Annotated in this window: 54 protein-coding genes and 1 pseudogene (2 of these 55 only partly in view); 25 read left to right on the plus strand and 30 right to left on the minus strand. The window is 67.0% G+C overall.

Annotation, left to right across the window (positions count from 1 at the left end):
- Window positions 1–812, plus strand: the 3' portion of a protein-coding gene (locus ACTOWK_RS09700) for an NADP-dependent oxidoreductase (RefSeq protein WP_441329964.1). The gene continues 223 nt to the left of window position 1, outside the view; only the last 812 of its 1,035 coding nucleotides appear in the window; its start codon lies beyond the left edge, outside the window; it ends in the stop codon at window positions 810–812.
- 70 nt (window positions 813–882) lie between these two features.
- Here the strand turns inward: ACTOWK_RS09700 and ACTOWK_RS09705 are convergent, their stop codons facing one another.
- The 5 genes from ACTOWK_RS09705 to ACTOWK_RS09725 all read right to left on the minus strand — a co-directional run bounded on the left by ACTOWK_RS09705 (window position 883) and on the right by ACTOWK_RS09725 (window position 6,062).
- On the minus strand, window positions 883–1,908 hold the full coding sequence (locus ACTOWK_RS09705) for a M28 family peptidase (RefSeq protein ID WP_441329965.1): 1,026 nt from the start codon (window positions 1,906–1,908) through the stop codon (window positions 883–885).
- A 218-nt stretch (window positions 1,909–2,126) separates the two neighbouring features.
- Window positions 2,127–3,146 (minus strand): hypothetical protein, encoded by a 1,020-nt coding sequence (locus ACTOWK_RS09710; protein ID WP_441329966.1) that lies wholly within the window; start codon window positions 3,144–3,146, stop codon window positions 2,127–2,129.
- Between the two features lie 170 nt (window positions 3,147–3,316).
- Complete coding sequence (locus ACTOWK_RS09715; RefSeq protein WP_441329967.1) at window positions 3,317–3,829, minus strand: hypothetical protein; 513 nt, start codon at window positions 3,827–3,829, stop codon at window positions 3,317–3,319.
- 312 nt (window positions 3,830–4,141) lie between these two features.
- On the minus strand, window positions 4,142–4,651 hold the full coding sequence (locus ACTOWK_RS09720) for a hypothetical protein (protein WP_441329968.1): 510 nt from the start codon (window positions 4,649–4,651) through the stop codon (window positions 4,142–4,144).
- A 130-nt stretch (window positions 4,652–4,781) separates the two neighbouring features.
- Window positions 4,782–6,062 (minus strand): acyltransferase family protein, encoded by a 1,281-nt coding sequence (locus ACTOWK_RS09725; RefSeq protein WP_441329969.1) that lies wholly within the window; start codon window positions 6,060–6,062, stop codon window positions 4,782–4,784.
- A 411-nt stretch (window positions 6,063–6,473) separates the two neighbouring features.
- Between ACTOWK_RS09725 and ACTOWK_RS09730 the strand changes: the two genes are divergently transcribed.
- Entirely contained in the window at window positions 6,474–7,526 is a 1,053-nt protein-coding gene (locus tag ACTOWK_RS09730) for an Lnb N-terminal periplasmic domain-containing protein (RefSeq protein ID WP_441329970.1), read from the plus strand.
- 39 nt (window positions 7,527–7,565) lie between these two features.
- Here the strand turns inward: ACTOWK_RS09730 and ACTOWK_RS09735 are convergent, their stop codons facing one another.
- The 3 genes from ACTOWK_RS09735 to ACTOWK_RS09745 all read right to left on the minus strand — a co-directional run bounded on the left by ACTOWK_RS09735 (window position 7,566) and on the right by ACTOWK_RS09745 (window position 8,982).
- On the minus strand, window positions 7,566–7,793 hold the full coding sequence (locus tag ACTOWK_RS09735; protein WP_441329971.1) for a hypothetical protein: 228 nt from the start codon (window positions 7,791–7,793) through the stop codon (window positions 7,566–7,568).
- A gap of 38 nt (window positions 7,794–7,831) precedes the next feature.
- Complete coding sequence (locus ACTOWK_RS09740) at window positions 7,832–8,302, minus strand: hypothetical protein (protein ID WP_441329972.1); 471 nt, start codon at window positions 8,300–8,302, stop codon at window positions 7,832–7,834.
- 164 nt (window positions 8,303–8,466) lie between these two features.
- The gene (locus ACTOWK_RS09745) at window positions 8,467–8,982 is read right to left on the minus strand and encodes a MarR family winged helix-turn-helix transcriptional regulator (protein WP_441329973.1); all 516 of its coding nucleotides are present in this window, start codon (window positions 8,980–8,982) and stop codon (window positions 8,467–8,469) included.
- Between the two features lie 75 nt (window positions 8,983–9,057).
- On the opposite strand from ACTOWK_RS09745, the gene ACTOWK_RS09750 reads away from it, so the two are divergent.
- Together ACTOWK_RS09750 and ACTOWK_RS09755 are read left to right on the plus strand one after the other, a co-directional pair.
- Window positions 9,058–9,930 carry an EamA family transporter gene (locus ACTOWK_RS09750; protein WP_441329974.1) on the plus strand — a complete coding sequence of 291 codons (873 nt, stop codon included), beginning with the start codon at window positions 9,058–9,060 and terminating at the stop codon, window positions 9,928–9,930.
- A 54-nt stretch (window positions 9,931–9,984) separates the two neighbouring features.
- Window positions 9,985–10,602, plus strand: a complete 618-nt coding sequence (locus ACTOWK_RS09755; RefSeq protein ID WP_441329975.1) for a nitroreductase family protein — start codon at window positions 9,985–9,987, stop codon at window positions 10,600–10,602.
- Window positions 10,603–10,686: 84 nt separating this feature from the next.
- Here ACTOWK_RS09755 and ACTOWK_RS09760 read toward each other — a convergent pair whose 3' ends face one another.
- The 3 genes from ACTOWK_RS09760 to ACTOWK_RS09770 form a co-directional block, all read right to left on the minus strand.
- The gene (locus ACTOWK_RS09760; RefSeq protein ID WP_441329976.1) at window positions 10,687–10,971 is read right to left on the minus strand and encodes a hypothetical protein; all 285 of its coding nucleotides are present in this window, start codon (window positions 10,969–10,971) and stop codon (window positions 10,687–10,689) included.
- A gap of 96 nt (window positions 10,972–11,067) precedes the next feature.
- Entirely contained in the window at window positions 11,068–11,742 is a 675-nt protein-coding gene (locus tag ACTOWK_RS09765) for a DUF6973 domain-containing protein (RefSeq protein ID WP_441329977.1), read from the minus strand.
- A 362-nt stretch (window positions 11,743–12,104) separates the two neighbouring features.
- Window positions 12,105–13,052, minus strand: a complete 948-nt coding sequence (locus ACTOWK_RS09770; protein WP_441329978.1) for an extracellular catalytic domain type 1 short-chain-length polyhydroxyalkanoate depolymerase — start codon at window positions 13,050–13,052, stop codon at window positions 12,105–12,107.
- 225 nt (window positions 13,053–13,277) lie between these two features.
- On the opposite strand from ACTOWK_RS09770, the gene ACTOWK_RS09775 reads away from it, so the two are divergent.
- The gene (locus ACTOWK_RS09775) at window positions 13,278–13,739 is read left to right on the plus strand and encodes a MaoC family dehydratase (protein WP_441329979.1); all 462 of its coding nucleotides are present in this window, start codon (window positions 13,278–13,280) and stop codon (window positions 13,737–13,739) included.
- A gap of 30 nt (window positions 13,740–13,769) precedes the next feature.
- Here ACTOWK_RS09775 and ACTOWK_RS09780 read toward each other — a convergent pair whose 3' ends face one another.
- Entirely contained in the window at window positions 13,770–14,732 is a 963-nt protein-coding gene (locus ACTOWK_RS09780; protein WP_441329980.1) for a helix-turn-helix domain-containing protein, read from the minus strand.
- A 193-nt stretch (window positions 14,733–14,925) separates the two neighbouring features.
- Between ACTOWK_RS09780 and ACTOWK_RS09785 the strand changes: the two genes are divergently transcribed.
- The 5 genes from ACTOWK_RS09785 to ACTOWK_RS09805 all read left to right on the plus strand — a co-directional run bounded on the left by ACTOWK_RS09785 (window position 14,926) and on the right by ACTOWK_RS09805 (window position 21,468).
- A complete protein-coding gene (locus ACTOWK_RS09785) occupies window positions 14,926–17,187 on the plus strand; it encodes a TonB-dependent receptor (RefSeq protein WP_441329981.1) in 2,262 nt (753 codons plus the stop codon).
- 93 nt (window positions 17,188–17,280) lie between these two features.
- Window positions 17,281–18,168, plus strand: coding sequence for an alpha/beta fold hydrolase (locus ACTOWK_RS09790; RefSeq protein ID WP_441329982.1), 888 nt, complete (start codon window positions 17,281–17,283; stop codon window positions 18,166–18,168).
- Window positions 18,169–18,266: 98 nt separating this feature from the next.
- Window positions 18,267–19,808: a class I adenylate-forming enzyme family protein gene (locus ACTOWK_RS09795; RefSeq protein ID WP_441329983.1), complete on the plus strand. Its 1,542-nt coding sequence runs from the start codon at window positions 18,267–18,269 to the stop codon at window positions 19,806–19,808.
- A gap of 409 nt (window positions 19,809–20,217) precedes the next feature.
- Complete coding sequence (locus tag ACTOWK_RS09800; protein WP_441329984.1) at window positions 20,218–20,952, plus strand: DUF4386 domain-containing protein; 735 nt, start codon at window positions 20,218–20,220, stop codon at window positions 20,950–20,952.
- A 186-nt stretch (window positions 20,953–21,138) separates the two neighbouring features.
- Complete coding sequence (locus ACTOWK_RS09805) at window positions 21,139–21,468, plus strand: DUF2834 domain-containing protein (RefSeq protein WP_441329985.1); 330 nt, start codon at window positions 21,139–21,141, stop codon at window positions 21,466–21,468.
- 192 nt (window positions 21,469–21,660) lie between these two features.
- On the opposite strand, the gene fabV is transcribed toward ACTOWK_RS09805, so the two are convergent.
- The gene (gene fabV / locus ACTOWK_RS09810; protein ID WP_441329986.1) at window positions 21,661–22,866 is read right to left on the minus strand and encodes an enoyl-ACP reductase FabV; all 1,206 of its coding nucleotides are present in this window, start codon (window positions 22,864–22,866) and stop codon (window positions 21,661–21,663) included.
- Window positions 22,867–23,444: 578 nt separating this feature from the next.
- Between fabV and ACTOWK_RS09815 the strand changes: the two are divergent.
- Window positions 23,445–25,163, plus strand: a pseudogene (locus ACTOWK_RS09815) (ArnT family glycosyltransferase); the annotation flags it as partial.
- Window positions 25,164–25,498: 335 nt separating this feature from the next.
- Window positions 25,499–26,488 (plus strand): glycoside hydrolase family 6 protein, encoded by a 990-nt coding sequence (locus ACTOWK_RS09820; RefSeq protein WP_441329987.1) that lies wholly within the window; start codon window positions 25,499–25,501, stop codon window positions 26,486–26,488.
- 171 nt (window positions 26,489–26,659) lie between these two features.
- Here ACTOWK_RS09820 and ACTOWK_RS09825 read toward each other — a convergent pair whose 3' ends face one another.
- A complete protein-coding gene (locus ACTOWK_RS09825; protein ID WP_441329988.1) occupies window positions 26,660–27,649 on the minus strand; it encodes a GlxA family transcriptional regulator in 990 nt (329 codons plus the stop codon).
- Window positions 27,650–27,768: 119 nt separating this feature from the next.
- On the opposite strand from ACTOWK_RS09825, the gene ACTOWK_RS09830 reads away from it, so the two are divergent.
- Window positions 27,769–28,605, plus strand: a complete 837-nt coding sequence (locus tag ACTOWK_RS09830) for a dienelactone hydrolase family protein (protein WP_441329989.1) — start codon at window positions 27,769–27,771, stop codon at window positions 28,603–28,605.
- Between the two features lie 90 nt (window positions 28,606–28,695).
- Here ACTOWK_RS09830 and ACTOWK_RS09835 read toward each other — a convergent pair whose 3' ends face one another.
- Both ACTOWK_RS09835 and ACTOWK_RS09840 read right to left on the minus strand, forming a co-directional pair.
- Entirely contained in the window at window positions 28,696–29,106 is a 411-nt protein-coding gene (locus ACTOWK_RS09835; protein ID WP_441329990.1) for a DUF6006 family protein, read from the minus strand.
- 194 nt (window positions 29,107–29,300) lie between these two features.
- A complete protein-coding gene (locus ACTOWK_RS09840; RefSeq protein WP_441329991.1) occupies window positions 29,301–30,272 on the minus strand; it encodes a LysR family transcriptional regulator in 972 nt (323 codons plus the stop codon).
- A gap of 156 nt (window positions 30,273–30,428) precedes the next feature.
- Here ACTOWK_RS09840 and pcaD point away from each other — a divergent pair, with 156 nt between their 5' ends.
- Window positions 30,429–31,226: a 3-oxoadipate enol-lactonase gene (gene pcaD, locus ACTOWK_RS09845; RefSeq protein WP_441329992.1), complete on the plus strand. Its 798-nt coding sequence runs from the start codon at window positions 30,429–30,431 to the stop codon at window positions 31,224–31,226.
- On the opposite strand, the gene ACTOWK_RS09850 is transcribed toward pcaD, so the two are convergent.
- From ACTOWK_RS09850 to ACTOWK_RS09875, 6 genes are all read right to left on the minus strand, one after another.
- Window positions 31,227–32,483, minus strand: coding sequence for a YcaO-like family protein (locus ACTOWK_RS09850; RefSeq protein WP_441329993.1), 1,257 nt, complete (start codon window positions 32,481–32,483; stop codon window positions 31,227–31,229). It abuts the gene before it with no gap.
- Window positions 32,484–32,567: 84 nt separating this feature from the next.
- On the minus strand, window positions 32,568–32,705 hold the full coding sequence (locus ACTOWK_RS09855) for a hypothetical protein (RefSeq protein ID WP_441329994.1): 138 nt from the start codon (window positions 32,703–32,705) through the stop codon (window positions 32,568–32,570).
- Between the two features lie 203 nt (window positions 32,706–32,908).
- Window positions 32,909–33,046 carry a hypothetical protein gene (locus tag ACTOWK_RS09860; protein WP_161786052.1) on the minus strand — a complete coding sequence of 46 codons (138 nt, stop codon included), beginning with the start codon at window positions 33,044–33,046 and terminating at the stop codon, window positions 32,909–32,911.
- 495 nt (window positions 33,047–33,541) lie between these two features.
- Complete coding sequence (locus ACTOWK_RS09865) at window positions 33,542–34,336, minus strand: MetQ/NlpA family ABC transporter substrate-binding protein (RefSeq protein ID WP_441329995.1); 795 nt, start codon at window positions 34,334–34,336, stop codon at window positions 33,542–33,544.
- A gap of 39 nt (window positions 34,337–34,375) precedes the next feature.
- Window positions 34,376–35,059, minus strand: a complete 684-nt coding sequence (locus ACTOWK_RS09870; protein ID WP_441329996.1) for a methionine ABC transporter permease — start codon at window positions 35,057–35,059, stop codon at window positions 34,376–34,378.
- Complete coding sequence (locus tag ACTOWK_RS09875; protein ID WP_441329997.1) at window positions 35,056–36,063, minus strand: methionine ABC transporter ATP-binding protein; 1,008 nt, start codon at window positions 36,061–36,063, stop codon at window positions 35,056–35,058. The genes ACTOWK_RS09870 and ACTOWK_RS09875 overlap by 4 nt, the downstream gene beginning before the upstream one ends.
- Before the next feature lie 391 nt (window positions 36,064–36,454).
- Between ACTOWK_RS09875 and ACTOWK_RS09880 the strand changes: the two genes are divergently transcribed.
- From ACTOWK_RS09880 to ACTOWK_RS09890, 3 genes are all read left to right on the plus strand, one after another.
- Window positions 36,455–36,592, plus strand: a complete 138-nt coding sequence (locus ACTOWK_RS09880; RefSeq protein WP_441329998.1) for a hypothetical protein — start codon at window positions 36,455–36,457, stop codon at window positions 36,590–36,592.
- Window positions 36,593–36,685: 93 nt separating this feature from the next.
- On the plus strand, window positions 36,686–36,856 hold the full coding sequence (locus tag ACTOWK_RS09885) for a hypothetical protein (protein WP_169795656.1): 171 nt from the start codon (window positions 36,686–36,688) through the stop codon (window positions 36,854–36,856).
- A 229-nt stretch (window positions 36,857–37,085) separates the two neighbouring features.
- Entirely contained in the window at window positions 37,086–37,751 is a 666-nt protein-coding gene (locus ACTOWK_RS09890; RefSeq protein ID WP_441329999.1) for a hydrolase, read from the plus strand.
- Between the two features lie 26 nt (window positions 37,752–37,777).
- On the opposite strand, the gene ACTOWK_RS09895 is transcribed toward ACTOWK_RS09890, so the two are convergent.
- Window positions 37,778–38,200: a GFA family protein gene (locus tag ACTOWK_RS09895; RefSeq protein ID WP_441330000.1), complete on the minus strand. Its 423-nt coding sequence runs from the start codon at window positions 38,198–38,200 to the stop codon at window positions 37,778–37,780.
- A gap of 131 nt (window positions 38,201–38,331) precedes the next feature.
- On the opposite strand from ACTOWK_RS09895, the gene ACTOWK_RS09900 reads away from it, so the two are divergent.
- The 3 genes from ACTOWK_RS09900 to ACTOWK_RS09910 all read left to right on the plus strand — a co-directional run bounded on the left by ACTOWK_RS09900 (window position 38,332) and on the right by ACTOWK_RS09910 (window position 40,781).
- A complete protein-coding gene (locus tag ACTOWK_RS09900; RefSeq protein WP_441330001.1) occupies window positions 38,332–39,564 on the plus strand; it encodes an esterase/lipase family protein in 1,233 nt (410 codons plus the stop codon).
- A 78-nt stretch (window positions 39,565–39,642) separates the two neighbouring features.
- Entirely contained in the window at window positions 39,643–40,095 is a 453-nt protein-coding gene (locus ACTOWK_RS09905) for a DUF6196 family protein (protein ID WP_441330002.1), read from the plus strand.
- 122 nt (window positions 40,096–40,217) lie between these two features.
- Window positions 40,218–40,781, plus strand: a complete 564-nt coding sequence (locus ACTOWK_RS09910; protein WP_441330003.1) for a DUF2846 domain-containing protein — start codon at window positions 40,218–40,220, stop codon at window positions 40,779–40,781.
- Window positions 40,782–40,879: 98 nt separating this feature from the next.
- Here ACTOWK_RS09910 and ACTOWK_RS09915 read toward each other — a convergent pair whose 3' ends face one another.
- The 3 genes from ACTOWK_RS09915 to ACTOWK_RS09925 form a co-directional block, all read right to left on the minus strand.
- On the minus strand, window positions 40,880–41,761 hold the full coding sequence (locus tag ACTOWK_RS09915; RefSeq protein ID WP_441330004.1) for an alpha/beta fold hydrolase: 882 nt from the start codon (window positions 41,759–41,761) through the stop codon (window positions 40,880–40,882).
- 237 nt (window positions 41,762–41,998) lie between these two features.
- A complete protein-coding gene (locus ACTOWK_RS09920; RefSeq protein ID WP_441330005.1) occupies window positions 41,999–43,561 on the minus strand; it encodes a 2Fe-2S iron-sulfur cluster-binding protein in 1,563 nt (520 codons plus the stop codon).
- Between the two features lie 97 nt (window positions 43,562–43,658).
- A complete protein-coding gene (locus tag ACTOWK_RS09925; RefSeq protein ID WP_441330006.1) occupies window positions 43,659–44,198 on the minus strand; it encodes a carboxymuconolactone decarboxylase family protein in 540 nt (179 codons plus the stop codon).
- A 152-nt stretch (window positions 44,199–44,350) separates the two neighbouring features.
- Here ACTOWK_RS09925 and ACTOWK_RS09930 point away from each other — a divergent pair, with 152 nt between their 5' ends.
- Entirely contained in the window at window positions 44,351–45,250 is a 900-nt protein-coding gene (locus ACTOWK_RS09930) for a LysR family transcriptional regulator (protein ID WP_441330007.1), read from the plus strand.
- 250 nt (window positions 45,251–45,500) lie between these two features.
- Here the strand turns inward: ACTOWK_RS09930 and ACTOWK_RS09935 are convergent, their stop codons facing one another.
- The 4 genes from ACTOWK_RS09935 to ACTOWK_RS09950 form a co-directional block, all read right to left on the minus strand.
- Entirely contained in the window at window positions 45,501–46,607 is a 1,107-nt protein-coding gene (locus tag ACTOWK_RS09935) for a ricin-type beta-trefoil lectin domain protein (protein WP_441330008.1), read from the minus strand.
- A 214-nt stretch (window positions 46,608–46,821) separates the two neighbouring features.
- Complete coding sequence (locus tag ACTOWK_RS09940; RefSeq protein WP_441330009.1) at window positions 46,822–47,937, minus strand: ricin-type beta-trefoil lectin domain protein; 1,116 nt, start codon at window positions 47,935–47,937, stop codon at window positions 46,822–46,824.
- 784 nt (window positions 47,938–48,721) lie between these two features.
- Window positions 48,722–49,345, minus strand: a complete 624-nt coding sequence (locus ACTOWK_RS09945) for an HAD family hydrolase (RefSeq protein WP_441330010.1) — start codon at window positions 49,343–49,345, stop codon at window positions 48,722–48,724.
- A 129-nt stretch (window positions 49,346–49,474) separates the two neighbouring features.
- Complete coding sequence (locus ACTOWK_RS09950) at window positions 49,475–50,185, minus strand: rRNA pseudouridine synthase (RefSeq protein WP_441330011.1); 711 nt, start codon at window positions 50,183–50,185, stop codon at window positions 49,475–49,477.
- Window positions 50,186–50,279: 94 nt separating this feature from the next.
- Here ACTOWK_RS09950 and ACTOWK_RS09955 point away from each other — a divergent pair, with 94 nt between their 5' ends.
- The 4 genes from ACTOWK_RS09955 to ACTOWK_RS09970 form a co-directional block, all read left to right on the plus strand.
- Window positions 50,280–51,137, plus strand: a complete 858-nt coding sequence (locus tag ACTOWK_RS09955; RefSeq protein WP_441330012.1) for a PA4780 family RIO1-like protein kinase — start codon at window positions 50,280–50,282, stop codon at window positions 51,135–51,137.
- Window positions 51,138–51,537: 400 nt separating this feature from the next.
- The gene (locus tag ACTOWK_RS09960) at window positions 51,538–53,157 is read left to right on the plus strand and encodes a methyl-accepting chemotaxis protein (RefSeq protein WP_441330013.1); all 1,620 of its coding nucleotides are present in this window, start codon (window positions 51,538–51,540) and stop codon (window positions 53,155–53,157) included.
- A gap of 43 nt (window positions 53,158–53,200) precedes the next feature.
- Window positions 53,201–53,665: a chemotaxis protein CheW gene (locus ACTOWK_RS09965; RefSeq protein ID WP_441330014.1), complete on the plus strand. Its 465-nt coding sequence runs from the start codon at window positions 53,201–53,203 to the stop codon at window positions 53,663–53,665.
- Window positions 53,662–54,769: the 5' portion of a CheR family methyltransferase gene (locus tag ACTOWK_RS09970; protein ID WP_441330015.1), read on the plus strand. Its footprint extends 161 nt past the window's final position; the window shows 1,108 of its 1,269 coding nt (coding positions 1–1,108); its start codon is at window positions 53,662–53,664; the stop codon falls past the right edge of the window. The genes ACTOWK_RS09965 and ACTOWK_RS09970 overlap by 4 nt, the downstream gene beginning before the upstream one ends.

Below are 54,769 nucleotides of genomic sequence, written 5' to 3' on the forward strand. Positions count from 1 at the left end.
TGGTCGGCGGCACGGTCAGCCGTGTCGCGGCCTCCAGGCACCCGCAGTTCCGCATCGGCGAGGTGGTGCTCGGCAATGCCGGCTGGCAGGACTACGCCCTGTCCGACGGCAAGGATCTGCAGGCGCTCGGCGAGATGGCGCGTCCCTCGCTCGCCTTGGGCGGGCTCGGCATGCCGGCCTTCACCGCTTACGTCGGCTTGCTCGACATCGGCCAGCCCCAGGCAGGCGAAACCGTGGTCGTGGCCGCGGCGACCGGCGCGGTCGGCTCGGTGGTCGGGCAGATCGCCAAGCTCAAGGGCGCGCGCGTGGTCGGCATCGCCGGCGGCGCCGACAAATGCCGCCATGCGGTCGAGGAGCTCGGCTTCGACGTGTGCCTGGACCGTCACGACCCGCGGCTGGCCGAGCAACTCGCCGCGGCCTGTCCCGACGGCATCGACGTGTACTTCGAAAATGTCGGCGGTGCGGTGTTCGATGCGGTGCTGCCATTGCTCAACATCGGCGCGCGCGTGCCGGTCTGCGGCGTGATCGCGCACTACAACGGCGCTGAGCGCGCCTCCGGACCGGATCGTCTGGCGCAGACGATGACCGCGCTGCTGCAGAAGCGCATCCGCATGCAGGGCTTCATCATCCTCGACCACTATGGCGATCGTTTCGAAACCTTCAGCCGCGAGATGGGCGAGTGGGTTGCCGAGGGTCGGGTCAAGTTGCACGAAGACGTGGTCGAAGGCCTGGAGAATGCACCGGCCGCATTCATCGGCCTGCTCGAAGGGCAGAACCTCGGCAAGCGGGTGGTGCGCGTCGCCGCGGCCTGAGGCGCGGTTCGGCCCGGACGCGTGGCGTGCATGCAACCGGCGGCGTCGCGGGTTGCATGCGCGCGACGATTCAACCGGTGCCGGGCCGCTGGGCGATGGCATACACCGCCTGCACCACTTTCGCCATGCGCGTGTAGTCGAGCTTGTCGTAGGTGTCGCTGGCCTGGTGGTAGGTGTCGCTGCGCAGGAAGGCGGTGTCGCTGACCATGAACGCCGGATAGCCTTCGTGCCAATAGCTCAGGTGATCGGAAAAATCGATGCCCTGCAATAGCGGCAAGGCATTGATCGAGTGCACGGGCAGGTCGCTGGCCCCGGCCATGGTCGCCTTGAGCCGGCGCAGGGTGCCGAAGTCGCTCATCTTGCCGACCAGGACCACGAAATTGCCGCGGTCCGGGTACAAACGGTCCATGCCGGGCACTGGATAGCGCTGGCTGCCGGGGCGGTCGCTGAAGCGGCCGATCATTTCCAGCGACAGCATGAACTCCACTTTGCGACCGCTGGCCTTGAGCGCACGCGCATGCCAGGCACTGCCCATGTGCCCGCTGCGGAAATGCGGTGGTTCTTCCAGGGTGTAGGCGACCAGCTCGACCGCATGCGCGGGCCGGTTGCGGCCGAGCAGGCGCGCCAGTTCCAACAATCCGGCGACACCACTGGCGTTGTCGTCGGCGCCCGGGGTGTGGGTGCGCGGCGAATAGCCGCGCGCATCGTCGGTGTCGATGCCGACGCCGATGTCGGCGAAGGAGTCGTAATGCGCGCCGATCACCCGCACCGGTCCGGTGTCGGGGCCGAAGCGCACGATGACGTTGCGATAGCGGCTCTCTTCGACTGCCACTTCCTGATAGGACACGCGGCCGCCGGTGCGGGCGAACTCGTCATGGATGAAGCGCGAGGCGCGGTCGATGTTGTCGAACTGATCGTAGCTGCGCGGGTACAGGTCGACCGACAGGTGCTTCACGTCGGCCTTCAGCCGCGCTGCGTCGACGGCGACGGGTTGTGAGGGCAAGGGGCTGACGAAAGGTTGCACCACGGCGGCGACGGTGGCGGCGGCGATCGATGCCAGGGCGGCGAGGAGCAGGAGAAAACGACGAAACAGCATGGGAGCGACGGCCTTGTCTGCGGATCGGCCATGGCGAGGCCGGATGGGCAGATATACCAGTGAACGCGGCCGCCTTGCGACTGCGTTCGATGCGCCGCAACCCCCTGTGGGGTGGCGCCGGGGTCAAGGCGGCGTTTCCGGCGGCAGGCGTCGTCGCGATTCCCGACCTTCGGGGCCTGCGCTGGAGTCGGCAACCGAGATTCAACCAGTCGCGAGCTTTACAGTTTCTTCAGGCCTTGGTTGTCGAACCCGTCCGGGCTCTGTTGCATCGTCGATTCGGTGATGCTGGAAACGCCTCGTCCGGCCAGTGTGGACGCCACGCCTAGGGCCAATTCGATCGCCACGGCGGTCTGGCCGAGAAGCTTGCGAGCGCCCTGGGTGGGTTCGAAGAAATCGTAGCCGGCCATGACCGCTCTGATCGCCACCTCTCGGTTGGCCATGAAAGCCGCGATCGCTACCGCATTCGTCGACGGCGCTGCGCCGGTGGTATTGGCGAGAGAACGGTTGTATTCGTCGGCTACTTTGCTGGCGGCCGACGCCTTCTCGCTCTCGGGCAGATTCCAGTAGTCGATCTTGAGCCGTGCTGTCGGGGCCGAGGAGGAGCCGGACGTGGAGGTAGAAGCGGTAGTCGGAATGAAGTTGGTGAGATTGACCGGCGGAGGAGGCGTGTAGTCGGTGGACTTCTTGATGAAGTCCTGGTCGGCTCTCACCGCTGCCATCAACGATCCGGTGTCGAAACGGATCAGCCGCTCCCGGGTCCAACCCGCAAGCGCAAGATAGCTGTGGGTGTTGGCGAGCAAGGCGTCGAGCTCGCGCAACAGGAACGATGGGTGGGCTGGAACATCGCTGCCGCTGGTACTGCCGCTATCGCTATCGCTATCGCTGCTGTCGCTGCTGTCGTCGCCGTCCGGCGGCGATATTCCGGCGTCCCGCATTTTTCTGTCGTGATTGAGCAATGGGTAGAGTTCCTCCAGGATCTCCGATTGCCGCTGCGCGCTCATGCCGATCTTCCGCACGAGGCCCTGCACCGTCTGGTACCACTGCACGCGATGCAGGATGTCCATCGCCGCCCAATCGTCGGATTGCATCGAGGCTTTGCGGAGATGGCGGACGATGCCGTCGAGGGTTACCGCATCGATGCCGTCCTGGGGATCGACTTTCGACAGCGCGAACAGATCGCTGATGGTTTCGGCTCTGGCCTTGGCCTGTTCGGCCTCCTTCGACGACTTGGTTCCCATGAGGCGGACTCCTGCGGGCCGAATGGCGGGATGTTTAGCGAAACGCGGCAAGCAAGCCGCCGTGAAACCCGATCGGCCAGGGGCGGCCGTTGCCGCCGTGTGCATTCGCATGAGGCCGGTCACTGCCTGGCGATGGCCCCGGCCTGGGCATCCGGGGCCGCCGCGCCGGCTCAGGGGCTCGGGACATCCTTGAGCGGTTGCCACACCGCCGGCTTCACCTTGATGCGCAGATCGATCAGATTCACGCCGACCGGCGACATCACCAGCAGTTCCTTCGGACGCGCGAACCAGATCACCGCGATCTTGGTCGCCATGTCGAGGTCGTTGCTGTCGAGGAACAGCTTCATCCTCGGCACGTCCTTCTTGCCGAGCACTTCCCAGGGTTTCTGTACCAGGCCGGTGGTGTCGAAGCGGTAGAAATACTGGGCGGTGTCGTAGGCGGTTTCTTCGTCCAGGCCCGAGCTGAAGAACCAGCCGTTCTCACGGTTCTTGTCGATGCACCAACGCTCGGCCTCCAAGGCCAGCTTGCCGTTGTCGACCAGATACTTGAGGTTGGCGCGGCTGGTGGCCAGGCCGTCGGACTTCCACGGTCTGAAGCCGCCGGCCAGTTTGACCTCGCCCGGAGTGCGTCCGGGTTTGCCTCCGCTGGGGCCTTCTTCGCCACGATAGGCATAAGTCGTCATTGCACGTCTCCGTTTCGATGAGTTGAGGGCGAACGCGCGCTGCATGCACAGTCGCGGTCGACCGCGGGCGCGGCGTCGGCCGTACCCGCATCGGAAACGAACGTTGTCGGAGGAGCGAGTGTGAAAGGCCGCCAAGCAGGCGCATGCGCTGCGGCTGCGTGTCCGCTTATGCCCGGTGGATGCGGAAGCGCCGCAGGCAGGCTGCCACGACAGCCGATCGGCGGGCGGGAGACGCCGCCGACGCATTCGCACAAGCCCGACTGCCGCACCTCGATGGCCCCGGCCTTGCGCGGCCGGGACCATCGCGCGGACTCAGGCTCCGTCGTAGTCCTCGAGGGGCAGCCACACATCCGGATTCTTGCCGATGCGCAGATCGATCAGGTTCACGCCGACCGGCGACATGACCAGCAACTGCCTGGGCCTGGCTAACCAGATCACCACGATCTTGGTCGCCGTGTCGAGGTCGTCGCTGTCGAGGTACAGGTGCATCTCCGGCGCGCCGTAATTGCCGAGCACCGTCCATGCCTTCTGGGTCAGGCCGGTGATGTCGAAGCGGTAGAAGTAGGGAGATGCGTGGTAGTCGGCCGGTTCATCCAGCTCCGAGCTGAAGAACCAGCCGTCCTCGCGTTTTTCTCCGCTACACCAGCGTTCTGCCTCGAGGGCCAGCGTGCCGTTGTTCACCAGCCTCCTGAGGTTGGCGCGGCTGATGGTGAGGCTGTCCGACTTCCACTGCTTGAAACCGCTGGCCAGCTTGACGTCGGCCGGGGTCGATCCGAATGCGCTCTGACCGGGCGGTTCTGCGCCGAGATAGGCGTAGGTCATTGCAAGTCTCCGTTTTGATGGGGGGGGGCGAGCGTGCGGTTCCGTGCGCAGCGGCGACCACGCCTGCATCGAAACCAAGGTTCTGGGGAAGGTGTGTGGGAGTGCCCGATACGGCTTTACGCGTTTCACGCTAAGTCGTTGCCGGCAGCGGTACCCCCGCGTCGGACTTGGCGCCGAGCCGGCTTGCGATGTGCTTGCCGATGCGGATGCCGGGTTCTTCGACGTAGCGATAGGTCAGCAGCGCGCTCGCGCACAGCAGCAAGGCGCAGCCGATGTAGATGCTCCAGAACGCCAGGCCGCCGCGGGCGGCGTAGGCAGCGGTGCCCGGGATCGCGAACACCGCGACCAGGATCAGCCCCTGCGAGAGATAGATGCCGTAGCTCAGCTGGCTCAGCCGACGCGAAGCCGGCCACGACAGCAGGCCGAACAAACGGTTGCCCGAGCAGACGATGAAGAAGAACGCGCCGGCGAGCGGACACAGCAGGAACAACTGCGCCAGCCCGATGCGCGGTGCGGCCGAGATCATCGTGGCGAACAGCGCCACCAGGCAGAGCAGCGCGACCACGCTCCACAGCGGCCGCTGCCAGCGCACGCGCGCGCCGATGCCGGCATGCAGCAGCGAGGCGACGAACATACCGGCGCCGAGCATCAGCACCAGTTCGGCCAGTATCGCCAACAGCAGGATCGGGCGCGGCTTGAGCCCGGGCTCGAAACCGCCGTTCCAGCTCGCTGCGGCTATCGTCAGCAGGCATAGCGCGACCAGGCCGGCGCTGAAAGCCAGGTGGCGGCCGCGGCGCACGAACCAGGCCGAGACCGGCAGAGAAAAATAGAACAGCCACTCGAAGAACAAGGTCCAGGTCACCCCGGCCAGGATGGTGCCGGTGTCGGCATAACCGTTGAGGGTCGGCGGTGGCGGCACGATGCCGAGCGCCAGCCAACCCAGGGCCGAGGCGATCGCCTGCGACGGCGGCACCCGCCATTGGAAACCGGTGCGATAGGCGACGATGGCGATCATCGTCAGCACCGCGACCAGATACATCGGCCCCAGGCGGAATACGCGACCGATATACAACGCCTTCCAAGGCGGCCGGCCGCCGGCCTCGAGCAGTTTGTTCCAGAACAAGAAGCCGGTGATCATGAAGAACAGGCAGATCCCGAGCAGGCCGGCGGTGTTGTAGAACGCCGACGGCGACGGTTTCCACACGCCGCTGCGCAGGTACTCGTGGTGGACGATCACGTGGCTGGCGAACACGCTGAGGGCGAGAAAGCCGCGCAGGCCGTCGAGGGTGTCGCTGCGTTTGCCCGCTTGCGGCGGCGCGCGGTCGGCCGCCCGGAACCAGGGCAGGGCGGCGAAGGCCGATGCCGCCAGCAGCATCGCGAAATACGGCCATACCTGATGGATACCGACCATGCGAGTTCCGATGCGGGGCGTGAGATGTCGATCGAGACTAGCGACGTCGCCAGCGAGCTTCCGTTCGTTGGATCACGCTTCCTCATGCGCCGCACGGCGGATGTCGCGACCCGGAACCGGGTTGGTATTCGCGCCATGCGCAGGGTCGTCATGCGGGCTCATCGCCCGGCGACGTAAGCTCGTCGCCGGGTCTGTCCCGATGCCGGCGGTTCCGGCACACCCCGGCGGCCGGCAAACTAGGCGTACTTCTCGCATGACGGACGATTCGATGACTTTCCTGGACACGCGAACGCCGGCGCGCTCGGCCGCCGCTGAGGCGCGGTCGTGCGCGCGCCTGCCAGCGTGCCGCGCGTACGAGGTTGCGGTCATCCGGCCTCCGTCGCGCTTTCGCGGCTGCCACGGGGCGAGCGCATGAGCGAGGTCGGGCACACGTTGGAGCACGGAGGCAGGCGTCGGGCGTTCTGGCTGCGCTGGATATTGCTGGCGCCGGCGATCGCCTTGTCGGCCGCCTGGGGCGGCTTGGCCTTGTGGTATCGACTGCCGCTGGCGGTCGCGTTCAAGGGCGCGATCGTCGCGGTCTTCGCGGTGAGCGCGTTGGCGGCCCTGTTCGCCGCGCGCCGCCTGCGCAGGCCGGCCTTGTGGGGGTATCTGTTGGCCCTGGCCGGCGTGCTGCTGTGGTGGAGCACCTTGCGCCCGTCGCAACATCGGGCGTGGGCCGACGATGTCGCCCGCCATTTGCATGCGCACGTCGACGGCGACCGGGTCCGGCTCGACAACGTGCGCAATTTCGATTGGCGCAGCGACAGCGACTACACGCCGCGATGGGAGCGCCGCGAATACGACCTCGGCCGCCTGCAGTCGGCGGACCTGGTGCTGTCGTACTGGATGGGGCCGGCGATCGCCCACACCCTGGTGTCGTTCGGTTTCGACGACGGCCGCAAGCTGGTGTTCTCGGTCGAGATCCGCAAGGAGCGCGGCGAAGAGTTCTCGACCCTGGGCGGTTTCTTCCGCGAGTTCGAGACCGCCCTGGTGGCGGCCGACGAGCGCGACATCCTGCGGGTGCGCAGCAACGTGCGCAACGAAGAGGTGTATCTGTACCGCTTGCGGCTGCCGAAGGCGGCGCTGCGTTCGCTGTTCCTGGGCTATGTGGCGCAGGCGCGCGAGCTGGAAAGGCAGCCGAGCTTCTACAACACCCTGACCAGCAACTGCACCACCATCGTGTTCGACCTGATGCGCCAGATAGCGCCGGGCTTGCCGCTCGATTACCGTTTGCTGCTGTCGGGTTATCTGGCCGAGTACGCCTACGACCAGGACGGTTTGATGGCGGGGTACGACTACCGCAGCCTGCACGGCCGCGGACGCGTGACCGATCGCGCGCGCGCAGCGGGCGACTCGTCGGCGTTCTCGGAACTCATTCGCGAAGGCGTGCCGGGTGCGGCGGCCGAGCAGGTCCGCGCGCGCTGAGGCCCCGGCGAGCGCGGGGCGATGCGCCGCGGCCGAGGCTCACTCGACGCGCGACAAGCCGAAGCCCTGCAAGTACTCGTCGGTGACCTTGGGCATGCCGGGGCCGCTCCAGACGAACGAGAAGATCGCATCCTCGCGGATGGTGTCGGTGATCTTCGGTGCGGTGACGCCAGGCAGGCCGTCCAGGGCGGCCACGCCCAGGTCGGACATGGGCACGGGCGACAGCTTCGGATTGCCGTTTCGCCTCAATCGGATCGACAGGCGCATGGCCTTCCCCAGGTGGTGCACGTTGCGTGCGATACAACTTAGGCGATGGGCTGTGACTGCCCCGTCAGTTCCCCGGGGTTGCGGGCATAGCTCGCATGCATCGGGATACGGCAATGCAGATCGACCCATGAGCGCATCAGCCCGAAGTCGGCCAGATAGCGGTCGTTGAGATCCGGCTCGCCGCGCAGTCGCCATGCGAAAGACACGCACACGCAGGTCGGCGTATGCCAACCGATCTCGGGTTCCGCCGAGCCGGGCATTCCGTTGATGGCTTGCAGGGCGAGTTCCTGCAGCGGCGTAGCGAGGAATCGCGGATCCAGCGTCCGCCTCAGTGCCGCGACCCAGCGCGATCCCACTTGCCGATCGGTCGCCGCGCGATAGGTGCCGAAACCATGCGCATGCTTGTCGTTTGGATGGATGCAACCGTCGGGCTCGTTCGCACCGCTCATGGCGTGCATCGGAAACTGGGCGAGGTTGCGGTTGCCTGGCCGTCCGATCGGTAGCTGCATGGTCGTCCCCTGGGCGGAAGTGTGCTTTCCGTGGCCAGCATGGACGCGTCGGGTGACTGCCACTTAACCCCGGCGACGGTGGTTCAGTTTGAGCGTTCCCGCTGGTGTCGCATCGCGCTCGGTTCGGGCCGATCACGGCGGTTCGGGCTGCGCCGATGCGTCGCTTATACGGCGGTGGACTCCAGCATCGTCAGCAGCTCCGACAGCGCGTCGTCGAGCGAGCTCAAATTGGCCGGCGCCAGCGTCGCCATGATCCGGCGCTCGTTCTCGATATGCGCCTCGACCGCGCGGTCGATCAAGGCCAGGCCGGCCGGCGTCAGCTGTACCAGCAGGCTGCGCGCGTCGTTGGGGTTGGCCTGGCGTTCGATCCAGCCGGCCGCTTCCAGCCGCTGCAGGCGGTGGGTCATCGTGCCCGAGGTGATCATCAGCGCCGAGAACAGCGCGGTCGGCGCCAGGCAATGCGGCGTGCCGGAACGCCGCAGCGTGGCCAGCACGTCGAACTCCCAACTGGTCATGCCGAACGCCGAGAAAGTCTTGTCCAGGCGACGTTGCAGCAGCGCGGCGCAGCGCTTGACCCGACCGATCGCGCCCATCGGGCTGGCGTCGAGGTCGGGACGCTCGCGGCGCCATTGTTCGAGGATGGCGTCGACCGAGTCGGGCGGGCGTTTCGTCCTGGCCATGCGGGCTCCAAGTATCTTGACTTCAAGATAAACTGTCTTCAGGCTAGGATCTTATCTTGAATTGAAGATAGTTTCATGAGCCCTATCGCGCAACGTCCCGCCGGGATCGACATCCTGCTGACCGCCCTGGCCCCGGCCATCTGGGGTTCCACCTACATCGTCGCATCCGAGCTGCTGCCGCCGGACCGCCCCTACACCGCGGCCTTGATCCGCACCCTGCCGGCCGGTCTGCTGCTGGTCGCCTTCATGCGCCATTGGCCGGCGCGCGGCCAATGGCTGCGCCTGCTGGTCCTGGCGGGATTGAACATCGCCCTGTTCCAGGGCCTGCTGTTCGTCGCCGCCTACCGCCTACCCGGCGGTCTCGCCGCGGTGGTCGGCGCGATCCAGCCCTTGCTGGTGATCGCCCTGACCTGGGCCATCGACCAGCGCCGGCCTTTGCAGTTCGTGGTCTGGGCCAGCGTGCTGGGCGTGGTCGGCATGGCCGTGCTGCTGCTGTCGCCGAGCACGGTGTGGGAGCCGGTCGGCATCGCCGCGGCCCTGGCCGGCGCCGCCTGCATGGCGACCGGCAACTACCTGACCCGGCGCTGGCGCAGCGATATGCCGGTGTTCGCTTTAACCGGTTGGCAGTTGCTGCTCGGCGGGCTGATGTTGGCGCCGGTCGCCCTCGCCGTCGATGCGCCGCTGCCGCGCCTGAGCCCGATCCAGGTCTCGGCCTATGCCTATCTGTCGATCGCCGGCGCCCTGGTCTCGTATGCCCTGTGGTTCCGCGGCCTGGCGCGTTTGCCGCAGGTGGCGGTGTCTTCGCTCGGCCTGCTGAGCCCGCTGACCGCGGTGATCCTCGGTTGGGCCTTGCTCGGCCAATCGCTTACCGGCCTGTCGCTGCTCGGCTTGGCGATCGTGCTCGGCAGCGTGCTGGCCGTGCAATGGCGCAGCAGCCGGCCGGCTTGAACCTGCGGGCGTCTGCGCTCGCTGTTTTCCTCCAATCCCCACTCAAGAAGCGTCATGAATCACCCGATCAGACAACTCATCGAATCGCGCGTATCGGCCAACCGCTACGACCCCAGCCGGCAGATCTCCGACGACGACATCGCCGCTCTGGTCGATCAGGCCACGCGCGCGCCTTCGGCCTACAACTTGCAGAACTGGAAGTTCATCGCCGTGCGCACGCCCGAGGCGAAAGCGCGCTTGAAGGCGCTGTCCTACGGCCAGCAGAAGATCGCCGACGCCTCGGTGGCCTTCATCGTCTGCGGCACCCTGGCGGCGCACGAGCGTTTGCAGCAGGCGCTGCAGCCGTCGGTGGACACCGGGATCATGGCGCAGTCGATGGCCGACGGATGGGTCGCCCAGGCGACGCGCGCGCACGCCGACGACCCGGCGCTACAGCGCGACGAAGCGATCCGTTCGGCATCGCTGGCGGCGATGACTCTGATTCTCGCCGCCGAAGGCATGGGCTGGGCGACCGGCGCGATGGGCGGGATCGACTTCGACGGCGTCGCGCGCGAGTTCGCGCTCGCCGCCGGCGAAGTGCCGGTGATCGTCGTCACCGTCGGCCATCCGCTGCCGGGCAACTGGCCGCAGAAACCGCGCAAGCCGGTGCACGAGGTCATCGCCTACGCCTGAGCCGTGCGTACGGGCGCCCGCTCCGGGGTTACACGGTCTCCCCGATCGAGTCGGGCCCGGGATGCCATCGCGGCCGGATCGAACTCAACGTCGTTCGATGTCGAAACGCACCACCTGGTCGAGGTCGTTGTACTCGATCGCATAGCGCTCGAAATGCACGCCGAAAGGCGAAGCGCCGAGCTCGTAGTAATCGTTGCGCAAGGTACTTCGATCGGGCGGGCCGAGCAGCTCGGCCACCTCGACCCGGCGCATGCCTTCGCGAATATGGCCGCCCTCTTCGAGGGGGACGACCTGCTCGACCCGCGGGTTGTCCAATGCATCGGAACCGCGCTGTTCGCGCCACAACTCAGCATCGAAGTTGCTGGACATTTTGCAGCCCGCCATCGTTAGGCCCAGGAGGGCAAGTAAGCAGCGTTTCGGACAGTGCGACAAGGAGTGCGCTCCTGAAGTCGGTCCGGTCGTGGCTCAGGTGCTTCCGGAAGGGTAGGTCTCGCCGTCGGGCCTGGGTTTGCCTTCTTCCATGACCAGGCCATTGGCCGTTCCATGATCTCCCACCGGCACCTGATCGCTCCACGCCAGATTGCCCTGCCGATCGATCACGATCATTTCGCCGTTGCCGACCGCCGCTTCGACCAGGTCGGCGAGCTCTTTATTGCTGGCATGAGGGTTCTCGGTGGCGATGCGGCGACCGACTTCGTTGTTGTAGAGGTCCATCGCTTCGCGATCGCTCTCATTGAGCGTTCCCTCATGCGCGGTGGCGAAGTCCTTGGCGAATTTCTCGCCGTACTCCTTGGTCATGCGGGCGTTCCAATAGGCGTGGCGGAACGCATCCTGGTGACCGTCCTCGGCGCGATTGGTGTCGAATCGCTTCTCGGACGTGCTGAAGGCATCCTTCCCGATCCTTTTGAACTCGTTGACGCCGTTCAAGCCCTCCTTGGACTGGAGGTTGTCGAGCATCTCGCCCTCGGTCTTGGTCATCTTGGTCGACTTGACGAACCAGCCGACGTAGTTCGGCTCCCATTTGATCATCTTGTCGGTTTCGACTTGATAATCACGCTCGACCTGGCCCAGGTCAGGGCGCGAGTTCAAGGGTTGATGGGGTTGAATCGCACTGCCACCGCCGATGGGATCCAACAACATGACACGCTCCTGTGCAGTCGTGATCGGATGCCAGTAGACGACTGCCGAACGTAGCCGGCAACCTAGGTCGATCCCTAGTGCAAGCATTTGAAATTAAAGAAGTTATGCGGGCAATTTGTTGGCGAATAAGAAACCTTGTGCGCGCTGGATAACGGTATCGTCGGAGATCACGTTCCTGATCGCGGCACACGTCGCAGTTCCATCGCCGGCCGCATTCTTGCGTTGGAAGTGGGCGCGGATTTCCGCTGATGCCGCGCGGCAGTCATCTCGCCAGTTGAACAACAGGTGGAGGCGCCCAGGTGTCCAGGGAGTCGTACACGACGAAATCCTCGCGAACCCGGGCGCCGTCCAATCGCCGGGACTCAAGGCTTCGGGTGGGCGAGAAAGAAGTCCCAGGTGAGGTTGCTTGCATCGGGGCCGGAGGGATCGCCGTAGAGGCTGCACGGGCAGCCGCCCGGATAGGCATGGCCGGCGCCGTCGATCAGATAGGACTCGATCAAGGAAGGGCCGGCCGCCGCTGCACGATAGACCTTGTGGGTGTAGGAACGCCCGCCCGGTACCTGGCCCTGCACGACCTCGTCGGCGACGCTGTCGATGCCGGCGACGGTCGCCCACTGACCGACGATGCGTTCGGCCGTCGACGGCGCCACGACCAGGTCGGCGCTGCCCTGGAAAATCAGCGCGGGTACGGCGCGACGGCGACTGCCCATCTCGGCGATGGCCTTCTGGCCGGACACCTGCGGGGACTGCAACTGGAGGATGTCGCAGTCGTATTCGCAGCCGGCGAGAATGCTGGTCGCGGCGTACAGGTCGGGGTAGGCGACCGCCATGATGTTGGCCATGACCCCGCCGGCGGACACGCCGGTCACATAGATCCGCCGCGGGTCGACGCTGTAGCGCGAGCGCAGCTTGTTGGTGATGCCGGCGATGATCGAGGGCTCGCCGAGGCCGCGGTGCTGGTTGCTTTCCAGGTACCAGTTCCAGCAGCCGAGCGGGTTGGCGAGGTTGTTCTGGTCGGGGAATACCACGATGAAACCGCGCTGCTCGGCGAGCTGGGTCCAGCCCGACAGCAGTTCGAAACCGACATCGTTCTCGGTGCAGCCGTGCAGGGCCACCAGCATCGGCATCGGCACGCCGGGCCGGTAACTGGTCGGCACGTAGCCGTGGTAATCGCGGGCGCCGGCCAGGCTGACGTAGAGGTCGCGGAAATAGCCGGCCGCATACGCTGGCGCGGGGATCGACAACACGAACAGCAAGGCGGCGAGCGCGCAGAGGAAGCGTCGGCGCAGGGCCGTGGACGATTGCGACATGGCGGTGTCTCCTGGCGGTCGGAAGACCGCGTAGCCTTCGCGTTGTAGCCGCTTGAGACGTGCCCGGTTTCACCTCGGGCGTACCGTGTGTTGACCGCAGCAGATCGCATGCGCGAAGTGCAGGCGGCGGTCGCGAATCGGATCATGTCGAATCGGGGCGCCGTGGTCGGCCCGGGATGTCGCGCTAAGCTGGGCCGCACCGCATCCATCGGCTACGGACTCCGCATGACCCAGCGCTACAGCTTCGACACCCTCGGCGGACAAGTGGGGCAGGAACTCGGCGTGTCCGCCTGGCTGATCGTCGACCAGGCCATGATCGATCGATTCGCCGAGACCACCGGCGACCGCCAGTGGATCCATGTCGATGTCGAACGTTGCCGCAGGGAGAGTCCGTTCGGCGGCACCATCGCCCACGGTTTCCTGCTGCTGTCCTTGCTCGCGCCGCTGCAGATGCAGCTCGGCCTGCTGCCCGAGGACGTCTCGCGGACGATCAATGCCGGCCTGGGCGAGGTGCGGTTCCAGGCGCCGGTGTCGGCCGGCGAGCGTGTGCGGGTGCGGGTGACCCTGGCTTCGGTCGAAGCCAAGGGCGAGGGCCGCCTGCTGATGATCACCCGCAACATCATGGAAATTGACGGCAAGGACAAGCCGGCGTTGGTCGCCGAGATGGCGGCGATGCTGTATCGCTAGCGCGGGTGCTTGCGCTCGTCGGCGCGGCGTTCAATGGCGGCGCAGTTCGCTCGGCGAGACCCCGAAGTGCTGGCGGAACACCCGGCAGAAGTTCGATTGCGAACGGAAGCCGTTGCGGTAGGCGATCTCGGAGATCGGCAGTTTCGCCAGGGCCGCGTTGCTCAGCATGTCGTGGGCCTTGCCCAGGCGCAGCGCGCGCAGCCGTTCCATCACCGACTGCCCGCTGTCGCGGAACAAGCGGTGCAGATAGCCCTCGGAGATGCTGCAACGCTGGGCGATCATGTCCGCAGACAAGTCCTCGTTCGAGTAATGCGCCTCGATGAAATCCAGCGCGCGCTGCTTGTGCGCGGCGGCCAGGGACCGGTCGTCGCAGAAGGTACGCGAATCGCCGCGCAGCATCAGCGCGACCAGGTCGCACAACTGCGTGGTCAGCACTTGCGCCTCGCTTTCGCCGAGCTGTTTGGCCAGGCGGTCGATCTGCCGCGCATAGGCGCCGAGCAATTCCGCGCGTGGGTCGGTGCCGTCCAGCGGCGCCGAGAACACGGTCGGCAGATGCGACACGCGTTGCTGCAGCAGATGCGCCGGTATCAGGGTGTTGAAACTTTTGTAGCAGCCTTCCGGCTGGACTTCGCCGACCACCGCGGCGGAGATCAGATAGATGCGGTCCGGCACCAGGATCACTTCATGGCCGCCGACCACGTTGCGCGAGCTGCCGGCGGCGGGTAGGGCGAGTACGTAGTTCTGCGCCAGTCCCGACAGATGCTGCGGGGTGCGGCGCATGTGCAGGCCGCTGAGGGCGATGTGGTTGAGTTGCAGCGCGCCGACCGACTGGCTCGCCAGCCATCCCATACGGCCTTCGGGGCGGGTCAATTGAATGTCGGCGCTGCCGAAGCCGGGCGAATGCACCGTCGACCAGCCGCCCATCGCGACCCGGGGACTCGCCGCGCCCTTGGCGGGGAATGCAGTCGGCGCTGCAACCTCGGTTGCGAACATGGCGATCCCTCGGAGAACGGACGAGCGGCATCTTAGGAGCGTTGCGGCTCGCGCTGCATGCTGCGACGCAGCACGTCTGTGCACTCAGGGTCAATGCGGTGTGCTCCCGCGGTGGAACCGCGGCGAGGCGTCGCGGCTATGTTGCAGTCACGCAGTGGGCGGCGACGGCGACGCCCCAGGGGAATGGATCAAGATGAAGCACAGGCTTTTGAGCGTGGCGATCGGCGTGGCGATGTGGACGCAGTGGCCGGCGGTGCAGGCGCAGGAAATGCAGGCACAGGAAGTGCAGCAAGCCGGGACCGAAACCGAAGTCGGAATCGAAACCGCGTCGGTCGAATCGGAAAAGAAACCGACCCAGCTGGAATCGATCACGGTGACCGCGCGTAAACGCGAGGAAACCTTGCAGGACGTGCCGGTCGCGGTCAGCGCCTTCACCGCCTCGGCGCTGTTCAAGCAGAACGTGCAGACCCTCGCCGACCTGCAGGGCAAGGTGCCGTCGCTGCAGGTGTACGCCGCGCGCGGTTCCAACACTACCCTGACCGCCTACATCCGCGGCATCGGCCAGTCCGACCCGACCTGGGGTTTCGACCCGGCGGTGGGCGTATACCTCGACGACGTCTATCTGGCGCGGCCTCAAGGCGCCTTGCTCGACGTGTTCGACGTCAGCCGCATCGAGGTGCTGCGCGGCCCGCAGGGCAGTCTGTACGGCAAGAACACCATCGGCGGCGCGATCAAGTACGTATCGAGCCCGCTGCCCAAGAGCACCCAAGGTTCGATCGAGGCCACCGTCGGCACCCATGGCGAGCGCGGCGCCAAAGCCAGCCTCGGCGATGCCAGCGACGATGGCGTCTGGCGCGCCCGCGTCGCGGTCGCCAGCATGCACAACGACGGCTACGGCAAGAACCTGGTCCAGGACAGCCGCAACGGCAACAAGAACACCAACGCCGCGCGCGCCACCATTGGCTATTTCCCGTCCGACAGTTTCAATGTCGAACTCGCGCTCGACGGCATGCACGACAATTCCAATCCGCGCGGCGCCAAGATGTTGAAAGCCAACAAGTACTACCCGGCTTATCGACCGCTCGCCAGCGACTTCGACACCCGCAGCGCGATGGAGCAGATCAACCACAGCGAACTCGAAGGCGCGGCGCTGACCTTCAAATGGATCGCCAGCGCCGACTGGGCGTTCAAGTCGATCACCGCCTATCGCAGCTCATCGACCCAGAGCAATATCGATTTCGACACCTTGCCGGAACGGATCGGCGAGGCTTCCGGCGGCTACAGCGACCATCAGTTCAGCCAGGAGCTGCAGGCCAACTACGATGCCGGCGGCAAGCTCCACGGCGTGTTCGGCCTGTTCTACTTCAAGGGCGCGGCCGGCGGCATCAACCGCAGCACCTTCCTGGGCTCGCCGCCGTACACCGCGCTGCGGTTGTCGCAGTACGCGGTCAGCAGCGGGCGCATCGGCACCCGCAGCATCGCCGCCTACGGCGATTTCACCTGGGACATCGACCCGCAGTGGAGCCTCGACCTGGGGCTGCGCCTGACCGAGGAAACCAAGGACGCGCTGATCCAGAACTACGCCTACGCCGACGGCGCCTTCCAGGTGCCGATCGCCGAGCTGGCCGACTTCACCGGCTCCAACACCTCGCGCAACGTCTCGCCGAAGCTGTCGCTGGCCTGGCGCGCCAACGATCACGTCAACCTGTACGCCAGTTACAACGCCGGCTTCCATTCCGGCGGCTACAACATCCGCGCCAACTGCGCGGTGATCCCGGCCTCGTGCCGGCCGATCGACGACGAAAAGGTCCAGTCCTTTGAGCTGGGCAGCAAGATGACCTTCTTCGACGACCGCCTGATGATCAACACCTCGTTGTTCCGCAACGACTACAGCAACATCCAGCTGTCGGTGTTCACCTCCTACACCTTGCCGAACGGCAGCCCGGGGTTCTTCGGCGATTTCACCAACGCCGGCAAGGGCACCATCCAGGGGCTGGAGCAGGAGTTCGCCTGGAAGCCGTCCGAGCATTGGACGCTCAGCGGCAACGTCGCCTACCTGCACAGCAAGTACGACGAGTACCGCAGCGGCGGCGTCGACATCGCCGACAGCCAGCGCTTCACCAACGCGCCGAAATGGTCGGGCGGGTTGAGCCTGGACGCGCTGTATCCGCTCGCCGACGGCGGCAGCCTCGGCGGCCGCATCAATTACAGCTACCAGAGCAAGACTTATCCCGAGACCACCTTGTCGCCGCTGATCGCGCAGCCGGCCTACGGCTTGTGGAACGCCGGTTTGATCTGGCAGATCAACCAGCCCTGGACCTTGAGCCTGCAGGGCACGAACCTGGGCAACAAGTCGTATCGCAGCACCGGCTATCACATCGCCGCGCTCGACATCGTCACCGGCTTCTACGGCGCGCCGCGCACCGTGAGCCTGTCGGCGCGCTACGAGTTCTGAACTGCTCTCGCCGCGGACACCGCGATGAGCGTTTCGATCGGTCCTCGCCCAGGGCCGATCGCTCTTTCGTTGTCACAGGAATCCCCACCCACCATGTCGGCCGAACCTTACGACGCATTGCATTGGCACAGTCGCGACGGACTGCGGTTGTTCGCCCGCGATTACCCTGCCGCGGTTTATGCCGACGCGAAGCCGCGCTGCCCGGTGATCTGCATTCCGGGGCTGACCCGGAACTCGGCCGATTTCGACGAGATCGCCACGGTGCTCGCCGCGGCCGGGCGGCGCGTGCTGGCGGTGGACCTGCGCGGCCGCGGCCGTTCGCAATACGCCGAGGATCCCTCGACTTACAGCGCCGACCGCTATGCGCTCGACATCCTCGACCTGATGGCGGCGCAGTCGATCCCGCGCGCGGTCTTCATCGGCACCTCGCTCGGCGTGTGGGTGACGATGACCGTGGCGGTGAAGCAGCCGGCCGCGGTCGTGGCGGCGGTGCTCAACGACGCCGGCCCGCAAGCGCCGAAGTCGGCGCTGGACCGGATCGCGCGCTACGCCGGGGTGCCGGTGCCGCCGATGACGCGCGAGGACGCGGCGGCCTACATCGAACGCATCGGCAGCGCCGCTTACCCGAAGTACGCGCGCGCGGACTGGGCGCGGATGATCGAGCGCATGTTCCGGGTCCGCGACGACGGTCTGCTGGTGCTCGACTACGATCCCAAGATCATCCGCACGGTCAGCCCGACCAAGCTGTGGCTGCTGCGGCCGTTGATGTGGCACCTCTATCGCAAGCTCGCCGCCGGCCGGCCGATCCTGCTGCTGCGCGGCGCCTTGTCCGACATTCTCGAAGCCAAGACCGCCCGGCGCATGGCCGCGGTGTCGCCGCTGGTGCGCCTGGTCGAAGTGCCCGACGTCGGCCATGCGCCGTCGCTGTCGGAACTGGATGCCCGGATCGGCATAGAAACCTTGCTCGACGTTGCGGATTGAGACCGCGGCACTGTCTGCAGGCGTCGATGCCATCAATCTGGTCGCGACGCATGCCGAGCGCAGCGACCCCAGCGTTCCCGCGACCCGGAGACTTATCCATGTTGGATACACCGCAACCACTGCTGCCCGAGATCTTCGCCCTGCACGGCCGTTGGCGCGCGCGTTCGCCGGCGATCGTCGCACCGCACCGGACCCTGGACTGGCACGGCCTGGACCGCAGCACCAACCGCATCGCCAATGCCCTGCTCGGCGCAGGTGCGCGCCACGGCGACCGCGTGGCGCTGCTGATGTCCAATTGCATCGAGATGGCCGAACTGATCGTCGGCATCATGAAGGCCGGCTGCGTCGCGGTGCCGCTCAACAGCGCGATCAGCGCCGACAGCGCGGCGGCCATGCTGGCCGATTCGGGCGCCGCCTTCGTGTTCGCGACGAGCGATCATGTGGCCCGCGTCGGCGCGATCGCCGGCATCGCCCGCATCGAAGTCGTCGCAGAGGGAGCCCAGGCCGCGGCCGGTTGGCGGGCGTATCCGGATTGGCTCGGCGCTGCCGACGGGCATCCGCCCGAGGTGCCGCTGTCCGCGTCCGACCTGTGCAACATCATCTATTCCTCCGGCACCACCGGCGAGCCGAAAGGTATCGTCCACACGCATGGGACCCGTGCGGCCTGGGCCTACGACGCGGCGCTGGCGCTGCGTTATCACGCCGGCGCCCGCACCTTGCTGGTCACCGGCCTGTACTCGAACATCACCTGGGCGGCCTTGCTCGGCACCTGGTTGAGCGGCGGCACGGTGGTGTTGCGGCATGTCTTCGAGGCCGCCGACACCCTGGCGACGATCGCGCGCGAACGCATCACCCACACCGCGATGGTGCCGGTGCAGTACCAGCGTCTGCTCGATCACCCGCAGTTCCCGGCGACCGACCGCTCCTCGCTGCAGGCGATCATGAGCGTGGGGTCGTCGCTGCCGCTGGCGACCAAGGCCGGCCTGATCGAGACCTGCCGCTGCGACGTGATCGAGGTTTACGGCACCACCGAAGGCATCATCACCGCGCTCGACCCGGAGGATGCCGAAGGCCATCTCGCTTCGGTCGGCAAGCCTTTGCCCGGCGTCGACCTGCGCATCCTCGACGAGCACGACCGCCCGCTCGCAGCCGGCGAGGCCGGCGAGATTGTCGGCCGCAGCCGTTTCGCGATGTCGGGCTATTGGCGACGGCCCGAGGCGACCGCGCAGGCCTTATGGATCGACGAGGCGGGGCGCACCTGGCTGCGCACCGGCGACATCGGCCGTCTCGACGAAGAAGGTTATCTCTACATTCTCGACCGCAAGAAGGACCTGATCATCTCCGGCGGCCAGAACATCTATCCGGCCGATATCGAGGCGGTGCTGATGCAGCACGCCGCGATCGCCGAGTGCGCGGTGATCGGCGTGCCGAGCCCGGTCTGGGGCGAATCGCCTCTGGCCCTGGTGATCGTCAAGGACGCGCAGGCCGGCGACGGTGAGGCGATCAAGCACTGGCTCAACCAGCGGGTCGGCAAACAGCAGCGGGTGGCCGCGGTCGAGATCCGCGATCACCTGCCGCGCAACCCGACCGGCAAGCTGCTCAAGCGCGAGTTGCGCGCGCCGTATTGGCCCCGCGCCTGAGCTTCGCTGCGGTCATGCCGCTTGCGCGAGCGATGCCGGGCGGCGCTCGAACGGCGCACATCGATCGAGCGTGCAATCCTCGAGTCAGGCATAGAGATGCACGGGCGCATCCATCGGGATGCTATCCCCCGGATAGGTCGGTCTACCTCGCGAGATCTCCCCTTACAGCCGTGCCACGGCAATCCTTCGTCCATGACTAGTGGACGATGCGCGCATCCCGGCTTTAGGCAACGATCCGCGAACGACCCGCGCTCGACCCTGCGGTCCGGCAGCCGATAGCAGCGATCGGATAAATCGATGAAACCCTATCGGGCGCGGGCCGACCCTTCGTCGAGACAAGGGTTCGCATGGACGCGGTAGCCGGCGATGCGTCCGGGGCAAGCCGCTGCGCCGATCAAGGGGATAGAACATGGGCAGGACCGAAGGCAAGGGCATGAACAAGCGCTTGGCGAGAGCGGCAGGCGCGCTATACCTGGTCGTCGTCTTGAGCGGCATCTTCAGCCTGGCCTACGTGCCGTCGCAATTGTTCGTGCGAGGCGATGCATCGTCGACGGTTGGCAATATCGTCGCCGCGCTGCCGCTGTTCCGGTTCGGCATCGCCGCGGGCCTGGTCTGCTACACGGCCTTTTTGTTGCTGCCGTTCGTCCTGTACCGACTGCTCAGCCCCGTTCATAGGAATGCCGCGGTGCTGATGGTGGTTCTGGCGGTCGTCAGTGTGCCGATTTCCTTCGTCAACCTGTTCCACAAGCTCGATGTGCTGTCGCTGTTGAGCGGAGCGGATCATCTGCGGGCATTCACGACGGAGCAGTTGCAGGCACAGGTGATGCTTTCACTCGCGGGCTACAGCAACGGAATACTCGTGTGCAAACTCTTATGGGGGTTGTGGCTGCTTCCGTTCGGCTATCTGGTGTTCAAGTCCGGCTTCCTGCCGAAGATCCTGGGCATCTTGTTGATGATGGGATGTTTCGGGTACTCGATCGACGTTTTCGCGCGGTTGCTGATACCCGGGTTCACGGAAACCGCTTTCGCGGGCGTCGTCAGCTTGCCGGCCTCCTTGGGAGAGATCGGTACCTGCCTATGGTTGCTCATCATGGGCGCGCGCGACTCGAACCACCCGGCCGCTTCGGGCCATCCTGCGGTATAGCGATTCGTTCGCGACGCCGCTCCCAGACCGTGCTGCGATAGCTGTGGCATCGTTCGCCCGATCCTCGGCGGGTAGGGTGGTTTCGGCTCAAGGGCGGTGCTCAGAGCGGGCGAGCCGCTGAAGGCGGCCCTTCGGTCCCACGCCGAGTTCGTTGCAAGGCGCTTCCCATCACACGGCAGGACGACGATGAAACTCAGGCATCTGTATCTGTTGCTGTGCGTGCCCGGCGCGCTGTTGCCTTATGCGCAGTTGCTGCCGTGGTTGGCCGAGCACGGCCCGGATCTGCCGCGCTTGTTCGCCGAGCTGTTTTCCACGCGCATCGGCGGTTTCTTCGGCATGGACGTGCTGGTTTCGGCCTTGGTGCTGTTGCTGTTCGTGGTAAGCGAAGGGGGCCGTCTGCGCGTGCGCCGCCTGTGGGCGCCGATCGCGGCGACCCTGCTCGTGGGGGTCTCGCTCGGGCTGCCGTTGTTCCTGTACCAGCGGCAGGCGACACTCGATGCCGGCGCGAATCGTTGAGATTTCGGCCCGAACCCGAGACGGAGGGACCATGCATTCGCATCGGTCTAAGGACGGTCTTCGCGGCAAGCGCTAGCGCGGCCGGGGGCTGGGCTTGAGCTGTCTGCGCCGGAGCCGAAGCTCCGCGCCCGGTCGGGCGCGAAGCGGGCGCCCGAGCGGGCGCCCTGTACTGCGTTACGAGATGCCGCGCACTCAGAGCTCGATGCAGTCGAACTTCACCTCGGGATCGACCTCGGCGTCGTAGTCGACGTCGCTGCGCTCGAAGCCGAACAGCTTGAGGAACTCGTGCTTGTAGGCGGCGTAATCGGTGAGCTCGAACAGGTTCTCGGTGGTGACCTGCGGCCACAGCGCCTTGCAGGTGTCCTGGACGTCGTCGCGCAGTTCCCAGTCGTCCAGGCGCAGGCGCTGCTCTTCGTCGGTCTCCGGCGCTAGTCCGTCTTCGCGGTAGAGGCGCTCGCGGAACAAGCGGTTGAGCTGGTCGCCGGTGCCTTCGTGCAGGCCCTTTTCCTTCATCACCTTGAACACCAGCGAGATGTACAGCGGCATCACCGGGATGGCCGCGCTGGCCTGGGTCACCACCGATTTCAGCACCGCCACGTTGGCGCCGCCGTCGATCTTGCGCAGGCGTGCATCCAGGCGCTGCGCGGTCTGGTCGAGGTCGACCTTGGCCTTGCCGAGCGCGCCGTGCCAGTAGATCGGCCAGGTGATTTCGGTGCCGATGTAGCTGAAGGCGACGGTGCGCGCACCCGGCGCCAGCACGCCGGCGCGTTCGAGCGCGTCGATCCACAGTTCCCAGTCCTGCCCGCCCATCACCGTGACGGTGTCTTCGATCTCCTGCTCGGTGGCGGGCTCGACCGTGGCCTGGATGATGGTGTCCTTGTTGGTGTCGATCGCGGTCGAGACGTAGGGCTCGCCGATGGTCTTCAGCGCCGAGCGCTTGAGCTCGCCGGTGTCGGGCAGCTTGCGCACCGGCGAGGCCAGCGAGTACACGATCAGGTCGATCTGGCCGCCCATCTCGTTCTTGATCAGCTCGATGGCGGTATCGCGCGCTTCGTTGGAGAAGGCGTCGCCGTTGATCGACTTGCTATACAGGCCTTCGGCCTTGGCGAACTTGTCGAACGCGGCCGAGTTGTACCAGCCGGCGGTGCCGGCCTTCTTGTCGCTGCCGGGCTTCTCGAAGAACACGCCGAGGGTGTCGGCGCCGAAGCCGAACGCGGCGGTGATGCGCGCGGCCAGGCCGTAGCCGCTGGACGCGCCGATCACCAGCACCTTCTTCGGTCCGTCCTTGCGCACGCCGCGCGCGCGCGTGGCTTCGATCTGCTCGCGTACGTTGAGCTCGCAGCCGAGCGGGTGCGTGGTGGTGCAGATGAAGCCGCGAACCTTGGGGTGGATGATCAACTGGTCTACCTCGTCGTCGATGGGGCGTCCGCGGCATCGCCATGCGCGCCGCGGGCTTGAGAATGCTGCCGTCGCGGTCGCAGGCGAGCCGCCTCGCGTGCGCCGCGAGCGGCCGTCCGATCGCGGCCGGGCCGTTGCGGCGGGGCCCGGGCTCCGGGTCGGGACGGCGCGCGGCCGTCGGCCGGTCGCGGCGAAAAGTATGCCCCGAACGCGTGCGCTCGCCCAGCCGAGGTCGCGATGCGCACCGCGCCGGGCCTGCGACGGCTGTTTCCGAACGGTGGCGTATTGCGCATCATGGGCGCCGTTGCGCACGACGCGCCTGCGGTGGCCTGTGAAGGTCGAAGGCCGGGTTTCCGACATGGGTCGGACATCGGGGATGCCAGCATTCGCCGAGGGCGTGCCTTGCCGATGCAGGCGTGGTCATGCGAGCCGAGCGAGCCGTCATGCCGGGGCCGCGATCGGCCTCGGTACAATGCCGGCGCTTCGCCTTCCGGGCGTTCGCAGCGGTGCGAGCGCCGGATCGGCCCGCGCTTTGCTGCGGGGCTCTGCTTCAAGACCATGCCACTACCGATCAACCGATGACTACGATCTTGCACAGTGCCGCGCTACATCGAGTCGCCAGACGCAACCAGACCCTGCTGTTCTGGGTGCTGGCGGTGCTGGTGCTCGGCGTCGGGCTGGGCCTGCGCGATCCCTGGCCGGCCGACGAGCCGCGTTTCGCCCTCGTCGCCAAGCAGATGATCGAGAGCGGCGATTGGCTGTTCCCGCATCGCGGCCACGAGCTGTATTCGGACAAGCCGCCGTTGTTCATGTGGCTGCAGGCTGCGGCGTATCAGGTGTTCGGCGAATGGCGCATCGCCTTCCTGCTGCCGTCGCTGCTCGCCTCGCTGGGCACCCTGTGGTGTGTGGTCGATCTCGGCCGCCGCCTGTGGACACGCCGCGTCGGCCTGTACGCCGGCTACGCGCTGCTGTTCGCCTTGCAATTCACCTGGCAGGCGAAGAAGGCCCAGATCGATCCCCTGGTGGTGTTCTGGATCACCTTGGCCAACTACGGTTTGCTGCGCCACGTGCTGATCAGCGCACGCAAGCGCGGGCCGGACTGGCCGATGTGGATGCTGGGCTGGGCGGCCGCGGGACTGGGCACGATCAGCAAGGGCGTCGGCGCGATCGCTTTGTTGATATTGGTCCCGGCCGCCTTCGCCTCGCTGCGCGGCTGGAACGTGAAGCTGCATGCGAACAGGGCGAAGTTCTGGCTCGGGCCGCTGGCTTTCGTATTGGCAGCCGGCGTCTGGCTGGTACCGCTGGCGATCGCCGCGCTGGGCCCGGACGGCGGCCAGTACGCGGCCTATCTCGACGATATCCTGGTGCGCCAGACCGCCAAGCGTTATGGCGCGTCCTGGGATCACGGCCAGCCGAGCTGGTACTTCCTGGAAGTGATGGCGACGATGTGGTTGCCGACCATGCTGGCCTTGCCGTGGGCGTTGCCGGCCTGGCGCCGGCGCCTGCGCCGCCACGACGCGCGCTATCTGTTGCCGCTGGCGTGGTGGCTGCTGGTCTTGTTGTTCTTCAGTATCCCCGGCGGCAAGCGCGACATGTACATCCTGCCGGCGCTGCCGATGGTCGCGTTGGCGCTGGCGCCGTTGCTGCCGGGGCTGTTGCGCAAGGCTTCGGCGCAGCGAGTCGCGCTCGGCTTCACCGCGGTGTTGTCCGGGCTGTTGCTGATCGGCGGCCTGGCGATGTGGTTCGGCGATCCCGGGTTCGAACGGCGCTTCGTCGCCGAGCGCTCGCTCGAGGACGTGTCCTCGGCGTTGGCCGCCAGCGTCGCCGCGGTCGGAGGTTGGGGGCTGACCTGCCTGCTGTGGAGCGGGCGCCGCCGCGCCTTCGCCGGCATGATCGCGATGCTCGCCGGCTTGTGGGTGGTGTTCGGCCTGGTCATGGCGCCGCTGCTCAACGACTCCTCGTCCGCACGCGGCCTGATGAGTGAGGTGGGCAAACGCATCGGGCCGTCCGCCGAACTGGGCCTGGTGGCCTGGCGCGAGCAGAACCTGCTGATGGCCGACCGGTCGGTCGCCGAGTTCGGCTTCAAGGCGATCTTCCCGGTGCAGATGCGGCGCGGACTGGAATGGCAGCGAGAGTCGCCGCAGACGCGTTGGCTGCTGGTGCAAGACATCGCATTGGCGGCGTGCATCGACACTTCCCGCACCCAGCACCTGGGGCATGCGAATCGCCGCGGCTGGACCCTGGTGCCGGGCAGCGCGACGCTCGGCTGCACCTGGGCGAGCGCCGAGCATGCTCTGAGCATGGACTGGGATGTCTGCCTGGCGCCCGTGGTCGCCGATGCCTGCAGCCTGCGCGGGCTCGGCAGCGCATCCGGTACGCACTCCGGTCTCGGACGCGAGCTCGGAGGCTGCGCCCGCGCGGCGGCCCTCGAAGCGCTATAGCGGTGCACGGTCCGCAGTAACTGCCGCGCGGCAAGCGTGCGCTCGGTGGCGGAACCCGATCTCTGCGGCACTTTCGCCAAGACGGATGCTCGAAAGTGTGAGGCGCTTGGAAGAGCCCGGCCGGTTTCGAGGTCACCTTCTGCGTCATCGGTTCGCGCAGGTCGCGCAGCCGGACATGTGCAGGAGGATTCATGCATCGATATTCCATGGCCGGCCCCGCGGCTCGCCCGCGGCGGCAGCGCCGTTTCGTCGCGGGCGTCGTCGCCCTGTGCTTCGCCGCATTGGCGCCGAGCGCAGCGACCGCGGCCAATCAGAGCGGCGGCTTCTATGTCGACCCGTACTCGAACCCGGCGATCTGGGTGCGCGACCATGCCGGCGATGCGCGCGCGACGCGGATCGGCAGCGCGATCGCGACCCGGCCGATGGCGCGTTGGTTCGGCAACTGGAGCGGCACCATCAATACCGCGGTCGCCAGCTTTGTCGGCGCGGCGCAGGCCGCGGACAAGCTGCCGATCCTGGTCGCCTACAACATTCCGGGCCGCGATTGCGGCAGCCATTCCGGCGGCGGCGCCGGCAGTCCCGAGGCCTATCGCGCCTGGATCTCCGGCTTTGCCGCGGGCATCGGCAGCCGCCGCGCGGTGGTGGTGATCGAGCCCGATGCCCTGGCCCAGCTGGATTGCCTGCCCGCAGATCAGCGCACGATCCGCACCGGCCTGCTGCAATACGCTGCGAGCGAGTTCAAGTTGCGCGCGCCGAATGCGTTGGTCTACCACGACGGCGGCAACGCCCGCTGGATCGGCGCCGACGAAATGGCGCGGCGCCTGAACTCGGCCGGGGTCAAAGGCATTCGCGGTTTCGCCCTGAACGTGTCGAACTACTACCCCACCGCCGAGTCGAATGCTTACGGCGCCGCGGTCGCCGGCGCCCTGCAGCGGCAGTTCGGTTACCCCAAGCCGTTCCTGGTCGACACCAGCCGCAACGGCAACGGCTCCAACGGCGAGTGGTGCAACCCGCCCGGCCGCAAGCTCGGCACGGTGTCGCAGAACAGCGGCAGCGGTGCGGAGATGCTGTTGTGGATCAAGGTGCCGGGCGACTCCGACGGCAATTGCGGCATCGCGCCGGGCATCCCGGCCGGGCAGTTCTCGCCCGATATCGCGATACGTCTGATCGACGGGCGCTGAGGCGCGTAGCGCTTTAAAGGGTAGGAGCGGCGCGAGCCGCGACCGCGAAACCGCGGCTGCCGGCGCAGCCCGCGTGGAGCCGGAAGGCGATCCCATCATGGCGAATGCATTCGTCGCCTGCATGTCGTGGCGCCGCATGCCGAAACTTCGTAGTCGCGGCTCGCGCCGCTCCTACCCTGAGGATGCCGGGTATTGGTTCGTGCGAAACCGGCTCGGCGTGGCGCCGGTGGCCTTGCGCATCAGCCGCCGCAACGCGGTCGCATCCTCGTAGCCGACCTGCGCGGCGACCTGTTCGATGCTCATGCGGCTGGTCTCGATCAAGCGCCGCGCGCGGTTCAGGCGCACGCTCTGGATCAGGGCCAACGCGGTCCGGCCGGTGGCGGCACGCACGTGCCGGGCCAGGGTTCTCGGCGACATCGCGAACTCCGCGGCGAGCTCGGGCAGGCTCGGCGGATGCGGCAGTGCCGACTCGATGCGTCGGGTCAGCCGGGCCACCAACTCGTTGCCGCTCGCCAGCATCGACGGGATCACGAACGGCGCCTGCGCCTGGCGGCCGTCGAGCAACAACAGCTTGGCGACGACCTCGGCCAGCTCGCTGCCGAAGCGGGTGCGCAGCAAGTGCAGCATCAGGTCCGACTGGGCGAAGGCCGCACCGGCGGTGCTGACCGGCCCGTCGCTGCAGACCATGCGGTCGGCATCCACGCTGCAATCGGGGGCGATGCGTTGCAGCTCCGCCGCCAACCACCACGAAGTCGTGACCCGGCGTCCGTGCAGCAGGCCGGCCGCCTGCAGCAGGAACACCGCCGAGCACGAGGCGGCGACGCGGCCGCCTCGTGCGGCGTGCCGACGCAGCGCGGCGATCGCACGCTGCGCATCGGCGCGGATCAGGCGAGCGGCGAGTTGCGCCGGCTGGTCCACGCCCAGTCCCGGCACGACCCAGGTCGAGGCGTCGTCGCGCACCCGGGCGGGGATCGCACGGCTGTCGACCCGCAGACCGTTGCCGAGGAGCACGCTGCCGCCGTCGGGCGACAGTACCCGCCAGCTCGGCCGCGGCGTTTTCAGCCGGGGCGCGAGCGCGGCGGCGGCGCCGAGCAGGTCGAGGGTGACGGCGGCGCTGCTGGCGTAGGCGCCGGGCAGGATCAGGACGGTGAAATCGTGCATGGCCGGAAACGCCCGAAACATGTCCAAGCGGACACTCGAAGTCTAGCGCCCGGCGGGTTGCAATGCGCCTGTGCCGATGTCGCCGCATGCGCTGCGGCCGATCAAAGGAAACACGCGCCATGCCCAAGCCCGACCTGAGCCAGCCCGACCCGCTCGACGATTTCGAGCCGCGCACGATCGGCCTCGACGGCGTCGGCAAGCGCGTGCACGTCGCCGGCGCAGGGCCGGCGGTCATCGTCATGACCGAGATGCCCGGCATCAGTCCGCAGGTGGCGCGCTTCGCCCGCTGGGTTCGCGATGCCGGGTTCACCGTCTACATGCCCTCGTTGTTCGGCCGCGACGGCGCCGTGCCCGGGGTCGAGGAGAGCAAGGCGACGTTCCAGCGCGCCTGCATCAGTGCCGAGTTCCGCGCCTTCGCCGGCCAGGGTTCGAGCCCGGTCGCCCGATGGCTGCGGGCGTTGGCGCGACTGGCGCATGGCGAATGCGGCGGCCCGGGCGTCGGCGCGATCGGCATGTGCTTCACCGGCAATTTCGCCCTGAGCATGATGCTGGAGCCGGCAGTGCTGGCGCCGGTGCTGGCGCAGCCCTCGCTGCCGCTGGACGACCCGGCCGGGCTGGAGAGCGCGCCCGAGGAGCTCGCCGCGGTGCGGCAACGCCTGGAACGCGAAGACCTGACCGTCATGGCCTATCGCTTCGACGGCGACCGCTTCTGCAAGGCGCAGCGTTTCGTCGCTTACAGCGAAGCGCTCGGCGAGCGTTTCGTCGCGCGGGTGCTGCCCGACAGCGCCGCCAATCGCGAGGGCCTGGCGCCGTTCTTCGAGCATGTCGTCGCCGGCCCGCACAGCGTGGTGACGGCGCACCTGATCGACGAAGCCGGCCAGCCGACGATCGCCGCGCGCGACGAGATCCTGGGATTCTTCACCCGCCGCCTCGCGGCAACGGCGCGGCGCGAGTGAATCGGTGTAGCGACGGCCGCCTGCCCGAACCTCGGTGCAGGCGGCCGTCGAACCGCTGAACGTGCGCGATGGCGCGGCGAACGAGCGGCTTCAGCGCCAGCACACCAGCGGATAGCGCTGACCGTTCCAGGTCGTCCATCCCTTGCTGCGGTTGCCGGTCGGCGTGGGCAGATACCAGCGATTGCCGTCGGCATGGTTGAAATACAGGCCGCCGTTGTTGCCGCGGCGTGGGTGGTTCAACGCCACCCAACGCGAGCCGTTGTCGGAGAAACGCCCCTGCCAGCGCACGCCGGAGGTGCTGCTGCAGACATCGCCGTCGCAGGTCGTCTGGCTGTCGTCGACGGCGCTCCATTTCATCTTGGCCGGGCGGCCGTCGATGGTGCAGGTCCAATTGCCGCCCCACCAACCGCTGACCTGGCTGGCCGCGACCGGGCTGCAACCTGCGGCTGCGGCGGCGAGGGCGAGAGAAATCCAAAGTACGGTGTGCAACGCGGTGTTCATGATCGGCTACTCCTGTGGCCTTGAGTCCAGTTACGACCAAGCCAACGACAGGCGTCGGCCGGACAGGCCAGCACGGGCATCGCCAAGCGTGCAACACAGACATGAATCGGCAGGCACTGCGGCGACGCGGCGCAGGCGTATGGACGGATCGGTGCGTGGCTTGCGTTATGCGGCCGCTGCGGCACCGGGTCGCGTCATCCGCGTTTGTTCGGTGAGCGGGCAGCCTTGAGCGCTCGCTTGCGCGCCGGCACGGCCGTCGCCTCGACCGACTCGCGAAACCGCGGCGCCTGTTCGCACAAATAGTTCCACAGCCGGTTCGCGACCGGGCCGTGCGCGCGGTCGCTGCGCCGCGCCGCCACCAGGTCCTCGACGCTGCCGGGCAGGTAGCGGCCGGCGATCGAATGCAGCCGACCCTCGCGCAGTTCCTGTTCGATCAGGAAGCGCGGCATGTGGCCCCAGCCCATGCCTTGCAGGATGAGGTCCTTCTTCATGAGCTGGTCGGCGACGGTGCATTGGTGCGCGCCTTCGATCATGAAGTAGTCGCGCGGCGGCGAGTGACGCGCGCTGTCGCGCATGACGCATTGGGTGAACTCGCGCATGCGCTCGGGCTTGATCGCGCGCGAGACCGGGAACGGCAGGAAGCCCACGGCGACCACCGGTACGAACGGCACCGGGCACAGGTCCGTCCATTCGATGCGCGGGTCGCGCTTGTCGACTCGGTGCAGGATCAGATCGGCGTCGCCGTCGAACAAGCGTTCCAGCGGCCCGCCCACCGCCTCGAAATGCAGGTGCAGACGGGTAGCGGGGCACGCGGCGAAGAAACGGCCCAGCAACGCCAGCATCTGCGGCCTCGGACAAAGATCGCCGATGACCACCCGCAGCTCGCTTTCCTCGCCCATGGCCAACTGGGTCGCGTGGGTGCGCAGCGCTTCCATCTCGCGCAGCAGGGCCTGGGCGCGGCGATGGAAGGACTGGCCGGCGTCGGTCGGACGCACCCGATAACCGCTGCGGTCGAGCAGATCGAAACCGAGCTGGCGCTCCAGCTTCGCGATCGCGGCGAACACCGCCGGGTGCGAGCGATGCAGGGTCGCCGCCGCGGCCTGGAAACCGCCGGCGCGGATCACCGCATCGAAGCATTGCAGGTCGTGCAGGGTGAAGGCGCTCATGTCGGATTTGACTACAAAGAATGTACGAGCTTTGTAATATCCGCCGGGATCGGCCGCAACTAGCATTGGTGACACGGCGTCTGCCGTTGCAGGAGCGACACCGGGCGGCCGACCGCCCATGCCGCTCCCAAGGGCCTGTCCGAACGGAGCTACGCCATGAACGAACTGTCTTACCTCACCACCGGCGACGGCGTGCGCATCGCCTACCGCCTCGACGGCGATGCCGATCGCCCGGTGCTCGTGCTGTCCAATTCGATCGGCACCGACCTGCACATGTGGGATGCGCAGGTGGCGGAACTGGCGCGGCACTTCCGCGTGCTGCGTTACGACACGCGCGGCCACGGCGCCTCCGACGTGTCGGCGGGCGAGTACTCGCTGGAACGACTGGGTCGCGACGTGATCGAGCTGCTCGACGCCCTGCGCATCGGGCGCGCGCATTTTCTCGGTCTGTCGCTCGGCGGCATGATCGGGCAATGGCTCGGTGTGCATGCCGGCGAGCGCATCGGCCGGCTGATCCTGAGCAATACCTCGGCCTATCTCGGGCCGGCCGATCAATGGGCGGAACGGATCGCCTCGGTGCTGGGGGTCGAAGACATGGCCGACACCGCCGAGATGTTCCTCGGCAACTGGTTCCCGGCGGCGATGCGCGAGGCGAACGGGCCGGCGATCCAGGCTTTCCGCGGCATGTTGCTGGCCACCGACCCGCGCGGCTTGGCCGGCAATTACGCGGCGGTGCGCGACCTCGATATGCGCCAGGCCTTGTCGGGTCTGTCGCGCCCGACCCTGGTGATCGCCGGGCGCTACGACACGGTGACCCTGGCCAGCCACGGCGAGGCCATCGCTGCGAGCGTGCCCGGGGCGAGCCTGCTGGTGCTGCCGGCGGTGCATCTGTCGAACGTCGAATACCCGGCCGAGTTCATGAGCGCGGTGCTCGGTTTCCTGCTCCAGCGTTGACTAGCCGGTGCGCTCCAGCGCCGGCACCTGCACCTGCAGCTTGCCGGCCAGCAGATCCATGCCGCGTTTGCCCGGGGCCATGGCGATGCCCGAGGCGACCAGCAGGAACCGTTCGAGCTCGAAGGAAACGCAGCTGACCACGCAGAAGTCATCGCCCTGCCGGTGGTTGACCGCGTGGTAGAGGTGAATGCCCTTGTGCTGCAGCAGGGTCACCATCTCGCGCAGCAGCGCCTTGGGCGCCTGGACTTCGCGCGTAGGATGCGACCATTCGACCGTTTCGAGCCGCTCGGCCGATACCTGGAAATACGCGCAGTCCCTGAGCTTTCGGTATTCGCCCAGAGCCTCCAGGGCGAGGCGGCTGTACTCGTGCATGCTCGGCAACTGCTCGCGGATGCCGACGCATTGCACGAGTTCGGTCAATGCGCGGATGGCGGCATGGGCGGCGTACAAAGACGCACCGAAGCCGCTCGGGTACACCACTTCGTCGTCGAGAATCCGGTCGGTGGTGGCGATGAAGGCGGGGAAGCCGAGGTCACTGGTCACCTCGATCAGGACGATGCCGCGGCCGAGCTGAGCGTTGGCGGCCTGGTGGATCGCGGCGACCTGTGGCGGCAGCGACTGTGGATCGATGACGCTGCCGAGGCTGGCCGGCTCGCCGAGGTAGTGCGCGACCAGGAACAGGGACCAGGAATCGCGCTCGACCAATTCTCCTATCGCGTGCACCGCGGCTTCCTCGACGCTGGCGCCGATCGCGATGCCGCTGTTGGAGCCATAGCGGATGACGCTGGAGTAGTCGAAGTCGTCCTCGGCCGGAAGTTTGTCCAGGTAGTTCGGAAACGTCAGGAACAAGGGCACCGGCACTTCGGCGCCGTCGCCGAAGAAGGGGCGATAAGTCCGGCACGCCAGGCGCTGCCGCGGGTTCTGCCCGAACGCCGACAGGAACGGCAGCCCGGCGTAGCGGGGGTCGTGGAACAGATCGGTCGAACGGATGAAATCGATGCGTTCGCCGGCAGGCGGCGAGTTGGTGTACAGATGCTCGACCGCTTCGTAGATGGCGCCGACCCGGGCCGCCTCGCCATCGCCCTTGCCGAAGCCGCTGGCGATGACTTCGTCGTCGCCGCCGTGCAGGGTGCAGACGGTGGACTGCAGGCGCTCGCCGTGGGCTTGGGTCCGTATGCGCCAGCCCTGCTGGCTTACGAACCTGCGGATGACGCGTTCGGCGTCGGCCAGCGATCGCTCTCGCTCCAGCGGAATCATGCAGTCGCTCCTTGCGGGTGTAGCGGAACGAAGCGGCACGAACCTGGGTTCGTGCCGCCCGTTCGATCAGGATGGAAGCAAGGTTTACTTAGCCAGCTTGTCCAGGATGGCTTTCTCTTCCGGCGTCGGTGCCGGCTTGATGTCCTTGTCCTGCTCGATCTTGTTGGCGAGGAGCAGGTGCGGGACGGACTTGACGATGGTCGTTCCGATGAGCTTCTTCATACAGTCCCTTGAGGTGGTGTCGTTGCAGGTTGGTGCGACGCGCCGAAGCGTTCGACGATGTCGGTCCCAGCGAATCCGCCCGCTAGCGGGCCGGCGATACGCAAGGTCCGGGGTCGGCGCCGAATCGCTTACGGCGGTTGATGCCTCGCCGCGGTCGCGGCGGGCAGCCGGCGCGCCGGAGTCGGTCGCGCGATGCGGCCCGGTTATTTCGCCAGCTTCTCCAGGAGTTCTTTCTCCTGCGGCGTCAGCACCGGCGTGATGCCCTGGGCCGTGATCGCCTTGGTGGCATCGATCAAGACCGGACGCGACTTGATGATGAATATCTCGATCGTCTTCTTCATAACAATCCCTCGTTGTGATGTGACCTGCGGAAGTTCCATGCAGCAAGCCGGGGCGCTCGACGCTAGCGACCGAGCCCGGCGGCCCGCGCGCCAGCTATACGGGGCGGCTGGGAGCACGGTCAATCTCGGTTCGGGCGCCGATCTCATCGGTTGTGAAACTTCGGACCCAGTTTCGGAAACGCCCGGGCCAAGGCCGGCGCCGTGCCGGCCGACGGCCGGGTGTCGGGATGGCTGAATGGGTGGGCCGGAGACGAAGGCGGCCGGCCCGGATCGGCGACTCCGGGCACTGCTTGCCCGATCGCGATCGGACGCGCGTTCGCCGCGCATCGTGCGGGTGCGTCGATCAGCCTTCGAGCCGCACACACCGCGGGTCCGATGCCATCGGTTCGCGGATCGATGCGTGGCGCTGCCGGTCCGGCTGCATTGCGCCACTCGTCCGTGAATCCGACTGTGTCGGTCACCTCGTGTGCGACACGCGAGGCGAGTCGTGCGGGCTCAGAACGCCGGCAACACCGCGCCGCGGTACTTCTTCTCGATGAAGCTCTTGACCTCCGGGCCGGTCAACGCCGCAGCGAGCTTCTTGACCCGCGGGTCGTCGAGATTGTCCGGTCGGCCGACCAGGAAGTTGACGTAGGGCGAGTCGCGGCCTTCGATGGCGAGCGCGTCCTTGGTCGGGTCGAGGCCGGCGTCGAGCGCGTAATTGGTGTTGATCAGGGCCAGGTCGACCTGGTCGAGGATGCGCGGCAGCATCGCCGCGTCGAGTTCGCGGAACTTGAGCTGCTTGGGGTTGGCGGTGATGTCGCGCAGGGTCGCCAGCGCATCGGTCGGGTCGCGCAGCTGGATCACCCCGGACTTGTGCAGCAGGATCAGCGCGCGGCTGTTGTTGCTGGGGTCGTTGGGGATGACCACGTCGGCGCCCTGCGGCAGCGCGTCGAGCGACTTGAACTTGCGCGAGTAGGCGCCGAACGGCTCGATGTGCACGCCGACGATGGTGGTGAGCTTCGTGCCGCGGCTGCGGTTGTAGGAGTCGAGATAGGGCTCGGTCTCGAAATAGCTGACGTCGAGCAGCTTCTGCGCGACCTGGTCGTTGGGCTGCACGTAGTCGTTGAACACGCGCACGTCCAGCTCGACGCCTTGCTTGGCCAGCAGCGGCTTCACCACTTCGAGGATTTCCGCATGCGGCACCGCGGTGGCGGCGACGGTGAGCTTTTGCGACGCCGCATCGTTGCCGTCGCCGCAACCGCTCAGGCCCGCGGCGGTCAGTGCCAGGATGGCCATCAGCTTTTTCATCTTGCGTCCTCGATCGATTCGATAGCTTGGAGCGGCCGCTCAGCGTCGGCTGAAGCGCGCCACGAGTTTGTCGCCGAGCGTCTGCAGCGCTTGCACCAGCAGCAGCAACAGCAGCACCGTCACCACCGCCACGTCGGTGTGCGAGCGCAGATAACCGTCGCGGTAGGCGAGGTCGCCGAGGCCGCCGGAACCGATCGCGCCGCCCATGGCGGTATAGCCGATCAGGGCGACGGTGGTCACGGTGGCGCCGGCGATCAAGCCGGGCAGGGCTTCGGGCAGCAGCGCGCGCAACACGATCTGCCGCGTCGTCGCGCCCATCGCCTGGCAGGCCTCGATGATGCCGCGGTCGACTTCGCGCAGCGAGGTTTCGACCAAGCGCGCGTAGAACGGCGCCGCGCCGACCACCAGCGGCAGGATCGCGCCGCGCACGCCGAGCGAGGTGCCCATCGCCGCGAGGGTCAGCGGAATCATCACGATCATCAGGATGATGAAAGGTACCGAGCGCAGGATGTTGATGATCAGCGACAACACGCCGTACAGGCGCGGCTGCGCGCGCAGCTGGCGCGGGCCGGTCAGGAACAGGGCGATGCCGAGCGGCAGCCCGATCAACAGGGTCAGCGGCAAGGCGCCGGCCAGCATCAGCAAGGTGTCGAGCGTGGCCTGGCCGATCTCGCCCCACTTGCCGGCGTCGAGGTGTTGCAACCAACCTGGGTTCGGGCTCATCGCGCGATCTCCTCGACGTGCACGCCGGCCGCGCCGAGCGCGGCGATGGCGGCATCGCTGTCGCCGCCGACCAGGGCGATGGTGAGCTGGCCGTAAGGCGTGTCCTTGATCCGGTCGATGCGGCCGGCGAGGATGTTGTAGTCGACGCCGGTCTCGCGCGCGACCCGGCCGAGCAAGGGCTCGTAGGTGTGTTCGCCGATGAAGGTCAGGCGCAGCAAACGCCCGGACACCGCGGCGAAATCGCGGTGCAGGCCGCCTTCGTCGACGTGCTCGGCCTCGGACACGAAGCGGCGCGTGGTCGGATGGCGCGGATGCAGGAATACGTCGGCGACCGGGCCGCTTTCGACCAGGCGGCCGGCGTCGAGCACGGCGACGCGGTCGCAGACGCGGCGGATCACTTCCATCTCGTGAGTGATCAGGACGATGGTCAGGCCGAGCTCGCGGTTGATCTCGGCCAACAACGCCAGCACCGAGGCGGTGGTCTGCGGGTCGAGCGCGCTGGTGGCCTCGTCGCACAGCAGGATACGCGGCCGGCTGGCCAGGGCGCGGGCGATGCCGACGCGCTGCTTCTGCCCGCCCGACAACTGCGCCGGGTATTTGTCGGCGTGCGCGCTCAGGCCGACCCGGGCGAGCAATTCGGCGACGCGGGCGGCGATCTCGGCGCGCGAGGTGCCGGCCAGCTCGAGCGGAAAGGCGACGTTGGCCGCCACCGTGCGCGAGGACAGCAGGTTGAAGTGCTGGAAGATCATGCCGATGCGCTGGCGCAGCGTGCGCAGGCCGGCGCCGTCGAGCGCGCTGGCGTCTTCGCCGTCGACCAGCACCCGCCCGCCGCTGGGGCGTTCGAGGCCGTTGATCAGCCGGATCAGGGTGGATTTGCCGGCGCCGGAGTGGCCGATGATGCCGAACACCTCGCCTTCGACGATGTCGAGATCGAGCGGCAGCAAGGCCGGCACCTCGTGACCGCCGACGCGGAACGATTTATGGACCTGCTGGAATTGGATCATGGACCGTCGTGGGCGTGGCTGTGCGGGAGAGGCGAGGCCGTGCGGCGCGGCACGGCGCCACTCCGAGGGCGGGCGTCGGACCGCCACACTATCACCCGGCAAACCGTGAGGCGGTCGGCATTGTAAGGCGGGGCCATGCCCGCGGCCGGCTGCAACGGTTATGTGCTTATGCCGGATCGAGCTGAGCAGCGTCGGCGAACCGACAGCGACAAGGTCTGTGATGGGGACGGTACGGGTCAAAATGTGACGCGATAAGCAGTTTTGACGCCTGCGCCGACTAGTGTGCTTTGCGGCACTGAGCGCGCCGTTGGTGGCTCTCGCGGACCCGCGGCGTTGGCACGATTCGTGTGCATTCCCTCATGCAGGTATCGGCATGGCAGGAGCCAGCGGCATGAGCGGCAAATCGAACAAGCAAACTCCGCAAGACGATCACGGGCATGGGCCATCGGCCTCGCTGGTGGCCGCCTTGACGGTTGCGTCGATCTTGGCCGTGATCGCCGCGCTCATCGCCAGCCTGGCCCGGACCTAGCGCAAGCCAAGCGCAAAGCCAGCGCAAAGCCAGCACGAACCCAGCGCAAAGCTTGCGCGCATCTGCATCTGTCTTCCGCCATCGAGGTTTCTTATGCGTCTGACCCCGCCCAGCTTCCCCATCTTCTTCATTTCCCTGCTGGCCGGCGGCGCCGGCATCGCCGCGCGACTCGGCTATCTGCCGTTCCTCGCGGGCTTCGCGTTCTGGCTGGTGGCGTTGGGCTTCGTCCTGCTGCTGATCGGTTCGCTGTTCCGCAGCCTCTGATCGACTCTCTAATTGATTGATTCAAGGACAAGAGCGGCAAGCCGCTCTTGTCCTTGAGTGCTTCGTTGGCATCGGGCCACTGGCTCCAGCGAAATCGCAGCAACTGGCGCCGTCGCCGTCGGCGCGCGTGCGTACGGTATCCGGCACCGGCCAATCGGCCTCCAGCGTTGCGATGGTGTTCGTCATGTCTTTGCCCACGGCTTTTATGCGGCGGTCGATCACCGCAAGCTTGCTCTTCGCTGCTGCGTTCCTGCCGGCCCACGCCGACCTGCGCACTCCGTTGACCCCGGACAACAGCGTCGTGCTGATGGTCGATTACCAGCCGCAGTTCGTGTTCTCGGTGCAGTCGATCGAAGTCGGCAAGCTCATCAACAACGCCGAAGGTTTGAGCAAGGCGGCGAAGGCCTTCGAAGTTCCGACCCTGTACGCGACGATCAGCGCCGAGAAGTTCGGCGGCCCGTTCTTCAAGCAGCTCACCCAGGCGCGTCCGGAGCTGGTGCCCTACGACCGCACCGCGATCGACCCCTGGCAGGACCCGCGCATCCGCGAGGCGGTGCGCAAGACCGGCCGCAAGAAACTGCTGGTCAGCGGCTTGTGGACCGACAGTTGCGTGACCCTGCCGGTGTTGTCGGCGCTGCGCGACGGCTACGAGGTCTATGTGGTCGTCGATGCCAGCGGCGATGTCTCGCACGAATCGCACGACATGGCGGTGCAGCGCATGATCCAGGCCGGCGCGGTGCCGGTGACCTGGCTGGCGGTGATGCTGGAATGGCAGGGCGACTGGAGCAAGGGCGGCACCGGCGCACAGGTGCAGAAGATCGCCCAGCAACACGGCGGCGCCTGGGGCCAGGGCATCGACTATTTCCAGAGCATGATCGCGCCGGCGCAGCGCTGAGCCCGACCGAATCCGCGAGGCGTCGGCTAGGCCTTGGACGGTACCGCCGAGCTGCTGCGGTCGAAACGCGGCAGCTCGTCGGCGACTTCGAACCACGGCAACTGCGAGCCGGTCCAGACGTGGTCGTCGATGCGCACCCGCTCGGGCTGGTCGAGACTGCCGATGCAGACCTGCACCCGATCGGCCAGCACGCTTTCGCGCATGCCCAGGGTGCTGCCGCAGTTCGGGCAGAAGCCGCGTTCGGCATAGTCGGACGAGCGGTACCAGGCCGGCGGCGATGCGAGCCAGGCGAAGGCCTCGGCCGGGAAATGCACGAAAGCGAGCGCCGGCGCACCCGAATGGCGGCGGCACAGGCCGCAGTGGCAGATCACGCCGCGCAACGGCGCCGCGGTGGCGCGATAGCGGATCGCGCCGCACAGGCAACCGCCTTCGAAATTCGTATCGGTCATCGGCACTCGTCTCCGGTCCGGCGCGAGCCGTTATGGCGCGGCCTCGCCGCCGCGCGTCCACAGTACGCCAGAACGCGCCGGCGGCGCCGACTGCGCTAGGCTGGGGGCCCGCCGCTAAGCGCTGGACGCTCATGCCGCAACGTTCGTCCCCGGCCGACGCCGGCAACGGCCCCGGCGCAGACCTGCGCGGCATCGGCCGGTTGACCATCGACGCGATCACCGGCGTGGTCGATCTGGTCGAATCCGTCCACGCCACCATCGTCGCCTTGCCGGGGCCGCTCGGCGCGCCGGTGCTGGACCCGACCCGCGGCATCAGCGGGTTGGTCTATCGCAGCGTGCGCGGCATCGCGCGTTTCGTCGGCGACGGCCTCGACCTGGCGCTGGCGCAGTTCGCGCCGCTGCTGGACCGGATCGAGTCGCCGCCGCAACGCGACGGCCTGGTGTCCGCGCTCAACGGCGTGCTCGGCGATCACCTCGCCGCGACCGCCAATCCGCTCGCGATCCGCATGCGCCTGCGCCGCGACGGCGAGCCCCTGCGGCTCGGCCGCAAGGCCTTGGCGGCCGCGTACCCGCAGGCGACCGGCAAGCTGTTGGTGATGGTGCACGGCCTGTGCATGAACGACCTGCAATGGCAGTGGAACGGACACGATCACGGTGCTGCGCTGGCGCGCGATGCGGGCTGGACGCCGGTGTATCTGCACTACAACAGCGGCCGCCATATCTCCAGCAACGGCGGCGAATTCGCCGCGCGCCTGGAGCGTCTGCTGCGCGAGTGGCCGGTGCCGGTGGAACGCTTCGCCATCGTCGGCCACAGCATGGGCGGCCTGGTCGCGCGCAGCGCCTGCGATGCCGCCGCGCGTGCCGGGCACGATTGGCCGGCGCGGCTCGACAGCCTGGTCTTCCTCGGCACGCCGCATCATGGTGCGCCGCTCGAACGCGCCGGCAGCTGGTTCGATATGTTGATCGGCCGCAGTCCTTACACCGCGCCGTTCGCGCGCCTCGGCAAGATCCGCAGCGCCGGCATCCAGGACTTGCGCCACGGCAATCTGCTCGATTCGGACTGGCGCAAGCACGGCCGCGACGGGCGCCGCGACGCGCGTACGCCGGTGCCGCTACCGGCGCAGGTGCGCAGTTACGCGGTGGCGGTCTCGACCGACAAGCGCGCTGCAGCGAAAGGCGAGGATCGCGCCACGCTCAGCGGCGACGGCCTGGTGCCGGTCGCGAGCGCGCTCGGGCATCATCCCGATCCGGCCTTCGATCTGCGCATACCCACGTCGCGGCAATGGGTCGGCCGCGGCCTGCATCATCTCGATCTGCTCGGCGACCCGCAGGTGTACGAGCGCATCCGGCATTGGCTGGAGTAAACCTCGTCCTCAAGGCATCGCGGCGAAACTCGGGCGTGCCATCCATCATCAGGCCGCCAGCGGCCGGCGGAGGTTGCAGTGGTAGATATATCGCAGGAAACGATCGAACAAACCAATACCCGCTTGCTGGCGGTGACCAAGCAGGCGCGCCTGTTGGCGTATCCGGGTACCTATGCCTTTCTCGAATTTCCATTGGTCGATTTCCCCGCTGCGGTGCGCGCCGATGCCTTGGCCCTGGTCCGCGACGACGCGGTCTGGAGCCAACTCGTGCCTTGCGAGGACCCAGCCGAGGACCTGTTCGCCTTGTTCCGGTTTCATTTTCCGGGCCGCGTCGACAACAGCGGTTTCGTCGGCTGGCTGGCCTCGCGGCTCAAGCGAAAATTCGGCACCGGCGTGTTCGTGACCTGCGGGCAGAACCGTCGCGACGGCGGCATCTTCGATTACTGGGGCGTGCCGGTGGCCATCGCCGCGGAGATCGCCGCCGAACTCGATGCCCTGGTGGCGCCGGAGAAGATCGCCCTGGCGCCGTAGCCGGTACGCGCGAGCTTGCGACGGGTCTGCACGGGCTTGCGCCGGCAACCGCCCGATCGCGTGCATGCCGTCAAGGCTGCGATTGACTATCCTGTCGCCCCGAATAACGCTTCAGGATCGTCATGGCACAGGGTCGTGCAAGTTTTCTCAAAATCCTTCCGCTGATCATCGTCGGCGCCATCGCGGGGCGCGTGCTGGCCTCGATGGCCAGCGGGTCGAGCTTCCTCAACTGGCTGATCGGCCTGCTGGTCCTCGGCTTCGTGGTCTACCTGATCTGGTTGTTCGCGTTCAAGAACCAGGCCACCCGCAAGGCGACGTCGGCGGAAACCGCGGCGGCCTTGAACTTCCAGCCCGAGCCCGGCAAGGGCGTGATCTACCTCTATCGCAAGCAGTTCGTCGCGGTCCTGGTCGGCATGGACGTGGTGCTCGACGGCCAGCCGGTCGGCCAGACCCGCGGTTATTGCTTCTACCGCCTGGTGGTCGAGCCGGGCCAGCACGTGCTCAGCGGCGACGGCAAATGCAAGGAACCGATGAGCTTCGAGGTGACGGCCGGCGAAGTGGCCTATATCGAGAAGGAAATCCTGATGGGCGCGTTCAAGGGCGGCTATCACTACCGCCGCAACGCCGACGTGGCGGCGGCGCAGGCCGCGATCCGCAGCTGCAAGCTGCTGTTGCCCAAGGGCTGATCCGTTCGTTCGCGGTCCGTCGATTCGCACGGATCGGGTAGCGCAATGATCAAACCAGCGCCGCCGCGGACACCGTGGCGGCGCTGGTTCTGCATCGGTCAATCTTGGGTGGCCTGCGTCTCGCCCAGGTGGCGGCCCAGGAAGCTGCGCATGCGCAGGGCGATCGGCTGCGCGTCTTCTTCGAGCGCGAAATGCCCGGTGTCGAACAAATGCACTTCAGCCTCGGGCAGGTCGCGCTGGTAGGCGTGGGCGCCGGCGCTGAGGAAGATCGGGTCGTTCTTGCCCCACAGCACCAGCATCGGCGGCCGATGTTCGCGGAAATAGGCCTGCCATTGCGGGTATCTGGCGGGATTGGAGCCGTAGTCGTAGAGCAGGCGCAGCTGAATCTCCTGCACGCCCGGCCGGTCGAGCAAGGCCTGGTCGAGCAGCCAGTTCTCCGGCGCGATCGCCGCCGGGTCACGCACGCCTTCGAGGTAATGCCATTGGGTCGAGGCCAGGCTCAGCAGCTTTTCCGCGAGCAAGTTAGAGCGTTGCGGGGTGGGCTCCTTCCAATAAGCGCGCAACGGGTCCCACAACGTGCCCATGCCTTCGTCGTAGGCATTGCCGTTCTGCACGATCAGGGTCTGGATGCGTTCCGGGTGCTCGACGGCCAGGCGAAAGCCGACCGGCGCGCCGTAGTCGAAGAGGTAGAGGCTGTAGCGCTCGACCTTGAGTGCCTGCAGCAATCGATCGACGCTCTGTGCTAGCCGATCGAAGCTGTAGTCGTACCCGGCCGGCGAGGGCGCGGCGCTGGCGCCGAAGCCGGGATAGTCCGGCGCGATGACCCGATAGCGGTCGGCGAGCAGCGGCATCAGCTCGCGGAACATGTGCGAGGAACTCGGCAGGCCGTGCAGCAGCACGATGACCGGCGCGTCCTTGGGGCCGGCCTCGCGATAGAACAGTTCGGTGCCGTCGACGGCGATATGGTGATGGGTGGTCATGGGGCGCTCGGAGGTGGGCGGCAAGGTCTCGGCGGTGGCGGAAGCCTCGGCCGAGAGTGGCGAAAGTAGAAGCGCGGCGCTTACAAGAACTGCACTCATAAGAGCTGCACTCATAAGGGCTGCACTCATAAGGGCGGCGGACAATCGAAGCATGACGGGTCTCGGCAGAGTGGGGGAGATCGCTCGGGTCGCAAGGACCGGCGGATCGAAACGACGGTGGGATACCGCATTGACGCGCTAGAGATCCAGCGCGAGATGGTCGGAATGCGCCCGCGACACGCAAATGCACATCAAGGCGGCGCGCTCCTTTTCGGCAGCGCTCAGGGCGCTGTCGCGATGCTCGGGTACTCCATCGAGCACCTTGACCGCGCAGGTGCCGCAATTGCCCACCCTGCAGTCCGACGGCGTGCTCACCCCGGCTTGCAGTAGCGCATCGAGGATGGTCTGTGAGCCGGCGACACGAATCCGCCGCTCCGAGCGGCGCAACTCGACCTCGATGGCGCGGTCGTCCGGCCGTGCGGCCGCATCGAAGCGTTCGATCCGGATCCGTTCGCCGATCCCTACACTGGCGGCGACGGTGTTGAGCTCATCGATCAGGCGAGTGGGGCCGCAGGCATAGATCAGCGCATCCGCTGCCAGGTTCGACAACAAGCCGGGCAGGTCCAGGCGCACGCCCTGATCGGCCGGATACAGGCTGAGGCGTTCGCCGAACTCGGCCTGCAAGGTCTGCCGGAACGGCAGTTCGCGCGTGCTGCGGCCGGCGTAGTGAATCTGAAACGGCTGTCCGCGTCGCGCCAACGTGTGCGCCATGGCCTTGATCGGGGTGATGCCGATGCCGCCGGCGATCAGGACCACGGGGCGCGCGTCTTCGCTCAGCGCGAAGTCGTTGCGCGGAAGTTCGCAACGCAGGCGCAGCCCCAGCTCGAACCCCGCGTGCAGGGCCTTCGATGCGCCGCGCCCGGCGTCTTCGCGCAGCACCGCGATCTCGTAGACATCGCGCCGCGAAGGGTCGGAGCTGATCGAGTAGTGGCGCAGTTCGGTCTTGCCGTCCAGTTGCACCGGCACCCGCAGATGCGCACCGGCGGCGACCGCCGGCAAGGCATCGCCCTGCGGATGGCGCAGTTCGTAAGCCCGCACTCTTGCGGTGAGTTGCCTGACGCCGGCGACGACCAGTTCCAGCGGGCCCTCACCCCAGATGGCGGCCCCGGCGGCGCGCGGCGTTTCCTCGAGCGTCGGCGTTGGCCGTGCCGGCGCGATGCGTTCGATCTCGGCCTCGGTGTAGCGCGGGGTGATGTGTTGCGGGCAGTTCCAATCGCAGGCTTCGACCTCGATGACGATGCCGCGTTCGACCCGGGCGCGGTACGCAGGCACTTCCAGTCGGGCGATCAGGGCGGCGTCGCTGCTTTCGTCGACGATGCGCGCGCGGCCCCAGATCTTCAACCGGCGCCGGTTCGGATAGTCCATCAGGATCAGCGAAATGCGGCCGTCGGCGGCGAGATTGCCGACGCTGAGGTATTGGCGGTTGCCGCGGAAATCCGCAAAGCCAATCGTCTTCGCATCGAGCACCTTGAGGAAACCGGCCGGGCCGCCGCGGTGCTGGACGTAGGGCCAGCCCGATTCGGACACGGTCGCCTGATAGAAGCTGTCGCGTTCGGCGATGAACTCGGCCTCGCGCTCGCCGATCGAATCGCGCGCATCCTCGGCCAATTCGAAGGCGCGGTTGGCCTCGCGGCTGCCATGACGCTGCTGCGCGTCTTTGACGCTGGGAGTGAAGGCGATGTCGGCGAATGCGCGGCTCATGGTCTACTCCAGCCGGCGGCGATGCTGCGCCGCCGGCCTTGGTTCTAGTGATCGTCGTGTGCGATCGTGGTGGCGACTGCGGCCTGGGGCCGGCGACTCAGGCGGCCACGGCTACCTTCGGAAAGTCGATCTCGACCCGGCTGGCCTTGCCGAGGATGTTGGTCAGCAGGTTCATGCCGACGTGGGTGATGATCTCGACGATGTCGGCATCGCTGAAGCCGGCCTCGCGCACCTCGACGATTTCGGCGCTGGTCACTTCGCCTTGGTGCTCGACCAGCGAGCGGGCGAACTTCACCGCGATCGCGGCCTTGGCGTCCTGGCTGGTGCCGGCGCGGTTGGCGGCGATTTCGTCGCCGTTCAAACCGGCGTTGCGGCCCAGTGCGGTGTGAGCGGACAGGCAGTACTCGCAGGCGTTCTGCTGGGCCAGGGCCAGGGCGATACGCTCGCGGGTCTGAAGGTCGAGGCTGCCCTCCTTGGCGATGCCGTGCAGGCCGAGGAAGGCGCGCAAGGCGGCCGGCGAGTTGGCGAAGACCTTGAGGAAATTCGGCACCGAGCCGAGCTCGCGCTGGATGGCGTCCAGCAACTGCTGTTGTTCGGTGTCGGCGGTGTGGCGGTCGATGACGGCGATGCGGCTCATGGGAAGCTCCTGAGGGGGATGCGGAGTTAGGTGCGGCCGAGGCTGGCGTGGTTGCCTGCAGGCTTCGGGGTGACGCCACTGTCCGCCATTTCGCTTGCCATAAGAATCGCCGGGCTACAAAATTCATTATTGCGGTTAGAGGAATAATCGAGATGGACCGACTGCATCTCATGAGCGTGTTCGTGGCGGTCGCCGAAGAGCAGAGCTTCGCCGGCGCCGCGCGCAAGCTGGGCCTGTCGCCTCCGGCGGTGACGCGGGCGATCGCCGGCCTGGAACAGCGGCTCGCGGTCAAACTGCTCAACCGCACCACCCGCTTCGTGCGCGCCACCGAAGCCGGCCAGCGTTATCTCGACGACGCGCGGCGGATTCTGGCCGAGGTCGACGAAGCCGATGAAGCCGCCGCGGGCATCAATGCCGAACCGCGCGGACACCTGGCCGTCACCGCGCCGGTCCAGTTCGGCAAATTGTTCGTGCTGCCGATCGTGGTCGAGTACTTGCAGCGCTATCCCGCGACCCAGGTCTCGGCGCTGTTTCTCGACCGCGTGGTCAACCTGATCGAAGAGGGGCTCGACGTCGGCGTTCGCATCGGCGAGCTGCCCGATTCGAGCATGCAGGCGATCCGCGTGGCGCGGGTGCGCCGGCTGTTGTGCGCCTCGCCGGAGTATCTGCGCCGGCATGGATTGCCGAAGACGCCGGCGGACCTGGTCCGCTACGACATCGTCTCCGCGCTCGGCATCAGCCCGACCACCGAATGGAAATTCGGCGACGGCGCCAAGGCGCAATCGGTGCGGGTGAAACCCCGCCTGAGCGTGACCACCAACGACGCGGCGATCGAGGCGGCGGTGCAGGGCTTCGGCATCACCCGCCTGCTGTCGTATCAAGTGGCGCCGCACCTTGCCGACGGCCGGCTGAAGATCGTCCTGGGCGAATACGAACACACCTCCGTGCCGGTGCACGTGCTGCATCGCGAAGGCCGCTATGCCTCGGCCAAGGTGCGGACCTTCGTCGACCTGGTGGTGGCCAAACTGCGCGAGAACACCTCGCTCAACTGAGTTTCGGGTGCGACGATCGGCGCGTATCGACTCCGGCGGGGAGGCAACGACTTCTTGGCGCCAACGAGCCACGAGAGGTTGGGAGGCCGGCTCACCCAATTCAGAGCGTGGGGCGGCGCATCGTCCAGTACGGAGCTACCTGCACGCCGCAGTTCTCGATGGACTGTTGTGCATCGGTCGCCGACGAGGCCGGTCATGGGCCGGACAGTCGGCAACGGTCTGGCCCGGATGGACCAAACCGTCGCTTCGATCAAGGTGTCGCGAGCGGGATCTGCCAGCCCTGTTCGCAACGTTGCAAGGTCAAGTGGTAGTCGGCGCCGAAACCGGCGGCCCGCAGACACAGGCCGGACTGGACACTGCGGAATTCGCTGCCGACCCGGTTCCACTGTTGATTGGCGCCGCCGTGGCAGGTGTAGACGTAGATCGGCGTGCCCGGTGTGGTGCCACCGTTGTAGGCATCGATGCACAGATTCGAGGCGGTACGAAGTGTTTTGTCCGCGCCATAGACCCAGGCCTGGTTATCCAGACCATGGCAGGTGGCGAGGATCGGCTGGACGCCGTTCTGATAGGTGTAGGCATCGAGGCATTGATTGCCGGAATGCACGATCGGGCCGCGGGGCGAGTTACCGATCGCGTGTTGGTGCACGCTGCCGGTCGTCGTCTGATCGATCCGGCCGTTACATGCCGGGATATTCGTCCTGAGTACGCGAGCGACACTGGCCAAGGGCGTGCCGGGATTGCCTACCGGCAGGAGGAACTCGGCACGGCTATAGGGCTGGTTGTAGCAATTCACCGTGGGCCAGCTCCACTCCCAGTACTCGGTGAAATTGTTCATGTTCTTCGGCGAGATCTGGGTCGCCTTGGTGAGGACGCTGCCAATCTTGAAGCTGGTGCCGTCGGTGAGATCGTTGACGGTCGCACCGATCCAGCCATCGCCTTCATGTGCGACATGGAACTGATAGGTGTGGCCCTCCTTCCACTGATAGGTGATGTGGCAGCCGTAGCCGGTGCCAAACTCATCGAATTCTGCGCAAACGCTGCCGGCACTGCCGAGCTTGCCGGCGCTCGCGCCCCAGACGGACAACAGGAAGTAGCCGCCGGTGCCGGCCTTGCGTTGCATGCCGGTATAACCGCCGGGATAGCCGACGAGCCAGAACTGATTGGCCCAGAACACGTTGGCCCGAGGGCCGGGATCGGATTCCACCGTGATGCCGTAATTGATCGAATCGAACCCAGCGATGGCGGGGTCGAACTCGTAGAAGGTGTGGCCACCGGGGGCGGCGGCCATAACCTGCAAGGGCAGCAATGCCAACAGCAGCAGCGCTCCCCAGCGTTGTATCGACTTGACGATCTTCATTGCTCTAACTCCGATGCTGTAGCAGTACTCGCGCCGTGGCGTTCGTCATCCATGCAGGCCGCTCAGGCTGGCGCGTAAGTCATGAGCGGGTCTTGGGTTTGCTTGCGTCGGCATTCGCTTCCGGCGCGGCCGGGCATGTTCGTGCGGTGTCGCTGTGCATCGCCGATGCGGGGCATCGGCGATGCATCCGGCGAGACAGCTCTGACTCGGCCGCTCACGGCGCCGGTTTGGGGATCTGCCAGTTTTGATTCGTTTGCGCGGTGCAGGCCTGGATCGTGAGTTGCGTAGCGGCGCCCGCCGAGGTCAGGCACAGGCCGGACAGATCGTTGCGCAGTTGGTTGCCGACCCGGTTCCACAGCTGGTTACGGCCGCCATGGCAACTGAAGACGATCACCGGTGAGCCCGGTGCGGTCTGTCCGTTGGCGACATCCAGGCACAGGTTGGAACGCAGCCGCAGCGTGCGATCGACGCCGTGCACCCAGGCCTGGTTGTCGCCGCCGTGGCAGGCGAAACTTTGCGCGGGGACGTTGCTGGTCGTCGCGCCGCCTCTTGCATCCAGGCACAGGCCGCCGGCATCGGTCACCGCACCGCGCGGCGAGTTGCCGATGGCGTAGTGGTGCACGGTGCCGAACGGCAGCGTGTCGATCCGGCCGTAACAGCCCGGAACATTGTTGCGCGAGATGCTGGCGACGCGAGGAGAGACCGTGCCGGCGTTGCCGATCGGAAGCAGGAATTCCGCGCGGCTATAGGGCTGGTTGTAGCAGTTCGACTCCGGCCAGTTCCACTCCCAGTATTCGACCCAGTTGACCATGCCTTTCGGCGAGATCTGGGTGGCCGCGGTGAGCACGCTGCCGATCTTCACCGAGGCCCCCGTGGTCAGGTCGGTGACGGTGACGCCGAACCAGCCGCCGCCTTCGTGTGCGAGATGGAACTGATAGGTGTGGTCGACCTTCCAGTCGTAGGTCATGTGACAGCTGTAGCCGGTGCCGAACTCGTCGAACGGGCCGCAACTGCTGCCCGCGCTGCCGACCCGGCCCGCGCTCGCGCCCCAGATCGAAAGCAGGAGATAGCCGCCGAGTTGGGAGTGGCGTTGCATGCCGGTGTAGCCGGCGGAACCGGCGATGGAGAACTGGTTGCTCCAGAACACGTTGGCGCGAGGGCCCGGGTCCGATTCCACGGTAATGGCGAAATCGACTGTGTCGAACCCGGTGGCGCTGGGGTCGAATTGGTAGAAAGTGTGGCCACCGGGTGCGGCAGCGAGGGCTTGCAGGGGAAGCAAGATCAGCAGCAACAACGCTCCCCAGCGTCGTGCCCATTCGACAATCATCATGGTGCGCTCCGATACGAGTGGGCCGCCTTGTCCGTGCGGGCGGCGATGACGCATGTCCTTTGCCGTGGAGTCCTGGCCGGCGTGGATCGCGCCGGTGTCTTCGATGCGGGCGGCATACGGGACGGGCCGATCGCATTCGATGTTTCGCGCCGATGCCGGCTGCGACACGGCACCGGCAGGCGCTGCGCAGGACGGGATCGATGCGGGCGGGGCATCGCCATGCGGCGAGGTTCGTATTCGCATGCGATGCGCGAACGAGCGGCCTGCGCGAATGGCGGCGCATCGACTGCATCGTCGAAAGAGAAAGCGAGCATCACCTACTGCACTCCTGTCGCGGAGGGGTGTGCTTGCTCGCTCTGTGCTCGGAGGTTCGATGAGGGGCCGCGGGAGGGGCGCGGTGCTGCATCGATGGAGCTTGTGGCGATAGCACATGAACCGTTGCGGCGAATGTAGCTAACTTTCTTGAGATTTATTTAGAATTTATCGTTATGTGTTTTTCTAGGCGCCCTAGTCATGAAGTCTTGGCTTGTGGACGGTATCGAAACGCCGATCAAAGGCTGTTGAGATAGCCGGAAGCGTAAGTATTTGTCGGGTTTTTTTCTATTTTCCGACGAGCGGCATGGCCGGGCCTGTCGAACTCGAAAGCTCGTTATGTGCTTCGGAATACACTTTGGAGCGTCGATGAGGGGGCGGAACGGCCTAATTATGGTCGTGTAATAAAAAAACATAGGTCGGCGTGGCGGTTCTGCGTCGATGCGGTTAGCGCATCGGATGTGGCCCGATCTCAGCCCGGCACTCGCCAGCGATGCAGGGCATCGATCAGTTCGTCATGACGCGAGTGGTGATAGCGCATCGCCTGCATGCCCAGGGCGATCGCGGCGTCGACGTTGGTCTGCACGTCGTCGACGAAGGCGCAGCGTTCGGGCGCGATCGCCAATCGACGCGCGACATACAGGTACGACTCCGGGTCGGGTTTGGCGATGCCGATGTCGCCCGAGCACACGATGATATCGACGTGATCGAGCAGGCCGAGCCGTTCCAGGCGTGCAGTCGAACCGCGCGTGGCGTTCGACAGCACGGCGAGTTTGATCGTTCCTTTGGCCGAGGCGAGCAACTCGCGCATCGCCGGGCGTATCGATTCGTTCGTGCGGTAGTAAGCGAGCAGCGCCGCCATCGCCGCATCGGCGGCGGCGTCGCCGGCCAGGCGACGAAGCTGCGCATGCAGAGCCTGTTGGAATTGTTCGCCGGACAGGGCTCCGATGCGCGACGGCCGGTAGGCCTCGATGCCGTGCGCGAGCGCCCACAGCCGACCTTCGGCGAAGCCCAGAGAACGGTCGATCGGGTGATAGTCGGCCGGGTCTTCATGGAGCAGGACACCGCCGTAATCGAGGATCAGCGCGTCGATCATTTCGGCTGCCCGCAGTGGGGTCGCGCCGATGCTAGCGCGAAGCCGCCGCTGTGGACGAGCCGTGGCGCGCAAACGCACCGCGCAGCGGCGTTGCGGCCGTGCAGGTTTTCGCTCAGCCGATCCCGGCGATCAGAAGCGTTCGCCGACCGGCAGGTAACGCCATTCGCCGACCGGCATCTTGCTCAGCGAGATGCGGCCGATGCGCAGGCGGCGGATCGAGACCACGTCGAACCCGACCTGGCGGCACATGTCGCGCAACTGGCCCGGCTGCACGTCCTTGATCGCGAAGCGCAGCCGGGTTTCGTTCTGCCAGCTGACCTTGCACGGGCGCAACTCGCGGCGCTGATAGCTCAGGCCGTGGGCGAGTTTCTGCATGCCGTAGGGCAGCAGGTCGCCGGCCACTTCGACGACGAACTCCTGTTCGAGCTGGGCGTAGTCCTCGGTCAGGCGGCGCCAGACGCGGCCGTCCTGGGTCAGCACGACCAGCCCGCTGGCGTCGCGGTCGAGCGGGACCAGCGGGGTCAGGCGATGGAAGTGGCGCTTGAGCAGGCGCACCTCGGACAGGTCGCCGGGCGCGTGCGTGGCCGGGACGACCAGGCTGGCGGCGTCCTGGAGGTCGAGGCCGGCCGGTTTGTGCAGCAGCATCGTCGCCGGCTCGATCGGTTCGAGGCGGGCGTCCGCGGCCAGTTCGACGGTCTGCGTCGTGACCAGGGTCTGCGGCTCTTCGACGACCTCGCCATCCACCGACACCCAGCCGCCCTCGATGTATTGCTGGGCGTCCGTGCGCGAACAGGGCACTTGTTCGGCGAGGCGTTTGTCGAGGCGGACGGGTTCGGACATGACGGAATTCGATACTGGGGTCGCCAAGTGTAAAGATATACGCCTGTTACGCCGGGATTCCCCCTCAGCCGGCGCCGCCCCCCTACAGGACTACATGAAGACTCCACCCGGATTGCAGGCGCTGATCGACGATGGCGTGATCGACGAGGTCATGCGCCCGCTCAAGAGCGGCAAGGAGGCCGCGGTCTACGTGGTGCGGGCCGGCGACGACATACGCTGCGCCAAGGTCTACAAGGACATGGCGCAACGCAGCTTCCAGCAGCGCGTGCAATACCAGGAAGGGCGCAAGGTGCGCGGCAGCCGCGAGGCGCGCGCGATCGGCAAGGCCACCAAGTACGGGCGCAAGCAGCAGGAAACCGCCTGGAAGAACACCGAGGTCGACGCGCTGTACCAGTTGCGCGATGCCGGCGTGCGCGTGCCCGAACCGTACGGTTATTACCACGGCGTACTGGTGATGGAGCTGGTCACCGACGCCGACGGCCATTCCGCGCCGCGCCTGGGCGAGGTCGAGCTGGCCCCGGAGCAGGCCCGCGGCTTCCACCGTTTCCTGGTGCGGCAGGTGGTCAAGATGCTCTGCATCGGCCTGATCCACGGCGATTTGTCCGAATACAACGTGCTGGTCGCGCCCGACGGTCCGGTCATCATCGACTTCCCGCAGGTGGTCAGCGCCGCCGGCAACAACGCGGCGCGCAAGATGCTGCTGCGCGACGTCAACAACCTCACCGCCAGCCTCGGCGCCTGGGCCCCGGAACTGTTGGATACCTGGTACGCCGAGGAAATGTGGGCCCTGTTCGAGGCCGGCGACCTGCGTCCCGACAGCGAATTGACCGGCGTGTTCGCGCACGACGAGTCCGCGGTCGACCTCGACAGCGTCCGCCATGCCATCAACGATGCCCGCGAAGAAGCCCTGATCCGCCAGCAAGGCCGCGAAGCCGCGGCCGAGATGGACTGAGCCGGTCGCGCCGCGGGCCAGGGGAGCGGCCGAGCGGGCTGCGCTCGCTCCCGGCCCGGCGTGCGCCGCATCCGCCCATTCTTTCGCCGATCCCTTCGCCGATCCCTTCGCCGGTCATCGGGCGGCGGCGCCGTTAGCGCGCGCGATCCGGCGCCGAGTGTAGATTAGGGCTGCGACACGGCCGGACCGACTCATAGTGAGACGGCGTTGGCTTTTCACGGCGGTGCGGGCCAGGGGAGGCCATAGTCCGAAGGCCGGTTCAAGGCGGCCCGTCCGTTCGCAGCCGCGACGGTGTGCAGGGTCCAAGCGCGTCTCTACACTAGGGGCTTCGTCCGCGACAGGCGGTCCTCATAATCACGGCCCAGTAGGTAATGCTTCACGGCATTCAGGGGGATCGGTCATGAATAACATCACGATTCGACAGCGAATCATCCTCAGTTTCGCCGTGATCATCGTGGCGATGGTGGTGATGGGGGGCATCGCCTTGCAGCGGCTGCTCCACATCCAGGCCGAAGAAACCCGCTTGCGCGAGGATTCCATTCCGGGGCTGTACGCCTCCGGGCAGATGGAAACCGAGTGGCACGCCTACTACACCGCGATCAACGGTCTGTCCTCGGCCGACGCGAGCCAGCGCGCGGCGGCGCAAGAGCGCTTGCGCGAACGCCGGGCCGCGTTCGAGCAGGCGATGACCCGCTATCGCGCCACCGCCACCCAGACCGACGATCGCCGCAACGTCGATGCCCTGGCCGGTTTCAGCGCCGCCTTGTTCGCCTTGCAGCCGGACCTGGTCCGGGCCGGCGAGACCGGTTCGGCGGCCTTGCAAGAGGCGATGCGTACGCGCGCCGAGCCGATCTTCAGCAAGTCGGTCGACGCCGTCACCCGCATCATTCAGTACAACTACAACGAGGCGGTCGAGTCCGGCAACCGCATCGACGCTTCGGTGAAATCGGCCGAGCTCGGCATCGGCCTGAGCTTCGCCGGCGCGGTGTTGCTGGCGGTGCTGGCCGGCTTCTTCCTGTTGAAGGCGATCACCCTGCCGCTGCACCGGCTGGCGCGCGCGGCCGACATCATGGCCAAGGGCGATTTCAGCCAGCGCCTCGGCTTTTCGCGCAGCGACGAATTCGGCGCCGTGGCGCAGGGCTACGACCGCATGAGCGGCGAGCTGGCCGAACTGGTCGGGCAGATCCAGACCTCCGGCATCCAGGTGAATTCCTCGATCAACGAAATCACCGCGACCTTGCGCGAGCAGCAGGCCACCGCCGCGCAGATCGCCGCGACCACCACCGAGATCGGCGCCACCTCGCGCGAAATCGCCGCGACCTCGAAGGAACTCGCGCGCACCATGGGCACGGTCGCCGGCAGCGCCGAGCAGACCGCCTCGCTGGCCGGCAACGGCCAGGACGGCGTGGCCCAGATGGAAGAGACGATGGGCCGGATGATCGACGCGACTGCGGCGATCAGCGCCAAGCTCGCGGTGCTGGCCGAGAAGGCCAGCAACATCAGCCAGGTCGTCACCACCATCACCAAGGTCGCCGACCAGACCAACCTGCTTTCGCTCAACGCCGCCATCGAGGCGGAAAAGGCCGGCGAATACGGCCGCGGTTTCTCGGTGGTCGCGGTCGAGATCCGCCGCCTGGCCGACCAGACCGCGGTGGCCACGCTCGATATCGAACAGATGGTGCGCGAGATCCAGTCGGCGGTGTCGGCCGGCGTGATGGGCATGGACAAGTTCTCCGAAGAAGTCCGCCGCGGCACCAGCGACGTGCAGCAGGTCGGCGGCCAGCTGTCGCAGGTGATCGAACACGTGCAGGCGATGGTGCCGCGCTTCGAGGTGGTCAACGAAGGCGTGCAGGCGCAGGCCGCCGGCGCCGAGCAGATCAACCTGGCTCTGGGCCAGCTGAGCGAAGCCGCGCAGCAGACCGTCGATGCCTTGAAGCAGTCCAACCAGGCCATCGACGAACTGCATCAGGTCAGCGCCGGGCTGCGCGACGGGGTGTCCAAGTTCAAGTTGCTGGCCTAGCGCGGCGGCTGCGGACAGCCAGACTCACCGGGAGGACGATGCCGTGCTTTTCCTTGTCTTCCAACTGGACCAGGATCGTTACGCGATCGAAGCGGCGCAGGTCGTTTCGGTGCTGAACCTGATCAGCCCCAAGGCCATTCCGCAGGCGCCCGCGGCGGTCGCCGGTGCCTTCGATTACCGCGGCGAACCGGTGCCGCTGATCGACCTGTGCCAGCTGGCGCTGGGGCGTCCCGCGCGCGCGCGGTTGAGCACGCGGGTGATCGTGGTCGATTACCCGGCCGGCGACGGCGGCACGCGCAAGCTCGGCCTGATCGCCGAACAGGTCCTGGAAACGGTGCGGCGCGAGGCCGCCGAGTTCGCTCCGGCCGGCGTCGATGCGGCGCAGGCGCCGTATCTGGGCCCGGTCGCCGCCGATGCGCAGGGCCTGCTGCAATGGGTGCGGATCGAGCAACTGCTGCCCGACTCGGTTCGCGAACTGTTGTTCCAAGCCTCGGCGGAGAGCGCATGAAGCCCGGCGGCTTCCAGCAATGGCTCAAGGACACCATGGGGCTGGACGCCAGCACCATCGGCCCGACCGTGGTCGAGCGCGCGGTCGCCAGCCGCATGGCCGCCTGCGCGTGCAAGCACCTCGCCGAGTATTGGCAGACGCTGCGCGCCTCGCCACTGGAGCAGCAGGAACTGATCGAAGCCGTGGTCGTGCCGGAGACCTGGTTCTTCCGCGACACTCAGGCGTTCAGCGCCTTGTCGGAAACCTACGGCCTGGAATGGGCGGCGACCCATCCCGGCGGCCGCCTGCGCCTGCTGAGCCTGCCGTGTTCGACCGGCGAAGAGCCGTACACGATGGCGATGTGCCTGCAGGACGTCGGCTTTCCGCTCGAACGGTTGAGCATCGATGCGGTCGACATCAGCGAGCGCGCGCTGGCGAAAGCGCGGCGCGGGCTGTACGGCAGCAATTCCTTCCGTGGCCGCGAACTGCAGTTCCGCGAGCGCCATTTCGTCGCCGCAGAGCGCGGCTGGCAATTGCCGGAGGCGGTGCGTTCGCGGGTCGACTTCATCCAGGGCAACGTGCTCGATGTCGCCTTCCTGCCTGGGGAGGCGGTGTACGACGCGATCTTCTGCCGCAACCTGCTGATCTATTTCGATGCCGACACCCAGATCCGCACGGTCGCGATTCTCAAGCGCCTGCTGCGCCCGCAAGGCCTGCTGTTCGTCGGTCCGGCCGAGGCCGGGCTGATCCTGTCGCAGGGCTTCGCATCGGCGCAGTTGCCGATGGCCTTCGCGTTTCGTCCGCCGCGCGCCGACGGCGGCGGGGTGTCGGCGGCGATGCTGGCGACGACGGCGTCGGCGCTGGCGGGCGCCGCGGCCAAGGCCTCCACGGTGAAAGCCATGGCCAAGCCGCGCCCGGCGGTGCGGCCACGGCCGGCGCCGGTCGCGAGCCCGGCGCAGGCCGCCGCCGAAGGCGCCGAGGCCTTGCTCGATGCCGCGCAGCGCCTGGCCGACAACGGCGAGTTCGATCAGGCGGCCGCATCGTGCCAAGCCTATCTGCAGGCGCAGGGCCCGTCGGCGCGCGCCCTGTACCTGCTCGGCCTGATCCATGGCGCTAAGGGCCGCA

Source organism: Lysobacter sp. CA196, from assembly GCF_052078695.1.
Lineage (GTDB): Bacteria > Pseudomonadota > Gammaproteobacteria > Xanthomonadales > Xanthomonadaceae > Lysobacter.

Bases quoted from the DNA above. Each gene is read 5' to 3' on its own strand.
- ACTOWK_RS09705 (WP_441329965.1), bottom strand. From the start codon at position 1,908: ATGCTGTTTCGTCGTTTTCTCCTGCTCCTCGCCGCCCTGGCATCGATC.
- ACTOWK_RS09875 (WP_441329997.1), bottom strand. From the start codon at position 36,063: ATGATCCAATTCCAGCAGGTCCATAAATCGTTCCGCGTCGGCGGTCAC.
- ACTOWK_RS09770 (WP_441329978.1), bottom strand. From the start codon at position 13,052: ATGTCGCAATCGTCCACGGCCCTGCGCCGACGCTTCCTCTGCGCGCTC.
- ACTOWK_RS09790 (WP_441329982.1), top strand. From the start codon at position 17,281: ATGTCGGCCGAACCTTACGACGCATTGCATTGGCACAGTCGCGACGGA.
- ACTOWK_RS09755 (WP_441329975.1), top strand. From the start codon at position 9,985: ATGAATCACCCGATCAGACAACTCATCGAATCGCGCGTATCGGCCAAC.
- ACTOWK_RS09840 (WP_441329991.1), bottom strand. From the start codon at position 30,272: ATGAGCGCCTTCACCCTGCACGACCTGCAATGCTTCGATGCGGTGATC.
- ACTOWK_RS09800 (WP_441329984.1), top strand. From the start codon at position 20,218: ATGGGCAGGACCGAAGGCAAGGGCATGAACAAGCGCTTGGCGAGAGCG.
- ACTOWK_RS09760 (WP_441329976.1), bottom strand. From the start codon at position 10,971: ATGTCCAGCAACTTCGATGCTGAGTTGTGGCGCGAACAGCGCGGTTCC.
- ACTOWK_RS09880 (WP_441329998.1), top strand. From the start codon at position 36,455: ATGAGCGGCAAATCGAACAAGCAAACTCCGCAAGACGATCACGGGCAT.
- ACTOWK_RS09940 (WP_441330009.1), bottom strand. From the start codon at position 47,937: ATGATGATTGTCGAATGGGCACGACGCTGGGGAGCGTTGTTGCTGCTG.
- ACTOWK_RS09775 (WP_441329979.1), top strand. From the start codon at position 13,278: ATGACCCAGCGCTACAGCTTCGACACCCTCGGCGGACAAGTGGGGCAG.
- ACTOWK_RS09720 (WP_441329968.1), bottom strand. From the start codon at position 4,651: ATGACCTACGCCTATCTCGGCGCAGAACCGCCCGGTCAGAGCGCATTC.
- ACTOWK_RS09715 (WP_441329967.1), bottom strand. From the start codon at position 3,829: ATGACGACTTATGCCTATCGTGGCGAAGAAGGCCCCAGCGGAGGCAAA.
- ACTOWK_RS09780 (WP_441329980.1), bottom strand. From the start codon at position 14,732: ATGTTCGCAACCGAGGTTGCAGCGCCGACTGCATTCCCCGCCAAGGGC.
- ACTOWK_RS09710 (WP_441329966.1), bottom strand. From the start codon at position 3,146: ATGGGAACCAAGTCGTCGAAGGAGGCCGAACAGGCCAAGGCCAGAGCC.
- ACTOWK_RS09935 (WP_441330008.1), bottom strand. From the start codon at position 46,607: ATGAAGATCGTCAAGTCGATACAACGCTGGGGAGCGCTGCTGCTGTTG.
- ACTOWK_RS09955 (WP_441330012.1), top strand. From the start codon at position 50,280: ATGAAGACTCCACCCGGATTGCAGGCGCTGATCGACGATGGCGTGATC.
- ACTOWK_RS09825 (WP_441329988.1), bottom strand. From the start codon at position 27,649: ATGCACGATTTCACCGTCCTGATCCTGCCCGGCGCCTACGCCAGCAGC.
- ACTOWK_RS09920 (WP_441330005.1), bottom strand. From the start codon at position 43,561: ATGAGCCGCGCATTCGCCGACATCGCCTTCACTCCCAGCGTCAAAGAC.
- ACTOWK_RS09785 (WP_441329981.1), top strand. From the start codon at position 14,926: ATGAAGCACAGGCTTTTGAGCGTGGCGATCGGCGTGGCGATGTGGACG.
- ACTOWK_RS09820 (WP_441329987.1), top strand. From the start codon at position 25,499: ATGCATCGATATTCCATGGCCGGCCCCGCGGCTCGCCCGCGGCGGCAG.
- ACTOWK_RS09725 (WP_441329969.1), bottom strand. From the start codon at position 6,062: ATGGTCGGTATCCATCAGGTATGGCCGTATTTCGCGATGCTGCTGGCG.
- ACTOWK_RS09835 (WP_441329990.1), bottom strand. From the start codon at position 29,106: ATGAACACCGCGTTGCACACCGTACTTTGGATTTCTCTCGCCCTCGCC.
- pcaD (WP_441329992.1), top strand. From the start codon at position 30,429: ATGAACGAACTGTCTTACCTCACCACCGGCGACGGCGTGCGCATCGCC.
- ACTOWK_RS09795 (WP_441329983.1), top strand. From the start codon at position 18,267: ATGTTGGATACACCGCAACCACTGCTGCCCGAGATCTTCGCCCTGCAC.
- ACTOWK_RS09900 (WP_441330001.1), top strand. From the start codon at position 38,332: ATGCCGCAACGTTCGTCCCCGGCCGACGCCGGCAACGGCCCCGGCGCA.
- ACTOWK_RS09865 (WP_441329995.1), bottom strand. From the start codon at position 34,336: ATGAAAAAGCTGATGGCCATCCTGGCACTGACCGCCGCGGGCCTGAGC.
- ACTOWK_RS09860 (WP_161786052.1), bottom strand. From the start codon at position 33,046: ATGAAGAAGACGATCGAGATATTCATCATCAAGTCGCGTCCGGTCTTG.
- ACTOWK_RS09735 (WP_441329971.1), bottom strand. From the start codon at position 7,793: ATGCGCCTGTCGATCCGATTGAGGCGAAACGGCAATCCGAAGCTGTCG.
- ACTOWK_RS09960 (WP_441330013.1), top strand. From the start codon at position 51,538: ATGAATAACATCACGATTCGACAGCGAATCATCCTCAGTTTCGCCGTG.
- ACTOWK_RS09745 (WP_441329973.1), bottom strand. From the start codon at position 8,982: ATGGCCAGGACGAAACGCCCGCCCGACTCGGTCGACGCCATCCTCGAA.
- ACTOWK_RS09830 (WP_441329989.1), top strand. From the start codon at position 27,769: ATGCCCAAGCCCGACCTGAGCCAGCCCGACCCGCTCGACGATTTCGAG.
- ACTOWK_RS09850 (WP_441329993.1), bottom strand. From the start codon at position 32,483: ATGATTCCGCTGGAGCGAGAGCGATCGCTGGCCGACGCCGAACGCGTC.
- ACTOWK_RS09925 (WP_441330006.1), bottom strand. From the start codon at position 44,198: ATGAGCCGCATCGCCGTCATCGACCGCCACACCGCCGACACCGAACAA.
- ACTOWK_RS09915 (WP_441330004.1), bottom strand. From the start codon at position 41,761: ATGACCACCCATCACCATATCGCCGTCGACGGCACCGAACTGTTCTAT.
- ACTOWK_RS09930 (WP_441330007.1), top strand. From the start codon at position 44,351: ATGGACCGACTGCATCTCATGAGCGTGTTCGTGGCGGTCGCCGAAGAG.
- ACTOWK_RS09740 (WP_441329972.1), bottom strand. From the start codon at position 8,302: ATGCAGCTACCGATCGGACGGCCAGGCAACCGCAACCTCGCCCAGTTT.
- ACTOWK_RS09870 (WP_441329996.1), bottom strand. From the start codon at position 35,059: ATGAGCCCGAACCCAGGTTGGTTGCAACACCTCGACGCCGGCAAGTGG.
- ACTOWK_RS09730 (WP_441329970.1), top strand. From the start codon at position 6,474: ATGAGCGAGGTCGGGCACACGTTGGAGCACGGAGGCAGGCGTCGGGCG.
- ACTOWK_RS09945 (WP_441330010.1), bottom strand. From the start codon at position 49,345: ATGATCGACGCGCTGATCCTCGATTACGGCGGTGTCCTGCTCCATGAA.
- ACTOWK_RS09750 (WP_441329974.1), top strand. From the start codon at position 9,058: ATGAGCCCTATCGCGCAACGTCCCGCCGGGATCGACATCCTGCTGACC.
- ACTOWK_RS09895 (WP_441330000.1), bottom strand. From the start codon at position 38,200: ATGACCGATACGAATTTCGAAGGCGGTTGCCTGTGCGGCGCGATCCGC.
- ACTOWK_RS09805 (WP_441329985.1), top strand. From the start codon at position 21,139: ATGAAACTCAGGCATCTGTATCTGTTGCTGTGCGTGCCCGGCGCGCTG.
- ACTOWK_RS09885 (WP_169795656.1), top strand. From the start codon at position 36,686: ATGCGTCTGACCCCGCCCAGCTTCCCCATCTTCTTCATTTCCCTGCTG.
- ACTOWK_RS09910 (WP_441330003.1), top strand. From the start codon at position 40,218: ATGGCACAGGGTCGTGCAAGTTTTCTCAAAATCCTTCCGCTGATCATC.
- ACTOWK_RS09950 (WP_441330011.1), bottom strand. From the start codon at position 50,185: ATGTCCGAACCCGTCCGCCTCGACAAACGCCTCGCCGAACAAGTGCCC.
- ACTOWK_RS09765 (WP_441329977.1), bottom strand. From the start codon at position 11,742: ATGTTGTTGGATCCCATCGGCGGTGGCAGTGCGATTCAACCCCATCAA.
- ACTOWK_RS09855 (WP_441329994.1), bottom strand. From the start codon at position 32,705: ATGAAGAAGCTCATCGGAACGACCATCGTCAAGTCCGTCCCGCACCTG.